The organism is Neorhizobium descurainiae (genome assembly GCF_051400715.1).
Classification (GTDB): domain Bacteria; phylum Pseudomonadota; class Alphaproteobacteria; order Rhizobiales; family Rhizobiaceae; genus Neorhizobium.
On sequence record NZ_JBLFFK010000019.1, the window covers coordinates 54,981 to 112,651 of the forward strand.

Annotated in this window: 48 protein-coding genes and 3 pseudogenes (1 of these 51 only partly in view); 21 read left to right on the plus strand and 30 right to left on the minus strand. The window is 60.6% G+C overall.

Going from position 1 to position 57,671, the window contains the following annotated elements:
- Window positions 1–83 precede the first annotated feature (83 nt).
- The 4 genes from ACMGE0_RS25540 to katG all read right to left on the minus strand — a co-directional run bounded on the left by ACMGE0_RS25540 (window position 84) and on the right by katG (window position 6,954).
- Window positions 84–1,262, minus strand: coding sequence for an ABC transporter substrate-binding protein (locus ACMGE0_RS25540; RefSeq protein ID WP_436818703.1), 1,179 nt, complete (start codon window positions 1,260–1,262; stop codon window positions 84–86).
- Window positions 1,263–1,573: 311 nt separating this feature from the next.
- Window positions 1,574–2,785, minus strand: coding sequence for a LysR family transcriptional regulator (locus ACMGE0_RS25545; RefSeq protein WP_436818704.1), 1,212 nt, complete (start codon window positions 2,783–2,785; stop codon window positions 1,574–1,576).
- A gap of 148 nt (window positions 2,786–2,933) precedes the next feature.
- Entirely contained in the window at window positions 2,934–4,103 is a 1,170-nt protein-coding gene (locus ACMGE0_RS25550) for an ABC transporter substrate-binding protein (protein ID WP_436818705.1), read from the minus strand.
- A 667-nt stretch (window positions 4,104–4,770) separates the two neighbouring features.
- Complete coding sequence (katG, locus tag ACMGE0_RS25555; RefSeq protein WP_436818706.1) at window positions 4,771–6,954, minus strand: catalase/peroxidase HPI; 2,184 nt, start codon at window positions 6,952–6,954, stop codon at window positions 4,771–4,773.
- Window positions 6,955–7,155: 201 nt separating this feature from the next.
- On the opposite strand from katG, the gene ACMGE0_RS25560 reads away from it, so the two are divergent.
- Window positions 7,156–8,070: a hydrogen peroxide-inducible genes activator gene (locus tag ACMGE0_RS25560; protein ID WP_436818707.1), complete on the plus strand. Its 915-nt coding sequence runs from the start codon at window positions 7,156–7,158 to the stop codon at window positions 8,068–8,070.
- A 70-nt stretch (window positions 8,071–8,140) separates the two neighbouring features.
- Here ACMGE0_RS25560 and ACMGE0_RS25565 read toward each other — a convergent pair whose 3' ends face one another.
- The 5 genes from ACMGE0_RS25565 to ACMGE0_RS25585 all read right to left on the minus strand — a co-directional run bounded on the left by ACMGE0_RS25565 (window position 8,141) and on the right by ACMGE0_RS25585 (window position 14,380).
- Entirely contained in the window at window positions 8,141–8,917 is a 777-nt protein-coding gene (locus ACMGE0_RS25565; RefSeq protein ID WP_436818708.1) for a hydroxypyruvate isomerase family protein, read from the minus strand.
- Between the two features lie 4 nt (window positions 8,918–8,921).
- Window positions 8,922–10,130 carry a M24 family metallopeptidase gene (locus ACMGE0_RS25570; protein WP_436818709.1) on the minus strand — a complete coding sequence of 403 codons (1,209 nt, stop codon included), beginning with the start codon at window positions 10,128–10,130 and terminating at the stop codon, window positions 8,922–8,924.
- Between the two features lie 159 nt (window positions 10,131–10,289).
- The gene (gene dctA, locus ACMGE0_RS25575; RefSeq protein WP_436818710.1) at window positions 10,290–11,651 is read right to left on the minus strand and encodes a C4-dicarboxylate transporter DctA; all 1,362 of its coding nucleotides are present in this window, start codon (window positions 11,649–11,651) and stop codon (window positions 10,290–10,292) included.
- 152 nt (window positions 11,652–11,803) lie between these two features.
- Complete coding sequence (locus ACMGE0_RS25580; protein ID WP_436818711.1) at window positions 11,804–12,913, minus strand: zinc-dependent alcohol dehydrogenase; 1,110 nt, start codon at window positions 12,911–12,913, stop codon at window positions 11,804–11,806.
- Window positions 12,914–13,522: 609 nt separating this feature from the next.
- The gene (locus ACMGE0_RS25585; RefSeq protein WP_436818712.1) at window positions 13,523–14,380 is read right to left on the minus strand and encodes an IclR family transcriptional regulator; all 858 of its coding nucleotides are present in this window, start codon (window positions 14,378–14,380) and stop codon (window positions 13,523–13,525) included.
- A gap of 331 nt (window positions 14,381–14,711) precedes the next feature.
- Between ACMGE0_RS25585 and ACMGE0_RS25590 the strand changes: the two genes are divergently transcribed.
- From ACMGE0_RS25590 to fba, 5 genes are all read left to right on the plus strand, one after another.
- Window positions 14,712–15,416 carry a molybdate ABC transporter substrate-binding protein gene (locus ACMGE0_RS25590; RefSeq protein ID WP_436818713.1) on the plus strand — a complete coding sequence of 235 codons (705 nt, stop codon included), beginning with the start codon at window positions 14,712–14,714 and terminating at the stop codon, window positions 15,414–15,416.
- A gap of 15 nt (window positions 15,417–15,431) precedes the next feature.
- On the plus strand, window positions 15,432–16,100 hold the full coding sequence (locus ACMGE0_RS25595; protein WP_436818714.1) for an aspartate/glutamate racemase family protein: 669 nt from the start codon (window positions 15,432–15,434) through the stop codon (window positions 16,098–16,100).
- A 3-nt stretch (window positions 16,101–16,103) separates the two neighbouring features.
- Window positions 16,104–17,381, plus strand: coding sequence for a 3-oxo-tetronate kinase (gene otnK, locus ACMGE0_RS25600; RefSeq protein ID WP_436818715.1), 1,278 nt, complete (start codon window positions 16,104–16,106; stop codon window positions 17,379–17,381).
- Window positions 17,378–18,016 (plus strand): 3-oxo-tetronate 4-phosphate decarboxylase, encoded by a 639-nt coding sequence (otnC, locus tag ACMGE0_RS25605; protein WP_436818716.1) that lies wholly within the window; start codon window positions 17,378–17,380, stop codon window positions 18,014–18,016. The genes otnK and otnC overlap by 4 nt, the downstream gene beginning before the upstream one ends.
- 81 nt (window positions 18,017–18,097) lie before the next feature.
- Complete coding sequence (gene fba / locus ACMGE0_RS25610; RefSeq protein WP_436818717.1) at window positions 18,098–19,135, plus strand: class II fructose-bisphosphate aldolase; 1,038 nt, start codon at window positions 18,098–18,100, stop codon at window positions 19,133–19,135.
- Between the two features lie 139 nt (window positions 19,136–19,274).
- On the opposite strand, the gene ACMGE0_RS25615 is transcribed toward fba, so the two are convergent.
- From ACMGE0_RS25615 to ACMGE0_RS25655, 9 genes and pseudogenes are all read right to left on the minus strand, one after another.
- Complete coding sequence (locus ACMGE0_RS25615; protein WP_436818718.1) at window positions 19,275–20,999, minus strand: ABC transporter substrate-binding protein; 1,725 nt, start codon at window positions 20,997–20,999, stop codon at window positions 19,275–19,277.
- A gap of 70 nt (window positions 21,000–21,069) precedes the next feature.
- Window positions 21,070–21,351, minus strand: a complete 282-nt coding sequence (locus ACMGE0_RS25620) for a DUF2160 domain-containing protein (RefSeq protein ID WP_436818719.1) — start codon at window positions 21,349–21,351, stop codon at window positions 21,070–21,072.
- A gap of 13 nt (window positions 21,352–21,364) precedes the next feature.
- Window positions 21,365–22,191 (minus strand): annotated as a pseudogene (locus ACMGE0_RS25625) (carbohydrate ABC transporter permease).
- 12 nt (window positions 22,192–22,203) lie between these two features.
- Window positions 22,204–23,070 (minus strand): carbohydrate ABC transporter permease, encoded by an 867-nt coding sequence (locus tag ACMGE0_RS25630; RefSeq protein WP_436818720.1) that lies wholly within the window; start codon window positions 23,068–23,070, stop codon window positions 22,204–22,206.
- Window positions 23,071–23,073: 3 nt separating this feature from the next.
- A complete protein-coding gene (locus ACMGE0_RS25635; protein WP_436818721.1) occupies window positions 23,074–24,144 on the minus strand; it encodes an ABC transporter ATP-binding protein in 1,071 nt (356 codons plus the stop codon).
- 13 nt (window positions 24,145–24,157) lie between these two features.
- Window positions 24,158–25,231: an ABC transporter ATP-binding protein gene (locus ACMGE0_RS25640; RefSeq protein ID WP_436818722.1), complete on the minus strand. Its 1,074-nt coding sequence runs from the start codon at window positions 25,229–25,231 to the stop codon at window positions 24,158–24,160.
- A gap of 39 nt (window positions 25,232–25,270) precedes the next feature.
- On the minus strand, window positions 25,271–26,788 hold the full coding sequence (glpD, locus tag ACMGE0_RS25645; protein ID WP_436818723.1) for a glycerol-3-phosphate dehydrogenase: 1,518 nt from the start codon (window positions 26,786–26,788) through the stop codon (window positions 25,271–25,273).
- Between the two features lie 114 nt (window positions 26,789–26,902).
- Window positions 26,903–27,679 (minus strand): DeoR/GlpR family DNA-binding transcription regulator, encoded by a 777-nt coding sequence (locus tag ACMGE0_RS25650; protein ID WP_436818724.1) that lies wholly within the window; start codon window positions 27,677–27,679, stop codon window positions 26,903–26,905.
- A gap of 134 nt (window positions 27,680–27,813) precedes the next feature.
- Window positions 27,814–28,671, minus strand: coding sequence for an SMP-30/gluconolactonase/LRE family protein (locus ACMGE0_RS25655; protein ID WP_436818725.1), 858 nt, complete (start codon window positions 28,669–28,671; stop codon window positions 27,814–27,816).
- Between ACMGE0_RS25655 and ACMGE0_RS25660 the strand changes: the two genes are divergently transcribed.
- Window positions 28,615–30,141, plus strand: coding sequence for an MFS transporter (locus ACMGE0_RS25660; protein WP_436818726.1), 1,527 nt, complete (start codon window positions 28,615–28,617; stop codon window positions 30,139–30,141). The two genes, ACMGE0_RS25655 and ACMGE0_RS25660, sit on opposite strands and share 57 nt — an antisense overlap.
- A 146-nt stretch (window positions 30,142–30,287) precedes the next feature.
- Window positions 30,288–31,034, plus strand: coding sequence for a FadR/GntR family transcriptional regulator (locus ACMGE0_RS25665; protein ID WP_436818765.1), 747 nt, complete (start codon window positions 30,288–30,290; stop codon window positions 31,032–31,034).
- Here ACMGE0_RS25665 and ACMGE0_RS25670 read toward each other — a convergent pair.
- Together ACMGE0_RS25670 and ACMGE0_RS25675 are read right to left on the minus strand one after the other, a co-directional pair.
- Entirely contained in the window at window positions 31,031–31,825 is a 795-nt protein-coding gene (locus ACMGE0_RS25670) for a carbohydrate-binding protein (protein ID WP_436818727.1), read from the minus strand. The genes ACMGE0_RS25665 and ACMGE0_RS25670 overlap by 4 nt on opposite strands.
- Window positions 31,826–31,836: 11 nt before the next feature.
- A complete protein-coding gene (locus tag ACMGE0_RS25675; protein ID WP_436818728.1) occupies window positions 31,837–33,627 on the minus strand; it encodes a heparinase II/III domain-containing protein in 1,791 nt (596 codons plus the stop codon).
- Between the two features lie 228 nt (window positions 33,628–33,855).
- On the opposite strand from ACMGE0_RS25675, the gene ACMGE0_RS25680 reads away from it, so the two are divergent.
- The 10 genes from ACMGE0_RS25680 (at window position 33,856) to ACMGE0_RS25725 (ending at window position 45,217) form a co-directional block, all read left to right on the plus strand.
- The gene (locus tag ACMGE0_RS25680; protein WP_436818729.1) at window positions 33,856–34,806 is read left to right on the plus strand and encodes a carbohydrate ABC transporter permease; all 951 of its coding nucleotides are present in this window, start codon (window positions 33,856–33,858) and stop codon (window positions 34,804–34,806) included.
- Between the two features lie 4 nt (window positions 34,807–34,810).
- The gene (locus ACMGE0_RS25685; protein ID WP_436818730.1) at window positions 34,811–35,647 is read left to right on the plus strand and encodes a carbohydrate ABC transporter permease; all 837 of its coding nucleotides are present in this window, start codon (window positions 34,811–34,813) and stop codon (window positions 35,645–35,647) included.
- Between the two features lie 4 nt (window positions 35,648–35,651).
- Complete coding sequence (locus ACMGE0_RS25690) at window positions 35,652–36,824, plus strand: glycoside hydrolase family 88 protein (protein WP_436818731.1); 1,173 nt, start codon at window positions 35,652–35,654, stop codon at window positions 36,822–36,824.
- A 7-nt stretch (window positions 36,825–36,831) separates the two neighbouring features.
- Window positions 36,832–37,941, plus strand: coding sequence for an ABC transporter ATP-binding protein (locus tag ACMGE0_RS25695; RefSeq protein WP_436818732.1), 1,110 nt, complete (start codon window positions 36,832–36,834; stop codon window positions 37,939–37,941).
- A gap of 21 nt (window positions 37,942–37,962) precedes the next feature.
- Window positions 37,963–38,742 carry a DUF624 domain-containing protein gene (locus ACMGE0_RS25700; RefSeq protein WP_436818733.1) on the plus strand — a complete coding sequence of 260 codons (780 nt, stop codon included), beginning with the start codon at window positions 37,963–37,965 and terminating at the stop codon, window positions 38,740–38,742.
- Window positions 38,729–40,009, plus strand: a complete 1,281-nt coding sequence (locus ACMGE0_RS25705) for an ABC transporter substrate-binding protein (protein WP_436818734.1) — start codon at window positions 38,729–38,731, stop codon at window positions 40,007–40,009. Before ACMGE0_RS25700 ends, ACMGE0_RS25705 begins: the two co-directional genes overlap by 14 nt.
- Window positions 40,010–40,080: 71 nt before the next feature.
- On the plus strand, window positions 40,081–41,961 hold the full coding sequence (locus ACMGE0_RS25710; RefSeq protein ID WP_436818735.1) for a DUF2264 domain-containing protein: 1,881 nt from the start codon (window positions 40,081–40,083) through the stop codon (window positions 41,959–41,961).
- Window positions 41,962–42,147: 186 nt separating this feature from the next.
- Window positions 42,148–42,819 (plus strand): response regulator transcription factor, encoded by a 672-nt coding sequence (locus ACMGE0_RS25715; protein ID WP_436818736.1) that lies wholly within the window; start codon window positions 42,148–42,150, stop codon window positions 42,817–42,819.
- A complete protein-coding gene (locus ACMGE0_RS25720; RefSeq protein WP_436818737.1) occupies window positions 42,819–44,150 on the plus strand; it encodes a sensor histidine kinase in 1,332 nt (443 codons plus the stop codon). The genes ACMGE0_RS25715 and ACMGE0_RS25720 overlap by 1 nt, the downstream gene beginning before the upstream one ends.
- 275 nt (window positions 44,151–44,425) lie before the next feature.
- Complete coding sequence (locus tag ACMGE0_RS25725) at window positions 44,426–45,217, plus strand: DUF3313 domain-containing protein (RefSeq protein ID WP_436818738.1); 792 nt, start codon at window positions 44,426–44,428, stop codon at window positions 45,215–45,217.
- Between the two features lie 63 nt (window positions 45,218–45,280).
- Here ACMGE0_RS25725 and ACMGE0_RS25730 read toward each other — a convergent pair whose 3' ends face one another.
- Genes ACMGE0_RS25730 through ACMGE0_RS25750 form a run of 5 tightly spaced genes read right to left on the minus strand, consistent with a single transcriptional unit; the run spans window position 45,281 to window position 50,199 of the window.
- Window positions 45,281–46,345, minus strand: coding sequence for a DUF2218 domain-containing protein (locus ACMGE0_RS25730; RefSeq protein WP_436818739.1), 1,065 nt, complete (start codon window positions 46,343–46,345; stop codon window positions 45,281–45,283).
- Window positions 46,342–47,178, minus strand: a complete 837-nt coding sequence (locus ACMGE0_RS25735) for an ABC transporter ATP-binding protein (protein ID WP_436818740.1) — start codon at window positions 47,176–47,178, stop codon at window positions 46,342–46,344. Before ACMGE0_RS25735 ends, ACMGE0_RS25730 begins: the two co-directional genes overlap by 4 nt.
- Window positions 47,175–48,209, minus strand: coding sequence for a FecCD family ABC transporter permease (locus tag ACMGE0_RS25740; protein WP_436818741.1), 1,035 nt, complete (start codon window positions 48,207–48,209; stop codon window positions 47,175–47,177). Before ACMGE0_RS25740 ends, ACMGE0_RS25735 begins: the two co-directional genes overlap by 4 nt.
- Before the next feature lie 2 nt (window positions 48,210–48,211).
- Window positions 48,212–49,255: a FecCD family ABC transporter permease gene (locus ACMGE0_RS25745; RefSeq protein WP_436818742.1), complete on the minus strand. Its 1,044-nt coding sequence runs from the start codon at window positions 49,253–49,255 to the stop codon at window positions 48,212–48,214.
- Window positions 49,252–50,199, minus strand: coding sequence for an iron-siderophore ABC transporter substrate-binding protein (locus tag ACMGE0_RS25750; RefSeq protein ID WP_436818743.1), 948 nt, complete (start codon window positions 50,197–50,199; stop codon window positions 49,252–49,254). Before ACMGE0_RS25750 ends, ACMGE0_RS25745 begins: the two co-directional genes overlap by 4 nt.
- Window positions 50,200–50,586: 387 nt before the next feature.
- Here ACMGE0_RS25750 and ACMGE0_RS25755 point away from each other — a divergent pair, with 387 nt between their 5' ends.
- On the plus strand, window positions 50,587–52,758 hold the full coding sequence (locus ACMGE0_RS25755; protein ID WP_436818766.1) for a TonB-dependent siderophore receptor: 2,172 nt from the start codon (window positions 50,587–50,589) through the stop codon (window positions 52,756–52,758).
- Window positions 52,759–52,803: 45 nt separating this feature from the next.
- On the opposite strand, the gene ACMGE0_RS25760 is transcribed toward ACMGE0_RS25755, so the two are convergent.
- The 4 genes from ACMGE0_RS25760 to ACMGE0_RS25775 all read right to left on the minus strand — a co-directional run bounded on the left by ACMGE0_RS25760 (window position 52,804) and on the right by ACMGE0_RS25775 (window position 56,199).
- The gene (locus ACMGE0_RS25760; RefSeq protein ID WP_436818744.1) at window positions 52,804–53,697 is read right to left on the minus strand and encodes a helix-turn-helix domain-containing protein; all 894 of its coding nucleotides are present in this window, start codon (window positions 53,695–53,697) and stop codon (window positions 52,804–52,806) included.
- 359 nt (window positions 53,698–54,056) lie between these two features.
- Window positions 54,057–54,308, minus strand: a complete 252-nt coding sequence (locus tag ACMGE0_RS25765) for an Atu4866 domain-containing protein (protein WP_436818767.1) — start codon at window positions 54,306–54,308, stop codon at window positions 54,057–54,059.
- A 191-nt stretch (window positions 54,309–54,499) separates the two neighbouring features.
- Window positions 54,500–55,024: a nuclear transport factor 2 family protein gene (locus ACMGE0_RS25770; protein WP_436818745.1), complete on the minus strand. Its 525-nt coding sequence runs from the start codon at window positions 55,022–55,024 to the stop codon at window positions 54,500–54,502.
- A 113-nt stretch (window positions 55,025–55,137) separates the two neighbouring features.
- Entirely contained in the window at window positions 55,138–56,199 is a 1,062-nt protein-coding gene (locus ACMGE0_RS25775; RefSeq protein ID WP_436818746.1) for an aldo/keto reductase, read from the minus strand.
- Between the two features lie 98 nt (window positions 56,200–56,297).
- Here ACMGE0_RS25775 and ACMGE0_RS25780 point away from each other — a divergent pair, with 98 nt between their 5' ends.
- Both ACMGE0_RS25780 and ACMGE0_RS25785 read left to right on the plus strand, forming a co-directional pair.
- Complete coding sequence (locus ACMGE0_RS25780) at window positions 56,298–57,209, plus strand: LysR family transcriptional regulator (RefSeq protein WP_436818747.1); 912 nt, start codon at window positions 56,298–56,300, stop codon at window positions 57,207–57,209.
- 15 nt (window positions 57,210–57,224) lie between these two features.
- Window positions 57,225–57,653 (plus strand): annotated as a pseudogene (locus ACMGE0_RS25785) (LysR family transcriptional regulator); the annotation flags it as partial.
- Here ACMGE0_RS25785 and ACMGE0_RS25790 read toward each other — a convergent pair.
- Window positions 57,617–57,671 (minus strand): annotated as a pseudogene (locus ACMGE0_RS25790) (IS630 family transposase); its annotated part runs 219 nt beyond the window's last position; the annotation flags it as partial. The pseudogenes ACMGE0_RS25785 and ACMGE0_RS25790 overlap by 37 nt on opposite strands.

Genomic DNA, 57,671 nt, shown 5'->3' on the forward strand with positions numbered 1-57,671 from the left:
ACCACAATCGAGGGCAAGCATGCAAGGCATTTTCGCGCGACCAGGCGACGGAGAGGAAGCCCCCCGTCGCCGGCCGTTCACCATTACTTGGCTTCGGCCTTTTCCGGATCCTTGAGCGCCTCGAAGGTCGCAAATTCGACGTTGTGCAACTCGCCGTCCAATTCCTTGACCTCGCGCATATAGATGTTCTGGATGATGTCGCGGGTTTCCGGATCGATGGAGACCGGACCGCGCGGGCTCGTCCAGGCAAGGCCCTTGACGGCCGCCATGAAGGCCGGTCCGCTCGCGTCGCCCTTGGTCTTTTCGAGAGCGGCATAGATCAGCGCCATGCCGTCGTAACCGCCGACCGACATGAAGTTCGGGCGCATGCCGTTGTTGGCCTTCTTGAAGGCTTCGACATAGGCCTTGTTTTCCGGGCTGTCATGCGCGGTCGCATAGAAATGGCCGGTGATGGTGCCGAGCGCCGGCTTGCCCATCGAGTTCAGGATGTCGTCGTCGGTGACGTCGCCGGTGGCGATCAGCTTGATGCCGGCATCCGCCAGGCCGCGGTCGGCAAACTGCTTCATGAACAAAGAGCCGGCCCCGGAGGGCAGGAAGACGAAGACCGCATCCGGCTTGGCGTCGCGAACACGCTGCAGGAAGGGCGCGAAATCGGGATTGGCGAGCGGTACGCGGACGGCTTCGGTGATCTCGCCGCCCTTGGCCTTGAACTCCTTGCTGAACCACTTCTCGGCGTCGATGCCCGGTCCATAGTCGGAAACGAGGGTGACGACCTTCTTGATGCCGTTCTGGGCCGCCCAGGTACCGACCGGCAGCGAATATTGCGGCAGGGTGCCCGAGGTGCGGGTGATGTATTCGGATGCCTTGGTGATCGAGGCCGTGCCGGCAGCCATCACGACCGAGGGGATCTTCGCCTGGGTCGCGACCGGCGCAACCGCCATGGCGAGCGGCGTCAGACCAAAACCGGCGAGCACCTTGGCGCCGTCATTGACGACGAGCTCCTGCGCGATGCGGCGGGTCTGGTCGGCCGTGCCGGCATCATCGCGGATGATAAGTTCGATCTTCTTGCCGGCAACCGTGTCGCCCTTGGCGGCGATGAAGGCCTTGGCGCCCGCCGAAACCTGACGGCCGGTCGATGCGAAGGGACCGGTCATCGGCAGGATGAGACCGACCTTGATGACTTCCTGCGCCGCCGCCGGAACGGCGGCGAGGCAGCCGAGTGCTACGCCTGCGGCTGCCATGAACGTTCTTCTATTGAGCATTTTTCCCTCCTCCTCTTGAGTGCGGAACCTTTTTATCGATGCCTTGCCGGCGAGCCTGGTTGCAACCGCATTCGCAGGCCCGTCGCGATCCGCCGCCTATATCCATGACTGGACGCGGGGCAGTCAACGGGTCGAAATGGTTTGGCGTCCCATTATTTTCATTTTTTGTTAACCTCCGTGACCACCGCCCTCCTCCGAACCTTAGAGATTCCGGAAACAGCATTCTCTCCGGCGCGGCATTTCACGCTTCACATTAAACCGGACGAGTACCGGATGTTTATCAGATCGACTGCCGCCGTTATAAGTTCTCGTTATAACGAGCGGTCCGATCCGATCGGCAAGAGTTCCAGGAATGTCCGCTGCGCCGTCGTGGGCAGCCAGTCCTTGCGCAGCGTCACGCCGATCGGCCGTGACGTATGGCTGAGATCGAAAGGCAATGCGCGCATCAATCCGCGGGCAATCTCGGCCTCCGCTTGAAGCCGGGACGTGCAGCCCAAGTGCTCGCTCGTGTCCAGAAGCTCGCGCATCAGGATCAGCGAACCGGTTTCGACGATGCTTTCCGGCGGACCATTCCCGGCTTGCGCGAAGATGCTGTCGAAATAGCGGCGGATGGGTGTGCCGGACTGGCCGACGACCCAGGGGTAGGCCGCCAGTTCCTCGACGGAGATCTCCGACTTTCCAACCAAGGGGTGACCATTGCCTGCCACCAGGACGACCGTATCGTGGAACAGAACCTTCTGCTCCACGTCACCGATCGGCGCCGGCTCCCGCAGCGCGCCGAGCAGGAAGTCGATCTCGCCGCGGCGCAAGGCTCCCAATAGATCCGGATAGGGGCCCTCCTGGATATGCAGGGGGAGATTGGGGCGGAATTTGCGGAAGTTGGCGATCGCCTTCGGCAGGACATGGGATTTCGCCAGCGGCGTGGCGCCGATGACGATCCGGCCGATTTCGGCTGCCGTCAGTTCGGCCATGTCCGCATCCGCCTGTTCGAGCTCGAGAAAGGCCAGCCGGGCCGCCTGCGCCAGCGCCTGGGCCGGTCGGGTCGGTACGATCCCGTAGGACGTGCGCTCGAAAAGCGGCCGGGCCGCCTCCTCCTCGAGCTGGCTCACGGCGCGATAGACCGCCGGCTGGCTCAGGCCGAGACGACGGGCGGCGAGCGTGAAATTCTCCGTCTCGCGAACCGCGATGAGGGATTTCAGCTGTGCGGTCGTCGCCGTCATCTTGAGCCTTGGCGACAATTCCGAAAGAGCCGGATCGAGATAACCGAAGGCGCGGCCGATCCGCCGCGCGAGCATCTCCCCGGCATTGTTGGCGAAGATCCGCTGAGGCGTGCGGGAAAAGAGCGGCAGGCCCGCCGTCCTTTCGATCTTCGCCAGCGCCTGGGTGACGGCCGGCTGCGACACGAAACAGCTTTCCGCCGCCTTCGTCACGGAGCCGGTATCGACGACCGCGAGAAACGCTCTCAGATGCCGCAGGCTATGCTGTAGAATGCTGAACGCGGGTTCGGGCGGCGAAGACCTCATAGGCGTTTCTTCTAAGGGATTAGTATTCTAAGCTCAAGCAAACACCAGCGCGCCGCCCGATCGCGATGGAGCGGAATAGCTCTTCCCCCCAAGACAAAATGGCGGGCCGAAGCCCGCCACCCATGTTTCTGACAGATCGTCGTCCGCCTTACTTGACGTTCGGATCCTTGATCTTCGGATAGGTCGCGAACTCGACATTGTAAAGTTCGCCGTTCACTTCCTTGACCTCGCGCATGTAGATGTCCTGCACGATGTCGCGGGTTGCCGGGTCGATGGTGATCGGCCCGCGCGGGCTTACCCACGACATGCCCTTCATAGCCTCGACCAGCTTGGTGCCGTCGGTATCGCCTTCGGTCTTTTTGAGCGCCGCATAGGCAAGCGCCATGGCGTCATAACCGCCGACCGACATGAAGTTCGGGCGCATGTTGTTGGTGGCCTTCTTCACCTGTTCGACGAAAGCCTTGTTTTCCGGGCTGTCATGCAGGGCGGAATAGAAGTGGCCGGTGATGACGCCCTTGGCGGCCGGACCGATGCCGTTCAGGAGGTCGTCATCGGTGATGTCGCCGGTGCCGATCAGCTTGATACCGGCTTCGGCAAGGCCGCGCTCGACGAACTGCTTCATGAACAGCGAACCCACGCCCGACGGCACGAAAGCGAAGACCGCATCCGGCTTGGCGTCACGAACACGCTGCAGGAAGGGCGCGAAATCCGGATTTGCGAGCGGAACGCGCACGGCTTCGACGATCGTGCCGCCGTCTTTCTTGAACTGGTTGGTGAAGCCCTGTTCGATGTCGATGCCCGGACCGTAATCGGAAACCAGGGTGACGACCCGCTTCAGGTTGTTCTGCACTGCCCAGGTGGCGACCGGAACCGCCGACTGCGGACCAGCCATCGAGGTACGCACGTAATACTGCGACTGCGGCATGATCGCGGACGTTGTCGCGGATGTGATGATGGCCGGAATCTTCGCCTGGTTGAGGACCGGCGCAACCGACATGGCAAGCGGCGTCAGGCCGAAACCCATCAGCATTTTCACGCCGTCATTGACGACCAGTTCCTGCGCGATGCGGCGGGTCTGGTCGGCGACGCCCGCGTCGTCGCGCAGCACCACCTCGATCTTCTTGCCGGCGACCGTGTCGCCGTTCAGCGCCATATAGGCCTTCACGCCCGCCTCGACCTGGCGGCCGGTGGATGCGAACGGGCCGGTCATCGGCAGGATAAGGCCGATCTTGACCGCCTCCTGCGCGGCAGCCGGCAGGCCTGCAAAACCGCTCATCGCGATCCCCGCCGCAGCCATCAATGTTCTTCTGGTAATCATCTTTCCCTCCTCTGAGATGAACCGTCTTCAACGCTTACGTGACAGGCCGCGCCCGCCTTGCGGCTCCGGCCTGTCGCAGTCTCTAGGCTATATCGGAGACAGTCCGACCAACAGTCAATTGGCTGCGACGGCTTGATGCTCCACTATTTCTACCTGTGCTTAACCGAGGAGACGACGGCCGCCGTTTACCAAATGATAATCGAGGGTTTTCAGCTCTGCTTCACGAACTTGTGTATACATCGCCACTTCTGCTTCCGATTTTTTGAACCATTGCCATGCGTTGGCCGAATTTCACCAAAAGCACGCAACGGCGAAAAGTTATTTCGTAAAAAAGGAATGGGAAACCCGATCGAAAAGCTGCCGGCCTCCTTCTTCCTCCTCCATGCCGTTCTGTAAAGCCATAAATGTGTATACATCTTCTGTCAATATTACGGATCATGCTGGAATATTAAAGCTTTGAGACGCAGCCTCTTCTGCCTTTCGCGCAAGATCATACAGGCGGTCTCCGAGTCAGCGGGTGCCTCCTTTCTTTTCCAGGATCGTGGGGAATTCTCAGCGCTTGTCGCGGCGGCAATGCGTGCCAGTATCGAATCTCGACCGTACGAGTTCGGCCGCTGCGGATGCTTGGGCGTCACTAGAAGAGCGACGCCCAAGCAAGATTTGTCAATTACTTAAGGTCAAAACGATCGGCGTTCATGACCTTGTTCCAAGCAGCAACGAAGTCCTTGACGAACTTCTCCTTGGCGTCGGACTGGGCATAGACTTCCGCGATGGCCCGAAGCTGCGAGTGCGAGCCGAAGATCAGATCGACGCGGGTGCCGGTCCACTTGAGTTCGTTCGTCCTGCGGTCGCGTCCTTCGTAGACGCCGTCCTTGCCGGCAAGGGGAGCCCACTGCGTGCCCATGTCGAGTAGGTTGACGAAGAAGTCGTTCGTCAACGTCTCGGGGCGATCGGTGAAGACGCCGTGCTCCGGCTGCCCCGCCTTCAGCACGCGCAGGCCGCCGACGAGCACGGTCATTTCCGGTCCAGTCAGCGTCAGCAGCTGGGCGCGGTCCACAAGAGCCTCTTCGGCCTGCATGAACTGCATCTTGCCGCTATTGACATAGTTACGGAAACCATCGGCGCGAGGTTCGAGCGGAGCGAAGGAAGCGGCGTCGGTCTGGGCCTCCGAGGCATCCATGCGACCCGGCGTGAACGGCACGGTGACGTCGTGGCCGGCGGCCTTTGCCGCCTTCTCGACGCCGGCGGCGCCCGCGAGAACGATCAGGTCGGCCAGGGAGATCTTCTTGCCGCCCGTCTGGGCGGCGTTGAAGTTCTGCCGGATGCCGTCGAGAACGCCAAGAACCCTGGCAAGCTGCGCCGGCTGGTTGGCTTCCCAGTCCTTCTGCGGGGTAAGCCGGATGCGCGCACCGTTGGCGCCGCCGCGCTTGTCGGAACCGCGGAAGGTCGAGGCCGAAGCCCAGGCGGTCGAGACCAGTTCCTGTACCGAAAGACCGGTTGCAAGAACCTTGGCCTTCAGGTCGGCGATGTCCTTGTCGTCGATAAGCGGATGATCGACGGCCGGGATGACATCCTGCCAGATCAGATCTTCGGCCGGGACTTCCGGACCGAGATAGCGAACCTTCGGCCCCATGTCGCGATGGGTCAGCTTGAACCATGCCCGGGCGAAGGCATCGGCGAACTGATCCGGATTTTCGAGGAAGCGGCGCGAGATCTTCTCGTAGATAGGGTCGAAGCGCAGCGACAGGTCGGTGGTCAGCATCGTCGGAACACGCTTCTTCAACGGATCGAACGGGTCCGGAATGGACGCTTCGGTGTTCTTCGCCTGCCACTGATGGGCACCGGCCGGGCTCTTGGTCAGCTCCCACTCGAAGTTGAACAGGTTCTCGAAGAAGTAGTTGCTCCACTTCGTCGGCGTCTGCGACCAGATCACTTCCGGACCGCCGGTGATGGCGTCCTTGCCGACCCCGGTACCGAACGTGCTCTTCCAGCCGAGACCCTGATCCTCGATCGCGCCGCCTTCCGGCTCGGCGCCGATGAACGACGGATCGCCGGCACCATGGGTCTTGCCGAACGTATGACCGCCGGCGATCAGCGCCACGGTCTCTTCGTCATTCATCGCCATGCGGGCGAAGGTTTCGCGAATGTCGCGCGCGGCGGCGACGGGATCGGGGTTGCCGTTCGGACCTTCCGGATTGACGTAGATGAGGCCCATCTGCACGGCGCCGAGCGGCTCGGCCAACTGGCGTTCACCGCTGTAGCGTTCGTCGCCCAGCCACGTGCCTTCCGGTCCCCAGAAGAGTTCTTCCGGCTCCCAAACATCGGCGCGGCCGCCGGCGAAACCGAAAGTCTTGAAGCCCATCGATTCCAAAGCAACGTTGCCCGTCAGGATCATCAGGTCGGCCCAGGAGATCTTGTTGCCGTATTTCTGCTTGATCGGCCACAGCAGACGGCGGGCCTTGTCGAGGTTGGCATTGTCCGGCCAGCTGTTGAGAGGCGCAAAACGCTGCTGGCCGGCGCCCGCACCGCCGCGGCCGTCCGTGATGCGATACGTGCCGGCGCTGTGCCAGGCCATGCGGATGAACAAGCCGCCATAGTGACCGAAATCGGCCGGCCACCAATCCTGCGAATCGGTCATCAGGGCATGAAGATCTTTCTTAACGGCATCGAGATCGAGCTTCTTGAACTCCTCGGCATAATTGAACGCCTTACCTATCGGATCGGCGAGACCGGAATTCTGATGAAGGATCTGGACGTTCAGCTGGTTGGGCCACCAGTCGCGGTTGGCTCTGCCGCGGGGCGTATGCGCGACGGGACACTTGCCGGCGCTTTCGCTAGATTTCGCATCCATGACTTTTCTCCTTGATTGCTTTACTATCTGCCGTCCAAAGGAAGCGTTGCTACCGAACCCCGGTTCAGTTGCGCCAGTTGAGCGTAGCACCATCGATCGAGATCGTCCGGCCTCAGGCGCATCCTCCCTTCACAATCTTCATATCGGAAGCGCTTCATAAATTTAAGTTGGATTTACTGATCGCTGCGATAAGCTGGGATTATGAAAAATCTTACGCTGAAACAGCTACGTTATTTTGAAGCTCTGGCGCGTGACGGCCGCTTCCGACGCGCCGCCGATGCCTGTGCAATATCGCAACCGGCCTTGTCCATGCAGATCAAGGAACTGGAAGAACAGCTGGGCGGCAATCTCTTCGAGCGAAGCACTCGAGACGTGAGACTGACCGCCTTCGGCCAGTTGTTCGCGTCCCGGGTCCGTAACATCCTGCGCGCCGTCGACGAACTGGGAGACTTGGCTCGCGCCTCGCGAGATCCGTTTCTGAGGCGCCTGCGCATCGGTGTCATTCCAACGATCGCGCCCTATCTGTTGCCCACCATCATAAACGATCTGAACAGGACGTTCGAGGGTATTGATATACAGGTGCGTGAGACGCAAACCGCAAAGCTGGTCCAGGAACTGGCGCAAGGGGAATTGGATCTGGCGATAGTTGCCTTGCCCGTATCGGAGCCCTCCTTGACCGAACTCACGCTATTCGAGGAGGAGTTCGTGCTCGTCAGACGGCGCGAGGACGAGGGCAAACCCGTACCTGAACGCGAGGCTCTGCGCGAAATGCGTTTGCTTCTTCTGGAGGAAGGGCATTGTTTCCGCGACCAAGCGCTGTCGTTCTGCCGAATAGGATCGATGCGGCCTCGGGAAGTCATGGAGGGCAGCTCTCTGTCCACCTTGGTCCAGATGGTCAGCGCCGGCATCGGCATCACCTTGATCCCGGAAATGGCGGTGCCGGTGGAAACGCGCTCGGCGCAAGTTTCGATCTCTCGATTCCAGACGCCCCAGCCCTCGCGTACAATCGGAGTGATTTGGCGCAATTCGACGCCTTTGGTCAAACAGCTCCTGCAGATTTCCGAGGTGGTTCGCCAGTCAGCCGACACCATGCGCAAACAGCATGCCGTCCGATGACGGGCCAGAAGCATGGTTGATTTCGGCGCCTCGATATCAACATGCGCAACCGAACCGCGCATCAAGCGCGTTACACCTTCAACCAGCCAAGGCCCTCTTCCGTCTGGCCGGCCGGGATATATTCGCAACCCAACCATCCGCGATACCCGGCACCGGTGAGCGTTTCGCGGATCGCGTCGAAATCAAGCGTTTCGGATCCCGGCTCGTGACGGCCGGGATAGTCGGCGATATGGACATGCAAGATCTGGCTGGCGTGCTTTCTAATCTGTTCGTGAACGTCAAGCCCCGTGCTTACGGTATGGAAAACGTCGAATAATAACTTGACGTTGGCATATCCCGTGCTTGCAGCGGCATCGGCCGCCTGATCGGCGGTCTCGATGAAATAGTTCGGCACGGCGCCGGCGCTCATAGCCTCGATGAGGATCATGACGCCTCGGCTTTCGGCTTCCCTTGCGGCATAGGCGAGATTCTCGAGGTAGCAATCCCAATGGTGCCGGCTGCGACGCGCCGAAGGCAGCACGCCTGCCATGACATGCACCATGGAAACGCCGATCGCTTCGGCATAGTCGAGCCCCACCCCTACGCTCCGACGAAACTCCTCGCGCCTTTCCGGAAAGATCGCGATGCCCTTTTCACCGCGTTGGGCGTCCCCCGCATGCAGTCCGAACTGCGTGTAGACTATCCCCGCCTCCTTCAGCCATTGCGCCATCTCCTGCGCCTCGACACTGTAAGGCGCAGGATGCTCCACCGCGCCGAAACCATGATGGGCGGCCGCCTTTATCCGTTCGCTCAAAGGTTTGTCGGTGAACAGATACCCCACATGGGCGCTATACTTGAAGCCGGACATCCTTTTAGCGGCCTGCTATATTCCAGCCCCGACCATGGTCGCCGAAGCCCTCGCACCCGTTCGTCGTAATGGCGACGGTGTCCTCGAGCTTGATGAAGCCACGTTCGGTGTGGTGAAGTTCCGTTTCGATGGAGATCACCATGCCCTCCTGAAGAGGCTGGTCGCGATGATGGGCGGGGTAATTGGGAACGGCCGTGCTCATCAGCCAGGGCGCCTCGTGGCTGACGATCCCCATGCCGTGCGCGGAAAAGAACATCTTGTTGCTGACCGAGCATGTGGCCAATGCGTCATTGGCATCCTCGAAGAGGTCGCCGCCCCGGGTGCCGGGCCTCAGGTTCTTGCGGGCCGCCTGCTGGACCGTTTCGACCTGGCCCAGCAGATCGATCAGTTCCTGGTCCGGTTCCCGGGTATAGGCCATGCGGCAGACGTCGCCGATATAGCCCTTGTAATTGCCGCCGGAATCGAGCGCCAGCGTCTCTCCGTCCTCCCAGATCTTATCGTAAGGGGCGCGGTTGAAGGCCGTACCGACATTGGTGAGCGCATATTCGAACTTCAAGCCGCGCGCCGTTTCCTCCTGGCGCAGCGCGTCGAAGAGGGCGAGCTTGCTGGTGCCTGGCCCGTGCTTCGATATCACCGCCAGCATCGAATCGACGACCTTTTCCGACGCCTCGCGAAGGATCTTCAGCTCCGCCGGCGTCTTGAGCGCGCGCAGGATCTCCAGCGTGTAGGTGGCATCGATTAGCTCCGCGTCGGGAAGCTGTGCTTCAAGAACGCGGTAGGCGTCGATCGGCATGAAGCCGACCTCGATACCGACGCGTCCCTTGTCACCTTTCACACTCTTGAGAAGTTCGGCTGCGGCGCCTGCATACCCGGTGCTCACGTAGTTCTTCAGGTTGAGGTTGGAGACCCAGAAACTGCCGAGCTGCTTTTCGTAGCGCTCCATCGGCGCGCCCACATAGCCGGAATCGAACGGGCGGCCCTTCACGTAGATGAAGAAGGGAAGATATCGGCTGAGCCCGTGCGCATCCATATAATCGTAAAAGAAGAAGCGATATCCGCCCAAGAGGTACTGGATGCTGTGCTTCGAGGTCACAAGGAGGACATCCAGCTTCGCCTCCTCCATCAGGCCATCGAGGCGATCGGTATCGAAGGGAGGCTTGTGCAGCCTGGAAGTATCCTCGACGGGGTTTCCTTCGGAATATGCGAAACTCATAATAGCTGTCCTTTCTCATTGACTTGCATGTCAACAGCCCTTCCTCTTGCCCCGTTATGGAGCCGGACGCGGATGCGTCGCGCATGACAAGGGAATTCTTCGGTCGCCCGCCTCCCGAGCGTTGACCGACGCTCCGGGAAGCAGATGCGCCGGGGCCTTCTAGTATGTGCCGGCAGCGCCGAGCGGGACGGGCTCGCTCGGCCTTGCTTCACCCGGCATTTCGCCGCTTTCGAGAATGGCCTGCGCTCTCTCGTTGTCCACGGCGCCCACCCAGCGGCCGACAACCAGGGTGGCGATGATGTTGCTGGTCAGGTTCGTCGCGGCACGGATTTCCGCCATGAAGCGATCGACCCCGATGAGGAGAGCAAGACCGGCTACGGGCAGCACGCCGATCGCGGGCATGGTGGCTGCAAGGGCGATAAAGCCTCCCCCCGTCACGCCGGCCGCACCCTTCGAGGTGAACAGCATGATGAGAAGGATGGTGAGCTGATGCCAGAGCGTCAGCTCCGTGTTCGTGGCATGCGCTATGAACAATACGGCCATGGTCATGTAGATCGCAGTGCCGTCCATGTTGAACGAGAAGCCGGTCGGCATGACAAGCCCGACGACCTCCTTCTTGACGCCGAGATGTTCCAGCTTCGCCATGCTGCGCGGGATCATCGTTTCGGCGGAGGTCGCCGCGAAGACCACGAGGATCTCGTCCTTGAAGTAGGAAAGCACCTTCCAGAGGCTGAAGCCTGCCAGGCGCAGGAATGCCCCGAGAACGAAGACGACGAATAGGATGCTGACGATATAGACGGCAAGCACGAGCTGCCCCAGGTTCAGCAATGTCCCGATGCCGTATTTTCCGATCGTGAACGCCATGGCACCGGCTGCGCCGAGCGGCGCGAAGCGCATGATGATGTTCACCATCCCGAAGAGGGCGTAGGATATCGTTTCGAGCGTGCCGATCAACGGCTTCGCCCTCTCGCCAAGCTTGCAAAGCGCGAGGCCGAAGAGCACCGCGATGAAGAGGACCGGCAGGATTTCGCCGCTGACAAAAGGCGAAACAAAGGTCTGCGGGATGATGTTGATGAAGAATTCGACGAGCGTGACGTCATGCGCCTTCTGGACATAGGTCGCAACCGCGCCGGCATCGAGCGTTGCCGGATCGGCATTGACGCCTTTTCCGACGGGCCAGAGGTTGCCGACGAGCATGCCGATCAGGAGAGCGATGGTCGAAGCGACTTCGAAGTAGATGAGCGCCTTGAGGCCGATGCTGGCGATCTTGCGCATGTCTCCGATGGTCGCGATACCGACCACGATAGTCATGAAGATGATCGGCGTGACGACTGCCTTGATCGCGCGGATGAACACGTCTCCGAGCGGCTTGAAGGCAACGGCGAGTTGCGGCTCGAAGAACCCGAGCGCAGTGCCGATGAGAACACCGATGATGACCTGCACGTAAAGCTTGCCAAGCCAGTGCCAGACGATGTTGGTTTGCTTGGAATCCGAATGTGTTGAAAGAACTTCTCGCGCCATTATTTCCTCCCGGCAAGCGATAGCCTGAATTTCAACGAAGCCCGCAGCTCAACTCCCTCCAACCCTCGCTCCGGTGGGACGACGACCCGAAAGGCCGCCCTTCGCCACGAAGCATGCCAGGCGCGCCGCCGCGGGGCGAGCCTGGCATTTTCCTATTCGGCGGCCTGTGCCAGCGCCGCAGTCTTCCTGTTCTTCACGACCACTTTGATCGCATCCTCGACGCGATCCTTGGCATATCGGAGCGCCTCCGGGAGATCCTCCATATCGAATGTGTGGGTGTGAATGATGGCCGCATCGAAACGCTTCTGGCGCATGAAGGCCTCGGCCCTGTGGGTCGCCGACTTGCCTTCACCCCGAATGCCATAGAGATAGATGTTGTTGCGGACGAGATAGGCGACGTCGATCGGGACCTCCTCGCTCGGGAACGCCGCAAGGCATATCTTGCCTCCACGGTTCAGCATCTGGGCGGCTTCGTTGACGGCATTGGGGGCTCCGGAGCATTCCACCACGAAATCGACGCCCTTGCCGTCGGTCAGGTGTCGAACCGTCTCCACTGCGTCTTCCTTGCGGACGTTGATCACGTGATCGGCGCCGAGCCGCTTCCCCATCTCGAGCCGGTTGTCCCGCGTGCCGGTCAGGATCACCGGCTGTGCGCCGAGAGCCTTGGCAACCGCCACGCCGAGCAGCCCGATCGGTCCTGGGCCACTGACAACGACGGAATCGCCGGCAATCAGGCCGCCGAGCTCCGTCAGCCCGTACATCGATGTCCCGGCGGTGACGACGAGCGTTGCCTCCTCGTCGCTCATGGAGTCAGCAACATGGACGAGCGTGTTGACGTTGTTCACCTGATACTCGCAAAAGCCGCCGTCGGTGGTGAAACCGTTCGCACGGTGCCCCTTGTCGACATCGCCATAGTTCTTGCCGTAGTTGTGGCAGGACGTATACATTCCCTGGCGGCAACGCTTGCACTGCCCGCAACCGGCGTGGATTTCGACGGTCACCCGCTCGCCGATCCTGAACTCGTCGACACCCGGACCAAGCGCCACCACGGTCCCCATGTATTCGTGGCCAGGCGTGAAGTTCTTGTTGAACGGCAACCCGCCCTCGATCTGTGCCGGCGGTCCGTGGGCGATGATCTCAAGATCGGTCGCGCAGATCGCGACGGCATCGATCCGGACAAGCACCTCCGCCCTCTTCGGCGTCGGAACGGCCTTTTCCACGAGCGAAAGTTGGCCGGGATCGCCGAGCACCCAAGCTTTCATTCTGTCAGGAATCGGATAATCCCGATGTGTCTTGACATTGGCTGGCTGCGGCATACTTGATTCTCCTCCATTGAAACCGAGTTCGATCCGACCGCTATACTTCTCATCCGGATTATTTTTCCGGAAAGACCATATACTCTGGCGCGTTATCGAATTTCATATTCAGAGGCCGCGGGAATATACCTAACCTCGACCCAAGAATTCTTTGAACTATCGGCCGACCATGTGGGAGGGTCAACGAAACAGACGTTTCTTTCCCAATGTGAAAATCGACGCTCCTACGCGACGGAGGCGAAGACGACCCCTTGCGGCCATGGGCCGGATAACACCCGTCAGCAGCCGCTCAGATGCCTCCGAGGCGGGCATCGCCGCGAATGCACGGGAATATTCGTCTGCTTAAGACGGCTGGCCGCTGATGGTGGAGACATCCTCCACGTCGAGGTGGCGGAGGTGTGAAGACCGAAGAGGTTTCGCTGCCCCTCGGGCGAGGCTGGCAGAACCACGCTGCCGGTCATCATCGAAATAGGCCAGCGAAGCGCGACCGCGGGCACCGGGATGCGGATGACAGCCTTCTCGAATAAGATGAGATAGGCAATTCTCCCTGCGACACTATACAAAGCATCCGGCCGGCATCCGGCCGGAAAGCTCACGTGCGCAATCGACGACGGCCCGCGCGACATGGCTCCTGTAGGCGTCACTCGCCCGCTTTCTCGGGATCGTTGCGCCGACGGAGCAGACAACCGCGCCCGACATGTCACGGACGACGGCCCCGTAGCCCACCAGGTCGGGACGAAACTCGCCGTCGTCCATTGCAAAGCCGGAACGGCGCACCAGCCGCAGTTCTTCGATCAAGGCACCGAGCGACGTGATGGTTTTGTCGGTGAAGGCTGCGAGCCCATTGTCGGCAACGACCCGCGCAAGTTCCGCCTCCGGCAGCCAGGCGAGGATCGCCTTGCCGGGCGCTACCGCATGCACGGTGTGCAGCTTTGCATATTCCCGAAGATCGAGCTGCGGTGCGATATGCGAGGGAAGACGGAGGTGCGTCACGAGCGCCGATCCCCTCAGCACCGCCATCTGAACGGCTTCGCGCAGGTCGATATTGAGCTCCTGAAGTTTCGGCCGGACGAACTCGACAAGATTGTAATCTCGCACCGAACGTTGCGCGACCGCCTCGAGACGCGAACTCAGCGAATAACCGCCGCTGCGGCCCGCATAGACGACGTAACCCCTCTTCACCAGCGTCTTTACAAGATGATGGCACGTCGACAGATTTATGCCGACGAGCTTGGCGATCTCGTTGAGCATCAGGGGCGAGTTGCTCAAAGAGAGGGCTTCAAGGATCGACAGCGCCCGGTCGACGGATTGGATGCTCTTGCCGTTGTTCTTGTCGACGCTATTCGTCGCCATCGCATATTGGGTTTGACGAAACTCGCTGTTTCGCCAAGCACGCTGGTCTGCAGCCTCCATCTTACTCCTCCAGTTCCTCCACAATGGAGGCTAGGATCGACCTTGATAATCGTCAATCCGGCATACCGTCTATTTTCATAGGGTGAAATTCGCTGCAGAGAGCGAATTCCCAGACGTTCCAAACCTCATCAAGGGTTTGCGGCCAGCATGGCGTCAACTCACTGTCGAATTGCTGTGACCGATGAGCCTTCCGTTTTTCATTTTGTGAAATTCCGCTCTGGGTCGTTGACCTTCAGCGGCGCGCCTCATGTAATCCGCGGAACGGAAATATAGCGGAAAGCTGGCAGAACAGCGGCCGCTGCCGCTCCGGAAGCGAGCCGTGGAGGATGTCATGTCAGGAAAACTGAAGGTCATGAGTACGCTTGCCGTCGAATTGGCGCTCAAGCAGGCCATTCTTCCCGCCTGGGAGGAGGCAGGCAATTTGGTCGAGGTGGACTGGAATCCGACGGGCGTCCTGATAGAGCGCGTTCGCAATGGCGAGCGGGCCGACATCCTCATTGCGATCGATTCACCGATCATGAGCCTGGCTGGTGAAGGAATTTTGCTGCGCGATACAGTCCGGCCGATCGCACGCGCAAGTTTCGGGCTGGCTGCAAAGGCGGGCTCGTCGAGGCCTGACATCTCTACTCCCGAGCGCTTCAAGGCGGCTCTCCTGTCGGCTCGCTCCGTCGCCTATTCTCTGACAGGCGCAAGCGGCCTTCATTTTCAGGAAGTGCTCGACCAGCTTGGCATTGCTGAAGTGGTCAAGAAGCGCGCCGTCACCATAGATGCGGGCTTTACCGCGGAAAAGGTCGTCTCAGACGAGGCCGAGCTTGCCGTCCAGCAGATCAGCGAACTCATGTCGGTCGACGGAGTGGATGTCATCGGGCCGTTTCCTGCTCCCTTTCAGAAATCCACCAATTTTTCCGCGGCGGTTTTTTCCGGCGCAAAGAACCCGAAGCTGGCAGTTGCTTTCATCGACCACTTGACTGACGCGGCTGCGATGAAGGCCTATGAGCGCTCGGGTCTCAAGGCTCGCCTGCTTGCGGCAGCGTGAATTCGGAGCTTTTTCATGTCCAGGAACCCTCCCCGCATCGTTCTCTTCCATGCCACACCCGTCGCAATGGACCCGATCGGATCGGCCATGGCACGACTTTGGCCGGAAGCCGAAGCTGTGAACCTGCTCGACGACGGACTGACGATCGACCGCGCCAGGGAAGGTGCTGAAATGTCGGAGGAACTGATCGAACGTTTCGTCGATTTCGGGCGTTATGCCCGACGCATCGGCGCCGACGGCATTCTGATTACCTGTTCCGCATTCGGTCCGGCGATCGACCGCATGATCAAGGAGCTGCCGCTGCCGATCCTGCGGCCGAACGAGGCGATGTTCCGGGAGGCGATCACGGCGGGAGAGCGCATCGGCATGCTTGCGACCTTCGCACCGGCGGTGCCCACAATGGAGGACGAGTTCCGTCAGTTCACCGCCGAAGCCGATGCTGCCAGCGTACTGGAGACGATTGTCGTTCCGGACGCCATTGATCTCCTGCGCAAGGGGGATGCAGCTTCGCACAACAGGCTTGTCGCAGAAATGGCGCCCCGCTTTGCAAATCACGATGCTATCATGCTCGCTCACTTTTCCACGTCACGCGCGGCGGAAGAGGTGCGCCGCGTGGTCGGCAGGCCGGTCTTCACGGCTCCGGAGGCCGCTGTCCGCCGGATGAAATTCTTGGTGATGGAGTAGGCCATGCTGCTTGGCGTTATTGCAGACGACTTTACCGGGGCGAGCGACATCGCCAACACGCTGGCCAAGGGTCATGATGGGCAGGGTGGGCTTCTGACCTCGCAGTTCATGGGCGTGCCGAACCATGACGCGGCCCCGGAAATCGAGGCGGGGGTCGTGTCCCTCAAATCCAGGTCCATACCCGCAAGGGAAGCCGTCGGGCAATCGCTTGCGGCACTGTCCTGGCTCAAGGCACAGGGATGCCGTCAATTCGTGTTCAAATATTGCTCGACTTTCGATTCGACCCCGCAAGGCAATATCGGACCCGTGGGCGAAGCGCTTGCCAAAGCATTGGGTGTGAAGGGCGTCGTGGCATGCCCGGCCTTCCCTGCGATGGGGCGGACGATCTATCAGGGCCATCTGTTCGTGAACGACCGGCTGCTCAATGAATCCGGCATGCAGAACCACCCGCTGACGCCGATGACGGATGCGAATATCCGGCGCTGGCTCCGGCTCCAGACGACCGCGGAAGTCGGTCTGATTTCCACCGCCACCCTCAGCAAGGGAGCGAATGCCGTTCGCTCCGCCCTCCAGGCAAGCGCCGCCAGAGGCGAGACACTGGTCATCGTGGATGCGGTCGGGGACGAGGATCTGGTCACGATCGGCCGGGCCTGTGCAGATGCGCCGCTGCTTACCGGCGGATCGGGGATCGCTCTCGGGCTTCCTGCGAATTTCATCGAAAGAGGCCTTGCGTCCGGACGCAGCGAGGTGTTTCGGGGCAAACAGGGCCCAGAGGCAATTCTGGCAGGGAGCTGTTCAGGGGCCACTCGCGGGCAGATCGAGGTGCATGCCCGTCACCATCCGGTGCTGCAGATTTCGGTCCATGACGTGATCGAACACCGGACGACTTCGGACGATCTCGTCGCTTTCATCACGGCCAATCACGGCAAGGCGCCGCTGGTTTACTCCTCTGGGCCCCCGGAACAGGTGGCGGAAGCGCAGCAACGTTATGGACGCGAAGCCGTCTCCGAGAGACTCGACGAACTGTTTGCCCGGACGGCGCAGAGACTGGTTGACGGCGGCGTGCGCCGCCTCGTGGTCGCCGGGGGCGAGACGTCGGGAGCCGTCGCCCAGGCTCTCGACCTTGGCGATCTCATCATCGGCCCCGAAATCAGCGCCGGCGTTCCCGTGCTCGTAAGCCGGCGGCGGGATATCGCGCTCGCTTTGAAATCGGGTAATTTCGGCGGCCCCGCCTTCTTCGAGGACGCGCTTGCCGTATTGGCGGGAGGAACCGGCCGATGAACGACGAAACCGAAACGCGACAGAAACTCGTCCGCATGGGCGCATTGCTCTATGCCCGGCAGCTTGCTCATGGCAGTGCCGGCAATTTGTCCGTCCGGTTGGAGGACGGATCGATCCTGATCACGCCGACCAATTCCAGTCTCGGCTTCCTTGAAGCGGAGAGAATTTCGAAGTTGACGCCGGGTGGAGAGCTGATCAGCGGAGACCGTCCCTCCAAGGAGTATTTCTTCCATCTCGCCGTCTACGAAGAACGCCCCGCTGCGCGCGCGATCGTCCATCTTCATTCGACCTATTCGGTCGCCGTCTCCTGCCTCTGCCATGAACAGACGGAGGACGTTCTGCCGCCCCTGACCGCCTATCATGTGATGCGCGTGGGAAAGCTGCCACTTGTGCGCTACTTCCGCCCGGGTGATCGCGCCCTTGCGGAGGAAGTACGCAAGGTCTCTCGAAACAATCGTTCCATGCTGCTTGCCAATCACGGACCGATCGTCTCCGGCTCGTCCATCGAGGAAGCCGTCTATGCCTATGAGGAACTGGAGGAGACGGCGAAGCTCTATTTCCTTCTCGGCGACCGGAAGACGTCGCCGCTGCGCGCAGAGGAAATAGCCGAGATCAACCGCGCATTCCCTACCTGAAGAACAGTCTCGAACCAATCCAGCAATCGTCGCATGCACTTTGCGTGAGCGGCGCTTGCGACCATTCGGAGGAGTAATGTCATGGCACTCGCAACCCTGCGTCAGATCCTGGATCACGCGGCAGAAAATAATTACGGCATACCGGCCTTCAACGTCACCAATCTCGAAACGCTGCTCGCCGTTCTCAAGGCTGCGGAGCGGACCGATAGCCCGGTGATCGTCCAGGCGAGCCAAAGTGCGAGGAAATATGCCGACGACATGCTGCTGAGCGGCATGGTGAAGGCTGCTCAGCAGCGTTTTCCACAAATACCGATCTGCTTCCACCAGGACCACGGTTCCAGCCCCGAAGTTTGCGCCAGCGCGATCGAACTCGGGTTCACCAGCGTGATGATGGACGGATCGCTGGAAGCGGATGGAAAAACACCGGCAAGCTACCAATACAATGTGGATGTGACCGCGAGAACCGTCGCCTTCGCGCATGCCCGCGGGGTTTCCGTCGAAGGCGAGATCGGCGTGCTCGGTTCGTTGGAAACCGGCGGCGGCGAGCAGGAAGACGGTCATGGGGTCGTCGGAACCCTGGAGCGCGAGGCGCTTCTCACGGATCCGCAACAGGCGGCCGATTTCGTGGCAGCCACCAATGTCGATGCCCTCGCTGTCGCGATCGGCACATCCCACGGCGCCTACAAGTTCTCCCGCAGGCCGACCGGCGACATCCTTGCCATGGACGTCATCGCCGCCATTCACGCGCGGTTGCCCTATACGCATCTGGTGATGCATGGCGCCTCGACCGTGCCGGAGGAACTGCAGGGCCTTATCAATGCCAATGGCGGGCATATTCCACAGACCTACGGCGTGCCGCTCGAGGAAGTGGAAAACAGCATCCGCATGGGCGTGCGGAAGATCAATATCGACACGGATCTGCGGATGGCGCTGACAGGCTCGGCGCGCGAATATCTCCGGGCAAATCCGAGCTCGTTCGATATCCGCGGCATGCTGAAATCGGGCATGAGCCGGATGGAGGCGCTCTGCACCGAACGCTTCGAGCGCTTCGGGGCGGCCGGTCACGGATCGGGTATCAAGGTGAAGTCCTTGGAATCAATGTCAAAATTCTACGGCTGATCCATCCTCGCCGGCCATGGGCATTGCGGGCTTGCTCCCACACGGGATCTCAGATCCCGAACCCAGGCGGCAGAAAAGGGAAATGCCGCCGGCAGCAGCCGGCGGCAAGGAGCGACGACGAAGAGGACCCCGACCGCTCTCAGTTCGACTGCCAGCTCTTGACGAGCTCGTCGTAATTGATCGTGATCGGCTTTTCCTTCTCGTTCTCGATCTTCAACTGCGGTGCAAGGTTACCCTTGGCGACGGCATCCTTGTTCCAGTATTCGAGGTCATGCTCCTCGGCGAGCTTCGGGCCGATGTCACCCTGAACGCCGGCGCGTTCGAGGCGCTGAAGCACCTTTTCCTGCTCCTCGCAAAGGGAATCCATGGCCTCCTGCGGCGTCTTGGCGCCAGATGCCGCGTCACCGATCGCCTGCCACCAAAGCTGCGCCAGCTTCGGGTAGTCCGGGACGTTGGTGCCGGTCGGCGACCATTGGACCCGCGCCGGCGAGCGGTAGAACTCGATCAGACCGCCGAGCTTCGGCGCCCGGTCGGTGAAGCTCTGGTGACGGATCGTGCTTTCGCGGATGAGCGTAAGGCCGACATGGCTCTTCTTCACGTCGACCGTCTTGGAAGTGACGAACTGGGCGTAAAGCCAAGCTGCCTTGGCGCGATCGTCCGGAGTGGACTTCAGGATCGTCCAGGAGCCGACGTCCTGGTAGCCGAGTTTCATGCCCTCCTTCCAATAGACGCCGTGCGGCGAGGGAGCGAAGCGCCATTTCGGCGTGCCGTCCTCGTTCACGACCGGCAGCCCGTCCTTGACCATGTCCGCGGTAAAGGCCGTGTACATGAACATCTGCTGGGCAATCTCGCCTTGCGCCGGAACAGGCCCGGATTCGGAGAAGGTCATGCCCTGCGCGGCTGCCGGCGCGTAGGCCTTCATCCAGTCCAGATACTTCTGGATCGAGTAGACCGCCGCCGGCCCGTTGGTGTCGCCGCCGCGCGCGACGCAGGAGCCCACCGGACGGGAATTTTCATCAACCTTGATGCCCCACTCGTCGACGGGAAGGCCGTTCGGCAGCCCCTTGTCGCCATTGCCCGCCATGGAGAGCCAGGCGTCGGTGAACCGCCACCCCAGCGAGGGGTCCTTCTTGCCGTAGTCCATATGGCCATAGACCTTCTTGCCGCCCACGTCGCGGCCAGTGAAGAACTCGGCGATGTCTTCATAAGCGGACCAGTTGACGGGGACGCCGAGGTCGTAACCATATTTCGCCTTGAAGTCGGCCTTGTTCTTCTCGTCATTGAACCAGTCGTAGCGGAACCAATAGAGGTTCGCGAATTGCTGGTCGGGCAGTTGATAGAGATCGCCGTCCGGCGCAGTCGTGAACTTCAGGCCGATAAAGTCCTGAAGATCGAGGCCCGGATTGGTGACATCCTTGCCTTCGTTCGCCATCCAGTCGGTCAGCGAACGAGCCTGCTGGTAACGCCAATGGGTGCCGATCAGGTCGCTGTCGTTGACATAGGCGTCATAGACGTTCTCGCCCGATTGCATTTGCGTCTGCAGCTTCTCGACCACGTCGCCTTCGCCGATCAGGTCGTGAGTGATCTTGATGCCGGTGATCGCAGTGAACGCCGGGGCAAGCACCTTCGACTCGTATTCATGGGTGGTGATGGTTTCCGAGACGACCTTGATATCGAGACCCGCGAAGGGCTTGGCCGCATCGATGAACCATTGCATTTCCTTTTCCTGGTCGGCTCGGCTCAACGTCGACATGTCGCCGATCTCCGCATCCAGGAACCGGTTTGCCTCCTCCATCCCGGCAAAGGCGATGCCTGTCATAGCCAGCAGCATGGCTGCCGTCGTTGTCATTAGATGCCGTCGCATATCATCCTCCCAAGGTTGCGATTGCATTCACAGAATAGCGCCGCTCCTTAGCGCGGCATGTTCACCTGCCTCAGACCGTCCTGAACACGATGACCGCGTAGAGGATGCTGAGGGCAAGGGCCCACCACAGGTTCGGCCCGACAAGGCCCAACCATGCGAGATGAATGAATGCCGCGCCGAGCAGCGAGATGAAGAGCCGGTCGCCGCGGGTGGTCTTAAAGCGCAGCAGGCCGACACGCGGGCCGCCGCCCGGCGCGAAATACTCCCATATGCTCATGCCGATGAGCAGCAGAAGGATCGTCAAGAAGAACAGTGCCGTTGGAAGCGTCCAGGCCATCCAGGAAAAGTTCATGTCCGTCTCCTCCTCAGACGCGGCCCAGGGCAAAGCCCTTGGCGATATAATTGCGGACAAAATAGATGACGAGCGCGCCGGGCACGATGGTGAGCACCCCGGCCGCCGCCAGAACGCCCCAGTCCATGCCGGCCGCCGAGACCGTGCGCGTCATGATGGCGGAAATCGGCTTTGCGGCCGTCGTCGTCAGCGTGCGCGCCAGAAGCAGCTCCACCCAGGAAACATGAAGCAGAAGAAGGCGGCGACGCCGATGCCGGAGGCGATCAGCGGCATGAAGATCTTGACGAAGAAACGCGGGAAGGAATAGCCGTCGATATAGGCGGTCTCGTCGATCTCCTTCGGCACGCCGGACATGAAGCCCTCAAGGATCCAGACGGCGAGCGGAACGTTGAACAGGCAGTGGGCCAGCGCCACCGCGATATGGGTGTCGATCAGTCCGAAGGCGGAATAAAGCTGAAAGAAGGGCAGCGCGAAGACGGCCGGCGGCGCCATGCGGTTGGTCAACAGCCAGAAGAACAGGTGCTTGTCGCCAAGGAACCGGTAGCGCGAAAAGGCATAAGCCGCCGGCAGCGCCGCCGCCACCGAGATCACCGTGTTCATCACCACATAGATGATCGAGTTGATATAGCCGGAATACCAGGACGGATCGTTGAAGATCACGCCGTAGTTCCTGAGCGTCGGGTTCTGCGGCCAGAGGGAGAAGGTGCCGGTGATCTCGGCATTCTCCTTGAAGCTCATGTTGACGAGCCAATAGATCGGCAACAGCAGGAAGATGATGTAGATCGTCGAGACGAGCCAGGAAAAGCGTCCGGCCGACTTGAATTTCTTAAGTTCCGCCACGGCGTCTCCTCCTCAGTTTTCTGCATCTGTGCTCGTCATCACGGTGTAGAAAACCCATGAGAGAAGCAGGATGATCAGGAAGTAGACGATCGACATGGCGGCTGCCGGCCCGAGGTCGAACTGACCGACGGCCATCTTGACGAGGTCGATCGACAGGAAAGTGGTCGAATTGCCCGGCCCGCCGCCCGTCACCACGAACGGCTCGGTGTAGATCATGAAACTGTCCATGAAGCGCAGGAGCACGGCAATCAGAAGCACGCGCTTCATCTTCGGCAGCTGGATATAGCGGAAGACCGAAAACCGCGAGGCGCCGTCGATCTTCGCAGCCTGGTAATAGGCGTCGGGGATGGAGACGAGCCCCGCATAGCAGAGCAGCACGACAAGGCTGGTCCAGTGCCATACATCCATGACGATCACGGTGATCCAGGCATCGATCGGATCACGGACATAGTTGTAATCGATGCCCAGGATCGCCAGCGTCCGGCCGAGAAGGCCGATGTCGACGCGGCCGAAGACCTGCCAGATGGTGCCGACGACGTTCCAGGGAATGAGCAGCGGCAGAGCCATCAATACGAGGCAGACCGAAACGCCGATGCCCTTCCTCGGCATGTTAAGCGCGATGAAAATGCCGAGCGGGATTTCCAGCGCCAGGATGATGAGGGAAAACAGCAGATTGCGTTGCAACGCCTCCCAAAAGCGGTTGGAATGGAGGATGTCGTCGAACCAGTCGGTGCCGGCCCAGAAGAACTGGTTATTGCCGAACGTGTCCTGCACCGAATAATTCACCACCGTCATGAGTGGGACGACTGCCGAAAAGGCAACGAGGAGCAGGACGGGCAGGACGAGGAACCAGGCCTTGTTGTTCCAGGTTTTTTCCATCGTTCAGGCTCCCTCTTCAACACGCCAGGAATTGGCATAGACGTTGATGCGGGCCGGATCGAAGACAATGCGCGGTTCGGCCGGAATCTCCGTGTCCTCGGAAGTGACGATCGAAATGGGTTGGCCCTCGAAATCGGCGCGCACGATCTTGCGGCGGCCGATATCCTCGATCCGGTTGATCCTGACCTTAAGCCCTTCGCGGGCGAAACGGATGAATTCCGGGCGGATGCCAAGCTCGATCCGTTCATCGCTACCGACCTTCGGCGCCTTGGCAAGCGCGACGCTTTCGCCGCCGATCGAGGCTCGGTTGCCGCTCACCCGTGCGGGCATGACATTCATGCCGGGGGAACCGATGAAATAGCCGACGAAGGTGTGCCGCGGCTTTTCGAACAATTCCGCCGGCGTGCCGATCTGGACGATCTGGCCCTCATACATGACGACCACCTTGTCGGCGAAAGTCAGCGCCTCCGTCTGGTCGTGGGTGACGTAGACCATGGTGAAGCCGAACTGCTTGTGCAGCCGCTTCAGCTGCGATCGCAACACCCATTTCATATGCGGGTCGATGACGGTCAGCGGCTCGTCGAACAGGATGGCATTGACGTCATTGCGCACCAGGCCGCGGCCGAGCGAGATCTTCTGCTTCTGGTCGGCCGTCAGGCGCTGCGCCTTGCGCTTCGCCCAGCCGGAAAGATCGATGATCTCCAGCATCTCCCGGACGCGCCGATCCACTTCGGCTTCGGGAACGTGTCGGTTTCTGAGCGGAAAGGCGAGATTATCGTAAACGGTCATCGTGTCGTAGATGACCGGGAACTGGAAAACCTGCGCGATATTGCGGGCCTGGGTGGAAAGCTCGGTGACATCCCGGCCGTCGAACAGAATGCGGCCGTGCGAGGGCTGTAACAGACCCGAGATGATGTTCAAAAGCGTGGTCTTGCCGCAGCCGGAAGGGCCAAGCAGCGCATATGCGCCGCCGTCGTTCCATTCATGATCGACTTCGCGCAGCGCGTAGTCGCTTTCGGAAACCGGATTGGCGCCATAGGCGTGGCGGATATGGTCGAGAGTGATGCGCGCCATGCTTTCTCCTCCCTCAGGCCGCCGCGGCGGCAATCGCCCGACCGTCACTGCCGAAGGCCATCAGATGCCGCGTGTCGAGAAAGACGTCGATGCCGGTATCCGGATCGATATCGTGAATGCCGGAGGCCAGCATGACCCATTTGACGCCGTCATATTCGAGATGCACGAAGCTTTCCGACCCGGTGATCTCGGAAATCTGTACCCTTGCACTGAGCCTGGCGGCATCCGGCGTCTGTTGCGAAAAGCCGAGATGATGCGGGTGGAAGGCGACCGTGACCGGCCCGTTCTCGATTGCGCGCAGATGGGGCGGCACGGGCAGGCCTCCCGTATCGCGATGCTGGAACGCGTCGCCCGACTTGACCACCTCGATGAAATTCAAGGGCGGATCGGCGAAGGTCCTTGCGGTGACAAGATCTGCCGGTCTGCGATAGACGGAAACGGTCGGACCGAACTGCGTGATGCGCCCTTCCGACAGCGTCGCCGTGTTGCCGCCGAGCAGAAGCGCCTCCGACGGTTCGGTCGTCGCATAAACGAAGATCGCACCGGATTGGGCAAAAATCTTCGGCAATTCCTCACGCAGTTCCTCGCGCAGCTTGTAGTCGAGATTGGCGAGCGGCTCGTCCATCAAGACGAGGCTGGCATTCTTGACGAGCGCGCGGGCAAGTGCTGTGCGCTGCTGCTGGCCGCCGGACAGGTTTAGCGGCGTGCGATCGAGATATGGCGTCAGTCTGAGAAGCTCGGCCGCCTTTCGCACCTCCCGATCGACGGTTGCGGCATCCTTGCCGGAAATCCGCAACGGCGAGGCGATATTTTCATAAACGGTGAGCGAGGGATAATTGATGAACTGTTGGTAGACCATCGCGACATTGCGTTTCTGCACGGCAAGACCGGTGACGTCCTGTCCGTCGAAATGGACCGAACCGCTGGTCGGGCGATCGAGACCGGCCATCAGCCGCATCAGCGAGGTCTTGCCCGCAAGCGTCGGCCCCAACAGGACGTTCAGCGAGCCCCGGGCGAGCGTAAGGTCGGTCGGGTGAATGTGATATTCACCCGCCACCATCTTCGCGGCTTTGCGCAATTCCAGCATTCCGTTCCCCTGCCTCCTCACAGCGGGAACACATGCCGTTCAACCGGCCATCATGCGAGCCGGTATGGCGGCCATGTACTCCTTCAAAAACCCTCTTTCCTCTTCATTCAGGCGAAGACCGTCCTTCGTCCTCCTCCAAAGGACGTCGTCGGCGCTCATCGCCCATTCGTGATTGATGAGGTAGCGAACCTCGGCCTCGTAAAGATCGCCGCCGAAACGGATGCCAAGATCCTCTGTTTTGACGGCATTGCCAAGGATCATCTTCGAGCGGGTTCCGTAGCGGCGCACCAGCCGGCGAGCATGGCGGTCCTCGAGAAACGGATAGCCAGCCTTTAGCTTGCTGACCTCCGTCTCGTAACCCTGAGGCGGAAAATCACCGCCCGGCAGGTGGCTGGCGCCGGTCCAGGGCTTGCCCTTTTCGCCGATCGCCGCGCCGATCTTCTCAAGAGCGTGCTCCGCAAGGCGCCGATAGGTGGTGAGCTTGCCGCCGAAGACGTTGAGCAGCGGCGCGCCGTTGTCCTGATCGAGCTTCAGCACATAGTCGCGGGTCGCTTCCTGCGCCTTGGAGGCGCCGTCGTCGAAGAGCGGACGGATCGCCGAATAGGTCCAGACGATATCCTCCCGCCGCACCGGTTCCTTGAAATATTCGCTCGCGGCATTGCAGAGGTAGATGGTCTCTTCCTCGGAAATGTGAACATCCTTGGGATCGGCCTCGAAGTCGCGATCCGTCGTGCCGATCAGCGTGAAGTCCTCTTCATAAGGGATCGCAAAGATGATGCGGTTATCGGGGTTCTGGAAAAAATAGGCGCGCGGGCCTTCGAATTTCTTCCGCACGACGATATGGCTGCCCTGCACCAGCCGCACATGGCGTGCCTCGTTCTGGCCGAAGGCGGAGCGAATGACCTGATCGACCCACGGACCGGCGGCGTTCACCAGCATGCGGGCGAGATGCGTCCCGCTTTCGCCGGTGATCCCGTTCTTCGTCTCGATCATCCAGAGCCCGTTGTCGAGCCGGGCTGAAACAACCTCGGTGCGCGGCATGACGAGGGCGCCGCGATCGGCTGCATCGCGGGCGTTCAGCACGACCATGCGCGCGTCGTCCACCCAGCCGTCGGAATATTCGAAAGCCTTGACGAAGAGCAATTTCAGCGGCTTTCCGGCCGGGTCGGAACGCAGGTCAAGCACCGCAGTCGGCGGCAGAAGCCTACGCCCGCCGAGATGATCATAAAGAAAGAGGCCGAGCCGGATCATCCAGGCCGGCCGGATGCCGCCCTTGTGATAGGGCAGCACGAAACGCAGCGGCCAGATGATGTGCGGCGCCATGGTCCAGAGAACCTCACGCTCCATCAAGGACTCGCGGACGAGGCGGAACTCGTAATGCTCCAGATAGCGCAGACCGCCATGGATGAGCTTGGTGGCGCCCGAAGAGGTGCCGGAGGCAAAATCGTTCATTTCGGCAAGCGCGACAGAATAGCCCCGCCCGGCGGCGTCGCGCGCTATGCCGCAGCCGTTGATGCCGCCGCCGATGACAAATATATCGTGAACCTCACGGCCCAAGGCCCCCTCCGAACCATGCGACTCGTTCGCAAGGCATAAAAATCTCGTCATTCCGAAAGAATTTCAAGGTAAAGCGAACCACATACGAATGTCAAACGAATGTTTTGCAAGCCATCATTCAGCGGGAGCAGCGTTCGTCTCGATCAGCTTCACATTGTTCTCCAGGCAGAGGTTACGTATCGAAGGCAGCGGACAATGATCGGTAATGAAGGTATGGACTTGCGACAGCTGGCCGATCCTGACCGGCGCGGTGCGTTCGAACTTCGTTGAATCGGCAACGAGAATGACATGCCGGGCGTTGGCGATGATCGCCTGGGCAACCTTCACCTCACGAAAATCATAATCAAGAAGGGCGCCATCCATGTCGATCGCCGAAGCGCCGATGACCGCGTAGTCCACCTTGAACTGGCGGATGAAATCCACCGCCGCCTCGCCGACGATCCCGCCGTCCGAACCGCGCACGACCCCGCCGGCGATCACCACTTCGATCGATGGAAATACACGTAACCTGTTGGCTACATTAATGTTGTTTGTAATCACCATGAACTCGTGGTGATTAGCCAACGCGTCGCCCACCGCCTCCGTCGTCGTCCCGATATTGATGAAGAGCGACGCGCCACTCGGGATCAGCTTGGCCGCGGCAATGCCGATCGCCTGTTTCTCGGAAGCTGCGATCTGTCGCCTTGCCTCGTATTTGACATTCTCTGTGCCGCTGGGGACGGTCGCGCCGCCATGGATGCGCATCAGCACCTGCGCATCGCAGAGATCGTTCAGATCCTTGCGGATCGTCTGGCGCGTCACCGAAAAGCGCGACGCGAGCTCCTCGACCAGAACCCTGCCGTTTGATTTCGCAATCGCGACGATTTCGGCTTGCCGGTCGGATAAGAACATGAGCGCGCACCTTTCCATCTGCTTTCGTTTTTAAAGAAAGCGAACTCAAGCGCAACGTCTATTCTCCACCGGATTGGATTTTACGCGTCATGATCCATGAAGAAGGAATGGACCTCCGTGCCAATCCGAGCATTTCACCCGAGCAGCACCCGATATTCCTCGACGCCTTTGACCGGCACTCTCCGGCAAAACGTCATTCCGGCATATGGTTCCGCCAGACGCGCTTCAGGCGTCATTCCCTGTTGCGCCGAGGTCGCAAAAAGCATGTCGAGATCGGCTCCACCGAACGCCGGACAGGATATGCGAGCCGCATCGAAACGCTGAACGGCGATCTCTCCGCCATCCGGCGCATAGCAGGCGACCCGGCTGGCTCCCCATTGGGCATTCCAGAAATTCCCCTCGCAATCCGTGACAGCGCCATCCGGCGAAACGCCCTCGGCAGCAAGATCGAGGAACAGTTCGGGTGCTTCCGCCGGCCAGCCGTCCTGGTCGAGCCGAACCGACCAGACGCGTCTCAGCCGCGTATCGGCGAAGTATCCAAGCGACCGCCCGGCGTTGAAACAGATCGCATTGGGAATGCTGATCCCGGGATACAGCTTGCGCATCTCGCCGCGATAGTAGCGCCAGATGGCCCCGGCTTCATGTTCGGACCGCTTGCCCATCGTGCCGATCCAGAATCCGCCCCAGGGGTCCGCCCGACCGTCATTGGAACGCAGATGCGGCTGCGACGGAAATTCCGCCACCATTTCCCGGCTCCCGGAATCGAGATCCATGCTCCATAAGCCCGTTTCGGAAGCCACCAGCAATTCGGTCTTCGAAACCCATCCTGCCGCGGAGACGCATTCATCGAACTGCCATCGAAATTCCTCGCCTCGTTCGAGGCTCAGAAGGGCCTTGCCGGTGATATCGAACCAGAAGAATTGCCGCCGTTCAGGATGCCAGAACGCTCCCTCCCCAAGCTCGCAACGGCGAGTGTCGAATATGTCGATCATGATCTGGTTCTTCGTCGTCGCCTGAAATTCATCATACCAATACTGGAAATATCAGTTGACTTGACGGAATACAGCAGACAGGTCAAAACGTCCAGCACCTGTTCGTTGATTGGTCCCCCGTTGCCTCGCGCCCCGCTCATCCTCTCAGTCGCGCTGTTCATGGAGAGCATGGACGCGACGGTTATCTCCACGTCGCTGCCTGCAATCGCGGCAGACATCGGTACGACATCGGTGGCGCTGAAGCTCGCCTTTACCGCCTACTATGTCGCCATGGGGATTTTCGTGCCCCTGAGCGCCTGGCTTGCCGACAAATACGGATGCCGCAACGTGCTGCGGTTTTCCATGGCGCTCTTCATCCTCGGCTCGCTTGGATGCGCCGCCTCGCAATCCCTTGCGCATTTCGTCTGCGCGCGGTTCATCGAGGGCGCAGGCGCAGCCTTCATGGCGCCCGTCGCCAGGCTTGCACTTTTCCGGATCACGCCAAGGGAGGAACTGGTCAGCGCAACCTCGTGGCTGACGATCCCGCCCACAGTCGCCCCGATGCTCGGGCCGCCGCTCGGCGGCTTCCTCACCACCTTCGTCGCCTGGCAGTGGATCTTCGTCGTCAACCTTCCGATCGCCATTGCGGGCATCGTTCTGATCACCCGTTTCATGCCGGATCCGATCCGGCTACCGGCCGGCCGGCTGGACCTCATCGGTCTTCTCCTCGTGGCCGTCAGCCTTTCAGGCATCGTGTTCGGAACTTCCCTGATCAGCATGCCGGTACTGCCGGCATGGTTCGGGCTGGCGGGAATCTTGCTCGGAGTTGCCGCCGGAATTGCCTATCTTGTGCATGCCCGGCGTTCTGCCGATCCGGTGCTCGACCTGCGCGTCTTTAGCGAGCCTACCTTCAGGGCGACCACCATCGGGACCACTTTGATGCTGATGGGCTGCGCGGCGCTTCCCTTCCTGACGGCGCTGATGTTGCAACTGGGCTTCGGAATGGACGCTTTCCAGGCAGGCCTTCTTGTTTTCTCCGGAGCGATCGGTGCCCTTGCCGCCAAGTTCGTCGTGGCTCCGTTATTCAAACGCCTGGGATTCCGCCGGGCAATGATCTATTCGGCTCTGCTCGCCGGCCTTGGCATCGGCGTCAAGGCGACACTCCTGCCCGGCACACCGGCGATGCTTATCGTCCTCCTGCTATTCATTAACGGCCTCGTCCGGTCGATCTATTTTACCGGTCACGCGGTTCTCACCGTAGCCGATACGACGCCGGAGCAGGCAGGCCATGCCACCGCGATCGCGGCCGTCTCGCGGCCCGTCGCATCGGCGCTCTCCTTTGCCACAGCGGGCGGACTGCTGGGATTTCTATCCACCGGCGGCACCAACACGATCGGCGATTTCCACTTGGCCATCGGCATTGGAGCAGCCTTGTGCGGCAGCGCCGCTCTCGCTTTCCTGTCCTACCGTCCTGGCCACGACCACCGATGACAATTGCCGAACGAGTACCGGCCGGCCAATTCCTCCATTGAAAGAGGGCATTATTTGTCATACACGTGTGATGAATCGAAGACCGGATAGTATCCGCATCCGGATGACGTTCCAGTTGAGCCGATGCGAGGGATCAAAGCGTGTCTATGCAAGTGAAGGATCGCAGCAGAGGGCCTGGATCGCTGGTCTCGCAAGTTGGGGAGAGCCTTCGGCAAGCCATCTTGAGTGGCCAGTATTCTCCCGGCGACAAGCTTCCGAGCGAGGTCGAACTCACCGAGACGCATGGGGTTAGCCGAACGGTCGTCCGCGAGGCGGTGGCGGCACTTCGTTCCGACGGGCTCGTCGAGGTGCGCCAGGGCGCCGGAATATTCGTGCTCAACGCCGATCCCAATCCCGCACTTCCGGGACGCAGGATCGACAGATCTCGCGTTTCTTCGGATCTCGAAGTCCTTGAAGTTCGCGCGCCTCTCGAGATCGAGGCCGCAGGCCTTGCCGCGCTGCGCCGCTCGCCGGCTCAGGAGGAAGCGATCTTCGAGTGTCACCGCAAGATTCTCAGATGCATAGAGAACGACGAATCGATCCGCGACGCGGATCTGGCGCTTCACTTCGCCATTGCCGAGGCTACCAACAACCCATTGTTCAAACAGCACCTGGAATTCCACGGCTCCGCGGTCATTCCGCAATCGAAGGCCATCCCTGAATCACGAGCGGGCGAGCAAACCGCATACCGGAAGATGATCCACAAGGAACACGAGGCAATTGTCGTGGCGATCTCCGATCGTAACGAGGAAGCCGCACGCAATGCAATGCGCGACCATCTGAGAGGCAGCCAGATCCGATATCGGGACCTGCTCAAGGACTTTCGTACCCTTTCAGATTGCCCCCCCGGCTAATCCCGATCCGCCTCTCGCCCCCAGACCTCGATCTGCGTCAATGCCGGAAAGGGTGACGGATCATCGGCCTTGACCAGGCTGTGCAGCCTGATCCATTCCACACTTCGCGGTTCTATCGGCAGGTATTGTGCCGCACCCGATTTGGCGAGCGGAAAACAGGACGTCTCACCGTCGGAGAAGGTGACGCTCGCCCTTACCCACCAGGAATCATGCGGAAAATCCGCCCTGAGGTAGAGCACGATCTCGTCGATCGTCACCGGCCGGCCGAATTCCACGGTGAGAGCCGCCTCGGGGTCGCGGTTTATCCCCCAGCTGGTATAGGGCCAGAAGCCATGGTCGTCATTGGCCTTCTCGCCATCGATCGCATTGCGGGCGGCAAACACCGCTTCGCCGCGCGTCTCGACATTGGCCCTGGCATGAGGAAACAGCGTCGCATTGGCATGATCATCCCAGGGATTGAGGGCGAGATTGCGCCGCGGGGCAATCTCGTCCGGCCGCGCCTTGCGGACATAGAGCCGATGAATTTCGCCGTGAAACGCGCGCGGTGAGTAGGGAATGCGTTTCTGGCCGAAAGGTATCGCCAGGGAATAGGAACGGCCCTTGAGATAGACCGCCGTGGGGCTGATGGCATCATCGAGGGCGAGCACGACATGGCCTGCTTCCGACGCCTCCACGACAATCGCATCGCCTTCACGATAGCTTTGGCGATGAACCAGGAACGTCTCTCGGTTTCCCGTCGCGCTCGCCAAAACCTCCCCGTTGGCATCGACCACCTTCAAGGTCAATTCCATTCACATCCTCCTCAGACGATCCGCAATTTCAGGCGCTTTCTCGCAAGAGCGATCCGCAACCGGTATATCCTGTCGAGCCAGGAAAGCCTGAGCCGGGCATCCTCGATGTCGATTGCCTCGACCTCGATCTTCCCCATGCCGTCGAGTTCGATGCGACCGAGACCGGCGAGATCAATCCGGTCTGCGGCTACCGTCGGATAGACACAGACCATCAGTGATAGAACGGCAGGCAGGTCCCCATCATGGCCGTCGACGATTTCGACATGGCGGCCGCGCCTCAGCGTGACCGTGCGGCGGTAGCTGCGCACCTGCGCCTGCGGCGGATAGGCACCGGCCATATCGAGCGAAATTCGGGCTTCCGCCGGACTGAACAGGGTCTCCACATCGCGCGCGGCAAAATCCGCGCCCTCGGACTGCATGACACCTCCGAAGGTCGGCAGGTTGTGAAAGGCCGACTGCATGGTCCAGATTTCGTACCGTTCGGGGGAAAAGGTCTTGGCCGTGTAGGTTTCGACGCCGACGTCGATGAGAAACGGCTGTCCATCCTTGTAGATGGTCATGCTTCCGACATCGTTATGATTGTGGCTCTCGCCGTTATGGCCGCCCTTGACGGCCACGGCAAAATGTTCGTCGCGGGTGATGAACAGGCCGATACCGGGATAGAAGACCTCGCCGCCCTCAGCTGAGCGGTCTGCAACGGCGATCGTCGGGCCAATCAGCAACTCCTGGATCCGATACCAGAGGTTCCACTCCCGAGGCAGATGCGGCTCTTCAGCCATGCTTCTGTTTACTGCTGCGAAATCCGCCAGGGGTTCGGATCCGACGGCGTGTCCGAAGAGATATTCGCGAACGCTGCAAGGCTCGACGAGCGCAGAGGAATCCGCAAAATTGAAGTAATGGCGGCCCGCCACATGCATGTTGAGAATGTAGTCGGCCATGTTGCGGATTTTCGGGGCGCGCCAGAGATGCGCAAAAGCTCCGGGCGCAACGGCATTCAGAATGGTCATCGCGCCGTGCAGGCAGAGCGCGGCGTGTCGATAATAGACGACGCCCTCCTCGCAGGCTCCGTCTTCGGCATAATCCTTCAGAAAGGCGTCCAGGCTGCCGAGCGCCTTTTCGACGACTTTTCGCCGCAACGCCTGGTCGGTATGCAGGCAAAACGTGGACAGCAGAACGTTCTGCGTGGTCCACGCGGTCCAGTTGTTCATTCTCTCATCAGCACGTCCCATCCACCAGAAGTGTCGACCGAGATAAGGCGCAAAGATACGTGTCCCGACCTCACGTTCGATGCGAGCGACGATCTGCGGACTGATTGCATCGAGTTGATCCCGCATCAATGCCGCGATGGTCGCCAACAGGGCTGCGGTTTCGGCGGCGAAGAGATCGATGATAGGCTGCTCGGTGTTGGGAAGCGGGAAACGCTGCCCTCCCCGTTCATAGGCATTGTGCGCAGGCAATTGCCAGCCGCTTTCCTCGACGATCAGGAAAATGCCATCGACGACGGCAGGAAGGAAACGCCCTTCGCCTTCGAGCATCTCGCCGAGCACGAGATTGTTCAACATCCGCCGCCGGGTGAAATACAGGTCCTCAAAACGGGAGCGATTGCCCGTTTTCGTAAATTCCTGATAGTCTGAGGCCTTTATGACGGGCCATGCCTGCAGAAGAGTTGCCTCGGCGTCTCGCATGACCGCATCACGGACAGACGCAGGAACCGCGGACCAGGCCGCACGGTCCGAGAACGCAGCGCCAGGAGTGAAGTCACCCAGGATATCTGGCAGGTCGGCCGCAATCTCGCTGAACATATCCCCTTCCCTATCGCGCTTTGGCTGGATTTAGCTCCACCTATCATACGTATTTTGCGATATCCATTAAATTCGTCTGATCTATTTCGAATTTGTTTGACCACTGCCGGAGATGTGCTATGGGTCAGCCAGGAGGCAGAAGCCAGCACAGGTTCGCGTCCGCCGATATCGGCGGGCTTCATTTGTGGCGGCAGCCGATCAAGAGCGGTCGCCTTGGAGGAGATACCGGTGTCCATATCGAGCTCGACCGCAGTCGCAAGTCGCGTGACGGCAACGCCCCGGCGCAAGATCAAGGTGCTGTCCAGGCGCCGTCGAAAGATTCAAAACGCGCTCGTCGCCTATTCCTTCATCGCCCCTAATTTCATCGGCTTTGCCGTCTTCACGCTCGGACCAATCCTCTTCGCTTTCGTGCTCGCCTTCATGCATTGGGACGGTTCCAATGCCATCACATTTGCCGGACTCGACAATTTCTGGCGGCTCTTCGAGGACAAGGCATTCATTGCCGCTTTCTGGAACACGATCATCTATACGGTCGTATCGGTGCCCGCCACGCTCGCCTGCGCGCTCGGCCTCGCGATCCTGCTCAACCAGAAAATCTTCGGCCGCGACTTCTTCCGAACCGCGATGTTCTTTCCCTATGTGGCATCGCTCGTCGCCGTCGCCGTCGTCTGGAACATGATCTTCAACCCCGAGATGGGGCCGGTGAACATGATCCTCTACACGCTGGGTCTCGATCCGAAGGACATGCCGGGCTGGGCGGCGGACCGGCATTGGGCGATGGTGACGGTCATCCTCTTCGGCATCTGGAAGAGCATGGGCTATTACATGGTCATCTATCTTGCGGGACTTCAAGGGATCAACTCCGAGCTCTACGAGGCGGCCAATCTCGACGGCGCGAATTCCTGGCAGAAATTCATCTATGTCACTGTCCCGCAACTTGCGCCCACGACCTTCTTCGTCACCGTCATGCTGACGATCCAATCCTTCAAGGTGTTCGACCAGATCTACATGATCACGCAGGGCGGCCCGGGCACGTCCACGCTCGTCCTCGTCTACCACATCTATAACGAGGCCTTCATTTCCTGGGATCTCGGCTATTCCAGCATGGTGGCGCTGGTCCTTTTCTTCCTCGTGCTTGCCGTCACGATCGTCCAGTTCCGGCGCCAGAGGGAGGATTGAGGCCATGAGGATCGCCGGACACAAGATCACGGCAAAGACGCTGGCCATCTACGCGACCGCGATCGTCATCACCGCCGTGATGCTGACGCCGTTCGCCTGGATGCTCTCCGCCTCGCTGAAGCTCAGTCGCGACGTCTTCGTCTTCCCGATCGAATGGATTCCGTCCGAGCCGCAATGGCAGAACTACGTGGACATCTGGACGAAGATTCCGCTGGCGCTCTTCATCTACAACACCTCGAAGCTGACGATCATCGTGACGCTCCTGCAGCTCTTGACGTCCAGCTTCGCGGCCTATGCCTTCGCCAAGCTCGACTTTCCTTACAAGAACACGCTGTTTCTCGGCTATATCGCCACCATCGCCATGCCCTGGCAAGTCTATATGGTGCCGCAATTCCTGCTGATGCGTGAGTTCGGGCTGAACAACACGCATCTCGCGCTGATCTGCCTGCAGGCCTTCACCGCCTTCGGCGTGTTCCTGATGCGACAGTTCTACATGTCGATCCCGACCGAGCTTTGCGAGGCGGCGCGGATCGACGGCATGAACGAGTACCAGATCTGGGCGAAGATCATGCTGCCGCTTTCGAAGCCCGCTCTGTCGACGCTGACCATCTTTACCTTCGTCACCACCTGGAACGACTTCCTAGGCCCGATGATCTACCTCACCAAGACCGAGCTGAAGACAATCCAGATCGGCCTGCGCATGTTCATCTCTCAATATTCGGCGGAATACGGGCTGATCATGGCCGCCTCGGTCGTTGCCCTGATCCCGGTTCTCGTCGTCTTCCTGGCTCTGCAGCGTTTCTTCGTCGAGGGCGTCGCCTCGTCGGGCCTCAAGGGTTAAGTCCATGACCGCCATCTCGTCCTTCGCTCCGCAACCGATCACCGATACGGAAGTGAAAGCGGCACTCGATATCGCTGTGGAACAGGTCCGGCGAAACCTCCCGCAGTTCACCTATGCCTCGCAGAACCATTCGAGCCTCGGCAATTTCTATCCGGCGGTCGAGAACGACCAATGGACCGCGGGCTTCTGGCCGGGAGAGATCTGGCTCGCCTTCGAGCACACGTGCGACAAGGTCTTTCAGCATGCCGCGCAGATCCAGGTCCAGAGCTTCCTGCACCGGATCGTCAACCGTATCGAGACCGATCATCACGACATGGGGTTTCTCTATTCGCCGTCCTGCATCGCGGCATGGAAGCTCGTCGGCGATGAAGACGGCCGCAGGGCCGCCATTCTCGCGGCCGACCAATTGATCGAGCGCTTCCAGCCGATCGGCCAGTTCATCCAGGCCTGGGGCCGCAAGGGCGTGGCCGACGAATACCGCTTCATCATCGACTGCCTGCTCAATCTGCCGCTTCTTTACTGGGCGAGCCGCGAGACAGGCGATCCGAAGTATCGCGATATCGCGCTGGTCCATGCCCGCACGACGCTCGCGAATTCCGTTCGCCCGGACGATTCCACCTATCACACCTTCTACATGGACCCGGTGACCGGTGCACCCGTACGAGGCGCCACGAAACAGGGATACCGCGACGACAGCGCCTGGGCGCGCGGACAGGCCTGGGGTATCGCCGGAATGGCGCTTTCCTACCGTTACGAGCGGCTGGAAGAGTACCGTCAGACCTTCGATCGCCTGCTCGCCTTCTATCTGGAGCGCCTCCCGGCCGACATGGTGCCTTACTGGGACCTCATCTTTTCCGACCAGGACGGGGAGCCGCGCGACAGTTCCTCTGCTTCGATCGTCGCCTGCGGTCTCCTCGAAATGGCCGATCTGGTGGATCCCGAGACGGCCTCCGGTTACCGCGAGCTTGCACGCCGCATGATGAAGAGCCTGGTGGATCGCTATGCGGTCAGGGACCCGGCCGTATCCAACGGGCTGGTCCTGCACGGGACCTATTCGAAGAAGTCACCCTTCAACACCTGCCGCGGCGAAGGCGTCGATGAGTGCGTCTCCTGGGGCGACTACTATTACATGGAAGCTTTGACGCGCCTTTCGCGCAACTGGCCTTCCTATTGGTGAGGACCTGATGGCCAGCATTTCGCTCAAGAAACTGAACAAGACCTACGGCGCCCTGACCGTCGTGCATGACATCGACCTCGAAATCGCCGACAAGGAATTCATCATTCTCGTCGGCCCATCCGGCTGCGGCAAGTCGACGACGCTGAGAATGATCGCCGGCCTCGAGGAAATCTCCGGCGGGGAACTGCGGATCGGTGGGGACCTGGTGAACGACGTTCCCTCCAAGGACCGCGACATCGCCATGGTTTTCCAGAACTATGCACTCTATCCGCATATGACCGTTTACAAGAACATGGCTTTCGGCCTGCAGCTGCGCAAGGCCAAGCGGGACGTCATCGACAGCCAGGTGCAGGAAGCGGCCAAGATCCTCGACATCACGCATCTTCTGAACCGGAAGCCCAAGGCGCTTTCGGGCGGCCAGCGCCAGCGTGTGGCGCTCGGCCGCGCCATGGTGCGCAATCCGGCCGTCTTCCTGCTGGACGAACCGCTTTCGAACCTCGACGCGAAGCTGCGCGGCACGATGCGCGCCGAAATCACCAAGCTCCACAAGCGGCTCGACGCGACCTTCATCTACGTTACCCACGACCAGATCGAGGCGATGACCATGGCGGACCGGATCGTGGTCATGAAGGACGGCCACATCCAGCAGGTGGATACCCCGCAGAACCTTTATGATCGCCCGGTCAACATGTTCGTCGCGGGCTTTATCGGCGCACCGCAGATGAATATGCTGCCATCCGTCATAAAGCGCCGGGGCGACGGATATGTCGCCATCTTCGACAGCCGCGAACTTCCGCTGCCGGCGCATTTCGACAAAGCCCGCATCGCGCCATACGAAGGTCGCGAACTGGTGCTCGGCATCCGGCCCGAGAATTTTCATGAACTGCCGCCCGCCGATATCGCGCCGGAGAACCTGGCGCCGTTCAAGGCGGTCGTCGAGCTCGCCGAGCCGATGGGCTCCGAGGTGCATCTGAACATGGTCGCCGGCGGACGCGGCCTGATCGCGCGCGTATCGCCCCGCTTCAAGGCGGGCATCGGCGACGAGGTAGCACTGGTCGCCGACATGACCAATGTGCAGTTGTTCGACAAGCAAACCGAACGCTCGATCTTGTACTGAAGCGCCTAGGGGAGAGAGGCCATGCAGTGGTTGCGGGACATGTGGACAAAGGAGGGGCCGGGCATCTCGAAAGATGCCCCGAAGAAGATCGGCCTTGCTTTATTTGCGGAAGTCTTCGCCCGTGAATGGTGGGAGATGGTCAAGCTCAACATCCTGTTCATTCTGACGGCAATGTTCGTGGTGACCATCCCGGCCGCGCTAGCCGCGACTGCACGCGTCTGTCTCGCCTTCGTCGAAGACCGCAATACCTATCTGCTGCGGGATTTTACGGAGGCCTTTGTCCGGTACTTCTGGCGCGCCACGACCTGGGGGCTTGCCTTCACCGCTGCTCTCGGCATCGGGGCATACGCAGCCGTCGCCTATGCCGCCGCCGCCAGGGACAATCTCGTGCTCGCCGTGCCGCTCACCCTCAGCATCGTCGCAACCGCTTTCATCGCGGTGCTCGCATGCCATCTCGTCATCCTGATGGTGATGCGCGATCTTCCGGCGTTCGGTCTGTTGCGCCTTGCGGCAATCGCCTCTGTCCTGCGTCCACTGCCGGCACTTGCGGCCCTCGGCTTCGTGTCGGCTCTCTGGGTCGCCCACATCGTGTTCTATCCGGTTTCCGTCTTCATGCCGGCGACGTTCAATTTTTCACTCGGAATGTTCGCCGTCGCATTCGGCGTCCATCGGGCAGCGGTGATGGTTCTGGCCCTGCCAATTGCAACGCAAGAAAAACACGAACCGCATGCCCGTGACGCTGTGCAAAAACATCTGATCCAGAAACACTCAGGGAAGGAGAATTGGAATGTCTTTGGATAAATTTGGGAGATCAATGAAGCTTGCCTTGGCCGGTCTTGCTCTCGTGGCAACGACCGCCGGCGCCGCGTTCGCCCAATCGGGCGATGGCGTGACACTCAAATGGGCACTCTGGGACTGGGACAAGGTCGCTTTTTACAAGCCCCTGATCGAAGCCTATCAGGCCAAGCACCCGAATGTGAAATTCGAACCCGTGGATCTCGGCTCGCAGGATTATCAGCAGATGATCGCCACGCAGCTTGCAGGCGGTTCGAAGGATATCGACATCGTCACCGTCAAGGACGTTCCCAATTATGCGAACCTCGTCCGCGCCGGCTCGATCGACGATCTTTCCGGTTTCATGACCGAGCAGAAGATCGACCCCGCCTCCTTTGGCGGTCTTGCCGAGGAAATCACGATCGACGGCAAGATCTATGCCCTGCCTTTCCGCTCGGATTTCTGGGTTGTCTACTACAACAAAGACATTTTCGACAAGGCAGGCGTCCCCTACCCGACCAACGACATGACCTACAAGCAGTTCGATGAAACCGCGACCAAGCTTGCCGGCGGCATGGGTGTGAACAAGACGTATGGCGCCCTCTTCCATACCTGGCGTTCCACGGTCCAGCTTCCCGGCATCCTGGATGGAAAGCACACGCTCGCAGGACCGGACTACGCGTTCCTGAAGCCGTGGTATGAGCGTGCGCTCGCTCTGCAAAAGGAAGGTGTCGTCCCCTCCTATGCGTCGCTGAAAACGTCCAACACCCACTATTCCGCACTGTTCTTCAACGGCACGATCGGCATGCTGCCGATGGGCACCTGGTTCATCGGCACCCAGATCGCCAAGGTGAAGTCGGGCGAGTCCAAGAGCACGAACTGGGGTATTGTGAAGTTCCCGCATCCGGAAGGCGTTCCTGCCGGCACCACGGCTGCTCAGATCTCCGGTCTGGCCGTCAACGCCAATTCGGCTCACAAGGCCGAGGTGCTCGACTTCATCAAGTTCGTGACCGGTCCTGAAGGTGCTGCGATCATCGCATCCACCGGCACGATACCGACGGTGCGCACCCCAGAAGTCACCGCCAAGATCGCATCCCTGCCGGGCTTCCCGCAGGATCAGGCGAGCAAGGACGCACTGGAGGCCGGCAAGTCCTTTCTGGAAATGGCGGTCAACCCGAACGCCGCCAAGATCGAAGTCGTTCTCAACCGCGCCCATGACTCGATCATGACGGACAACATCTCGATCGATGACGGCCTGAAGGAAATGACCGACGGCGTAAAGGCCATCAAGTAACGACATCGTCCGCCGCGGAGGGATATCTCTCTCCGCGGCGCTTTGCTTTTTTATAAGGAATGGATTGCACCGTGTTCTACGATCCCGTCCGCGCCAATCCTCTATGCGGAAATCCGCTGCGCATCCGCGCCGATCTGCAAAAGGCGGCGGTCGATCTGTTTTCTCCCCTGCTTCCCTATTTCTCCGAGGGCGGAGCAAGGGTCCTCCTGAGCGCAACGGCTGCGCATTTCGATCGCGCGGCGGCCGATCTCGAAGGATTTGCGCGACCGCTCTGGGGTCTCGTACCGCTTGCTGCGGGAGGCGCACACTTTCCCCATTGGGAGCTCTACCGCCGCGGCCTTGCGAACGGGACCGATCCGGCGCATCCCGAATATTGGGGCGATATCTCCGATCGGGACCAGCGGCAGGTCGAATTGGCGGCCGTCGGCTTCGCACTCGCGATGGTGCCGGAACATATCTGGGAACCCCTCGCCGATGCCCAGAAGGAAACCGTCGCCTCCTATCTCGTTTCGGCCCGCGACAAGGAATTCATCGACAACAACTGGAAATTCTTCCGCGTTCTCATCGATCTCGGACTTGAACGCGTGGGGATCGATTTCGACAGGTCGAAGACCGAACGCTATCTCGACGAGGTGGAGGCGTTCCGGCTTGGCGAGGGATGGTACCGCGACGGCCCTGTCAAGCGGGTCGACCACTACATTCCTTTCGCCATGCATTTCTATGCCCTGATCTATTCGGTCCTGGCGGGAAGAGACGAAGTGCGCGGGGCAGCCTACCGGGAGCGGGCTCGTATCTTCGCAAATGACATTCGCCACTGGTTCGGTCCGGACGGCGCAGCACTTGCCTTCGGGCGCAGCCAGACCTATCGGTTCGCAGCCGGCGGGTTCTGGGGCGCGCTTGCCTTTGCCGGTGTGGAGGCTCTGCCCTGGCCGGAGATCAAGGGCTACTACATGCGCCATATCCGCTGGTGGTCCAAGTTGCCGATCGCCGATCGCGACGGAGTTCTTTCGATCGGTTACGGCTATCCGAACCTCTTGATGAGCGAGAGCTACAATTCGGCAGGGTCGCCCTATTGGGCAATGAAATTCTTCCTACCCCTGGCACTGCCGGACGATCATCCGTTCTGGACCGCCAAAGAAGCACCGGCGCCGACATTTCCGCATCCGGTTCCACTGAAGGAACCGGGCATGGTCGCCATGCATACGCCCGGAAATGTCGTAATGCTGTCGTCCGGACAGCAGCACGACAAGATGCGCGGCGCCAGCGAGAAATACTCGAAATTCGTCTACTCGACCCGTTATGCCTTCAATATCGAAGCAGATGACCGGCATTTCGCTTCCGCGAGCTTCGACGGAATGCTCGGCCTGTCCGACGACGGCGTGCATTTTCGCATGCGGGAGACTTTGGAAAAGGCGTTGATTGCCGAAGATCGGCTCTATTCGCGCTGGCACCCCTGGAACGATGTTGTCGTCGAGACCTGGCTTCTGCCCGCAAACCCCTGGCACATACGCATTCACCGGATCACCACCCCGCGAGGGTTGAAAACCGCCGAAGGCGGCTTCGCCATTGAACGGGCTGATTTCAATATCGACCGGGGGGAGCAGTCGGAAGGCCTGGCCATCTGGCAAGGGCAGACGGATATGAGTGCGATCGTTGACCTGTCGCCCGACCACAAGCGGGCAGGTCACGCGATGAGCCCGATCGCCAACGCCAATCTCATCCACGCCAAGACGTTGCTGCCGCAGTTGCGCGGTGAGATCGCGCCGGGCACCGCAGTGCTCGCCACCGCTGCAATGGCTTTGCCTCTCGACGATACAGTTTCCAGGGCACTGGCCAATTTCCCTCAATGCCCCGACATTGGCGAGCTGGAACAGCTTTTCCGGTCAAAGGGCTCGCCCATCCCTGCCTTCGACCTCGGTTACCAGGCTTCACTCAAAGAAAAACAACGATGATGATCGACAGCGACAATCGCGGTGCGGGGTTCGCAAGACAATTCCGCCCTCGGTCGATGTCCTTCCCGCGTGTTGTCTTGCGCCGTAACCTGCTCGCGTAGCGGCACTATCTGCGGTCTTTTTGTCATCGTAATGCTGCTGCAATCCTGCGGGCAAAGATGCCTCCAATGGAGGATCGGGTAGACAATGAGACTTCTATTGATCGAGGACGAGAGGGAACTGGCGGCTGCACTATCGGTTGCGCTGAGCAAGCATGGCATTGTCACCGACCACACGACGCACCTCGCCGACGCTCTCGAATTGACCCGTCAGAATGTCTACGATGCAATCCTCCTGGACCGTCGCTTGCCCGATGGCGAGGGGTTGGCTTTTATTCCCCGGCTGAGGCGGACGGGAGCGGATACGCCGATCATCGTGCTGACGGCGCGCAACGAGCCGATGGAGCGCATCGAAGGTCTCGATCTGGGCGCCGACGACTATCTGGGAAAGCCGTTTCTTGTCGAAGAGCTGATGGCCCGTCTGCGGGCCGTTCTGCGACGGCCGCCAACCCTGGCGGAACTTAAAATCACGGTGGGTCGAATGGTGATCGACCCCCTGCATCTGAGCGTCACCGTCGATGCGATCCCGCTCGATCTGCCCCGGCGCGAGCTTCTCGTTCTGGCAGCGCTGGCCAAGCGGAAGGAAAAAACCGTCCTGCGCTCGACGCTTGAAGCGGCGGTCTATAACTACGAGGAAGAAATCCAATCGAACGCGCTCGATGCGCATATCTCCAGGCTGCGCAAGCGGTTGCTGGATGCCGGCGCCGGTGTCGCCGTCCACAGCATCCGGGGCGTCGGATATCTCCTGAAGGAAGAATGATGCGCGCGGCGAACAACCCGTCACTTTGGTGGAAACTGAGCTGGCAACTCAGCCTCGTTATCGTCGCCGTGGTTGCCGTCGTGATTGTCGGGCTTTGCGTATGGGCTACCACGATCATGTCGCCGAACATTTTCGTGGAGGACAAGATCGGCGCCGTGGTGGCGAAAGCAGTCGAACGCAATTCCCAGGGAAAGCTTCAACTGCGCGATACGCCGGAACTGCGGTCACTTAAAATACAAAACAAGGGGCTTTGGTACGTCGTGGCCATGACGGACGGTGCTTCGGTATCCTATGGCACCATACCTGCGCCCTATGGCGCGATTGCGCCTGTGGCGCACCTGTTCCAGGATGCGGACATACGGGGATCGGCCGGTACGGATGAGATTGCGTCGATCGAACACGTGGAAACTGCGATAGGGGAAGTCCGCATTCTATCCGGCGGTTTCGCGGACAAAGGCTGGCCCATTCTCACTCTTCTGGGCGGCACTTACCCGATTTATATCAGTTTGCTTGTCGTCGCCCTGCCTGCGATCTTCCTCACCGTTCCCAGAATTGTGCGCCACGCTCTTGCAAGGGTGAGCGAGGTCGCGCGAGAAGCATCGGAAATCGAACCGCGCCATCATGAAGCACGCCTGCCGGTGGACGGCATTCCCAAGGAAGTCGCTCCGCTGGTAATTGCCTTCAACGGAGCGCTCGAGCGGCTCGAGAATGACTTCAAGAAGCGCCAGCGCTTCCTGATCGACGCCGCGCATGAACTCAGAACACCAATCGCCATCATGCAGACGCGGATCGATGGCATGCCGGAAGGCCAGGAACGCAGGCGGCTGCTGGACGATGTTGCGCGCTTGGCCGAGGCAGCCGAACAGCTTCTCGATTTCGAACGCAATGATCAGGCGACGGATCTCCATGAAACGGTCGATCTCGTGGAAATCGCGCGAACGGTCGTGGCCAATCTCGCGCCACTGGCGATCGCCGCTGGTTATCAGATTTCCTTTCAAAGTGAGGTGGAAAGTCTCGAACGCAAAGGCAGCCCTTCCGCTTTGCCAAGAGCGATCGGCAATCTGGTTCGCAATGCGATCGACCACGGCGACAATACCGGAATGATCACGGTCTCGGTCTCGGCCGACGGCCGGATCGACGTGGCCGACGAAGGGCCCGGCATACCGGCGGAACATCAAGAACTGGTTTTTGAACCGTTTTACCGCGTGACCCCCAAGAGCCAGGGCGCAGGCCTTGGACTGAGCCTGGTGAAGCAGGTCATCTCAAGTCATGGCGGGCAGCTCAGCATGCAAAGCGATTCAACCGGAACGAAAGTGGCAATTCAGCTTTGATGAACGAAGGCGGTCGCCGACGTTGACCGCAAATCAGATGCCCTCCATGCCGCCAGCTTGCCCGTATCAGAGAAGCCCCTCCCCCCTTGTCATTCAACGATTCGTCACCTCCCAAAGCGGCTTGTAATGCTGCGGCAATCTTTCGCTCCGACTGTTCCCAGCATCAATGACGGAGGCTAACGAGAGTGCGCAGCAATCCCCATCCAATTCGCCGGTTTTTCGACTATTCACCAAAGCCATCGCTGCTCGCGCGCCTGGTTTTGCTCATAGTCGCCATGGCAGCTACCGGATGCGCTTCCGTGCCCGTGAAGGAAGCCGGTACACTGACCTCCTACAGCAATCTTGGCCCTCCCAAGGGAACGCTCGCCAAAAGACGGCTTTATGTCGATGGACAGCAACTGGCCCGGGTGAAGACGGTGCGCATCGTTCCGACAAGTTTTTCCTTCAATGCTGCATCCCGAATCAAATCGGATGCCGACCGCTTCCTGGTTTCCAATGCTCTCGACCGGGCCCTCTGCGTCGCGCTGAGCGACAAATACCAAATGGTCCCGGCCGGCCAGCCGGCGGATTTGACGGTCCGCTCGGTCGTCGCAGATATCGTCCCGACAGACAAGACGATGGCGGGCGTTGCGACCGTCGTCAGCGTCGGAACCGGCTTTGCCCTGCCCGTCAGCGTGCCGCGTCTGCCTTTCGGTCTCGGAGGCCTGGCAGTCGAAGCCGAAGCCGTCGATGGCAGCGGCATGCAGAGTGCAGCAATGCTGTGGGCACGGGGGGCAAACTCGATTCAGGATAATCCACGCGTTTCCGAAGTGGGAGATGCCTATGGCCTCGCGACTAAGTTTGCGAATGACTTTTCGCGAATGCTGATTGCCGGCAAGGAGCCGAAGGGGCTGAACATTGCGCTTCCGTCCACGCAGCGCGTCCAGTCCTGGCTTGGAGGCAAACCCAAATATGCCGCTTGCGACGCCTTCGGCCGAGCGCCCGGTCTGCTCGGCGTCGTGGCGTCCAAATACGGTGCGCCGCCGCAATGGACCGACAAGAAGCCCAAATCGCCGGTGACACATTGATCAGTCATACGTGCAGGATCGGAACCGGTCGAGCCGCACGGCGTAAAGCCGAATGTGGTCGGTTCAGGCAGGATCGCGCTCCCAATACCAGGCCACATACATGTTTTTCCGGTCATGCCGGCGGCCTTTCAGCAAGGCGCGGATGGACCGCACATCTTCCTTTTCGCAGGCGAACCAGACGAACGTTTCGTCGTCGATGGACGCAATCGCGTTTTTGGTCTCTTCCACAAGAACGCCTTTTGCTCCGGACGGGTAGCTCCTCCGGTGCAGCCAGCGGATGTCGAGCGAACCCGCCGACGGAAGAGACTGCTCTTCCGCCTCATCCTGCACTTCGATGATCGCTTGCATGCGCGTGCCTGGCGGCACCTCGGCCACGATTCGGGCAATTGCCGGAAGTGCGCTTTCGTCTCCGGCCAGAAGAATGGATCGTGCGGAGGGAAGGTTACCGCCTCCCGGTCCAAGAAGAGCGATCCGCTCCCCCGGCTGCGCGTCCCGGGCAAAGTCGGCTCCGGGAGTTTCCACGCCGGGCGTCGGGTGCTGCAGGAAGTCGATCCATAATTGCCGGCGTTCAATATCGACAGCTCGAATTGTATAGACGCGAACCAGAAGTTCGTCCTCGCCCTCCGGCCAGGCAATACGGCCATCTTCCCGCAGCCCCGGCCATACCGGAGGTCTGCCCTTCGGCGGAATGAGGAGGCGGACATGCATGTCGCCGCCGACGAAGGGAGTGACGTCGGCGCAGGCGAACTTCACCCGTCGCATATGCGGGGTCACATCCTCGGCGGAAACGACCGTGGCTTCATGGATGTTCGGCAGCACGGCCAGCGCGCCCGTTTCCGACCAGCTGAGCTCGAGAGGATCGTCTCCGGCAAAGTAGAACAAGTGTTCCGCGATGCTGGTGCGGCTCATCTGAAGCGCCTCTTCCGACGGGCAGGCCAGTTCGATCAGGAGCCGGCTGTCTTGCACGCGAATGGCCGCGGTCCCGATCTTGCTCTTCAACAGAGCGGTGTCCTGGGTTCGTTGCACCTCGGCGTGCTCGACGAAGTGCTCGCAGATTTCTCCAAGCATATGCACCGCGTCCTTCGGAATCGCCGTGCCCGAGAGTTTGAATTCCTGAACCGCGTTCATTGCCGGTCCTCCTTGAGATCCTGCGTCGTTGTCATGCGATGCCTGCCGATCGGGAGCATGATCGGCCGGCCCGAGGTGGGATCGGTGACGATGCGGCTTTCGAGACCGAAAACCTGCCGCACATTCTCTTCCGTCAGCACATCTTCCGGCCTGCCGGAGACGTGCACGCGCCCCTTCGCCATCGCGACGAGATGGTCTGCGTAGCGAGCCGCAAGGTTAAGATCATGCAGCACCATGACGACGGTGGTGCCGCGCGCGTGGTTGAGATCGGTCAGCAGATCCAGCACTTCGACCTGATGGCTGATGTCGAGAAATGTCGTCGGCTCGTCCAATAGCAGGATTTCCGTCTGCTGCGCCAGCGCCATGGCAATCCAGACCCGCTGGCGCTGCCCGCCGGAAAGCTCGTCCACCGGCCGTTCGGCAAGCTCCGAGGTCTTGGTTGCGGTGAGCGCGCCGTCCACCGCCTCGTCGTCCTTGCGCGTCCAGCGGGAAAACAGGCCCTGATGCGGATGTCTTCCCCGGCTGACGAGGTCGGCAACGGTAATGCCCTCAGGAGCGATCGGCGATTGAGGAAGCAGCCCCAATGTCCGGGCGAGCTCCCTGGGCGGCGTCCGGTGGATCGACTTGCCGTCTAGTAACACATGTCCTCGATGCGGCGAGAGGAGCCGGGACATCGTGCGCAAAAGCGTGGACTTGCCGCAGGCATTGGCGCCGACGATGGCGGTGATCCTGCCGGGAGGCACGGCGAGATCGAGCTCGTGCAGAATCTCCGTGTCGCCGTAGCCGGCCGAAAGCTGGCTGGCGGTCAGGCAATGAGCTGAGCGAACGGTCATAGCGAGCCTCCGGTCCGGTTGACGCGCACGATGAGGAAAATCAGATAGGGCGCTCCCAACGCGCCGGTTACCACGCCGAGCGGATAGCGGCTTGAGAGAAGGAACTGGCCGATATAGTCGCCCGCCAGCACCAGCGTCGCACCGACCAGGGCCGAGGGGATCAGCAGCGATCCGCTGTTTCCCACGAGGCGAGCGGCGATCGGGCCGGACAGGAAAGCGACGAAGGCGATCGGGCCAGTCACCGCCGTTGCGGACGCGATCATGCCGACGGCCGCGACGATGATGGTGACGCGTGTGGCCGAGACCCTGACGCCGAGGGCGGCGGCGGCGTCCTCCCCCAGCCGCAGCGCCTCCAGGTCGCGCGCCCGGCTCAGCAGAAGCCCGCCGAACAAGGCGAGCGCCAGGAGAAGCGGGGCGGCCTGGGAAAGCTGCGCGCCGTTGACGCTGCCGGTCAGCCAGCGGATCGCCTCCTGCAGGTTCCAAGCCGGGGCTTGGGAGAGAATGTAGGCGACGAAGCTTTCCAGCATCGCCGAAACACCGATCCCGACAAGGATGAGCCGCGTTCCAGCGACGCCGCTTTTGGATGAAAGGCCATAAACGAGAAGCGCCACGGCCAGGCCGGCCATGACGGCGAAGATGGAGACGACCGGCCCTTTCATCGACAGAACGACGATGGCGAAGACGGCGGCGGCGCTTGCTCCCCAGCTGATGCCGATAATGTCCGGGCTGGCGAGCGGATTGCGCAGCATGATCTGGAAGGCCACGCCGCCGAGCCCGAAGCTCAAGCCGGCAAGGACCGAAAGCATGGCGCGCGGCAGCCTGAGCTGGCCGACGGTAAAGCTCGCGCCCGGCACATCCTCGCCAAGCAGCACGCGGATGACGTCCCCCGCCGGCGTGAAGGATTGGCCGACCGACAGGGCGAGGGCGAAGATCGCGACCACCAGAACCAGAAGGATAAGAATGACAAGCGAATGCCTGCGCGCACGGCGGCGGCGGCTGGCAATGATGAGATCGAGGGTGGGAGAAAGCATCGTCACAACTCGCGAACCCTCTGGCGCCTGACGATCCAGATGAAGAACGGCGCCCCCACGAGAGCGGTGACGATGCCGACGTCAAGCTCCGCCGGCCTTGCGACGATGCGTCCGACAATATCGGCGACCAGCAGCAGGCAGGCGCCGCCCAATGCGGAGAAAGGCAGCAGCCAGCGGTGATCGACCCCGACCAGGAGCCGGCAGAGATGCGGCACGATCAATCCCAGAAAGCCGATCGGCCCGCAAACGGCCGTCGTTGCCCCGCACAGAAGGATCGCGCCGAACGCCGCGACGGCGCGGGCCAGGGCGACACGCTCGCCGAGCCCGGCCGCCAATTCGTCGCCCAGAGCCAGCGAGTTCAGCTTTCGTGCGGATAGCAGGCTGATCGCGAAGCCGACCGCGAGAAACGGCAGCACCGGAAGAATGCGCTCGAAGGTCGCCCCGCCGACGCCGCCGACCTGCCAGGACCGGATGCCGCCTGCGATATCGGCCCGCGGCAGCACCACGGCAATCACCATCGAGGAGAAAGCGACGGAGGTCGCGGCTCCTGCAAGCGCCAGCTTGAGGGGGGTCGCCCCGCCGCGCCCCAGCGAGCCGATCGTGTAGACGAAGACCGCCGCACCCCCGGCACCGAGGATCGCCGTCCAGATATAGGCGTCGGCTGAGGCGATACCGAACCACGCGACACCCACGACGACGGCAAGCGACGCCCCCATGTTGACGCCGAGAATGCCCGGATCGGCGAGAGGGTTGCGCGTCACGCCCTGCATGATCGCTCCGGCAAGCCCGAGTGCGGCCCCGGCCAGCACGGCAAGCAGAGTTCGCGGAATACGGACGTTGACCGCCGCTTGGCCGATGCTGTCGATGTGCCCGGCCAAAGCCGCGATGATGTCTGTCCAGTCCACGTCGCGCGTGCCGACCGTAACCGAAAGCCCGCACAAGAGCGCGAGAAGCGCTACCATTCCCGCAAGCCAGAGGCTCCGGGTTCGGTTCGACCGCGCCGAGGCGGACCACTGAGAGGACGACTTCAGGCTGCTGGCGATCATCGGGGCTTTCTGGCGGCCTCGGCGAGCTGGGCCACGTAATCCTTCAACACCCAGGAGATGGAAAGCGGCGTCGGATTTGCCGCCGTGCCCACCGGATTCATGCCCAATACGACAAGCGCACCGTTGCCCACCGCGGGCATTCTGGACATCAACGGATTGGCCCTCAGCGCATCAAGCAGCCTCCGGTCGCCGTAGGTTACGACAATGTCGACATCGTCGAACGCATCGATGTGCTCTGCACTGATGGAGCCGGAGAATTTTCCCGACGCCGAGGCCTCGACGACGCTCTTGGGCGATTTGAGCCCGAGATCGGCGAAGAATTTCACCCGTGTGTCGTTCGTCGTATAGAAATTGACGGTGCTCAGATCCGTCGCGTTGAGATGGGTTATGAACATGGCCGACTTCCCAACGAGTTCGGGATGGCCGGCGACCGCCTTGCCGATATCGGCCTTGATCTTTGCGATCAGCGCGTCGCCTTCGGCGGCCATGCCCATGCCGGCGCTGTTCAAGCGTATCATTTCGCGCCAGTCGGTCGACCAGGGCGCTTCGGGATAGGCGACCACCGGGGCGATCTGGCTCAGCGTGTCGTAGTCGGACTGGCTCAGGCCGGAATAGGAGGCCAGGATCACATCGGGCCTGGTGGCGGCGACGGCCTCGAAATCGATCCCGTCCCCCTCGTCGAAAAGCACCGGCTTGTCGGCATGGAGCTCGGCCAGCCTTTCGGCCACCCACGGCAGCAACCCGTCCCCGTCGTCGTCCCCGAAATTGGCCTTGGCAAAACCGACGGGCACGATTCCGAGCGCCAAAGGCACTTCATGGTTCGCCCAGGCTACCGTCGCGATCCGTTCGGGCTTTTTGGAGATGACCGTCGTGCCCAGCGCATGCTTGATGGTGATGGGATAGAACGCACTCTCGCCTGCCCAGGCACCGCCGAATGCGATCATCCATACGCATATCGCAGCCCATCGCAGGACGGGAACAAAAAACCGCAGCATTGCGCAAACTCCGCCTTAGCATTTAAGTGGACTTCCAGTTTCAGGTTCAACGGGCGGCGTCAACCGGGGAACCAGCGCTCATGGGACCGCGACGCGAGATTCCCGTTGGTTCCTACAAAACCGGGGAAATTTACAATACTGGATAATCAAGCTCCAGTTAAGAACGTGTCGGGGACTGCAAATCGAAACCATCCGACGCCGGCCGGATCCGACGGGGAATTTCCCGCTCGCATCTTTTCGTCGAAATGCATTCGCAAGTGGTTCCCAACGCCATCGCCGACAGCGGCACCCACCAGCCAGGCCATCGGCAATCACGTAAACCTTTGGAATTTGAACATGGACATTGAAAGAACAAGCGGCCGCTCAAGACCGACCCCTATCCGCTACCGGAATGCCGTCCTTCTGGGTTGCACGGCGCTTGTCGCTTTGATGCCGACTTTCTCGCACGGCCAGGAAGCCGACAATTCCAGTTCAGATACCACGCTTCAGCCGATCGTCCTTCAAGGCAGCGGCAACGCCGGCGTCCTCAACACCGAAAACGATTCAAAGTCGATCGTCGCGACGGAGACCACGGGCGTCGGCAAGATGCCGACGGATATTCTCAACACACCCGCTTCGGTCTCCGTCATCACCTCCAAGGAAATCGAGGAGCGTGGCGCAAACAGCATCGAGCAGGTCGTGCAATATACCGCCGGCGTGGTCACCGACTACTACGGTTCAGATGACCGTTACGACTACTTCAAGATCCGCGGTTTCGCGCCCTTTACCTACCGTGACGGGCTAGCCATCGGCCGGAGCTGGGGCGGAATTCTGGAAGAGCCGTATGGCTATGAGCGCGTCGAGGTATTGAAAGGTGCCAATTCCACGGGGTTCGGGGTTTCCGATCCCGGTGGTTCGGTCAACTACGTGACAAAGCTGCCGAAAAGTGAGCGTTTCGGCGAGGTTTATGGTACCGGCGGTTCGTTCGCGCATAAGGAAGCGGGTTTCGATTTCGGCGACAACATCACCGAGGACGACACCTTGTCCTATCGCCTGACCGGCAAGTTCCAGCGGTCGGACGCCGAATACGACTATTCCCGGGATGACGAAAACTTCATCATGGGTGGCGTTACCTGGCGCCCTACCGACGCCACGAGCCTTTCATTCGTCTTCGATCACCTGGACCGGGACGGCACACCCAGCAACGGCGGCCACCCTAGGTTCACCGATTTTGACAGGGACAAGTTCTTCGGCGAGCCGGATTATAATTACGACGAGACGAACAGGAATACGTACAGCGTCTTGTTTGACCATGATTTCGGAAACGGTCTGACCTTCAATTCAAGCGCGCGATACAGCAAGTCGACGAACAGGTTCGGCTATGCCTATATTTATGATGCGCTGGGTGCCAGCGATCCGGCCGACACGACCGTAGACCGCATTTTCTTCGGAGGCGACGGCTCGGACGAGCAATTCGTCATCGACGCGCATCTTCTCTATGAGGCGAGCTTCGACCAGGTGGAGAGCCGCACGCTTTTCGGCGTTGACTACAAAACCATCAAATCCGACGGCAACACATATGTTCTGTATCCGCCGATCTGGGGTGGGACGGCGCCCGGCATCGACTGGCAGAATCCGGTCTATTCTGGCTTGCCAGGCCCCATCCCGCTCGCAGAAAGCAAGACAAACGACCAGAAGACGAAAGCGATCTACCTTCAGGAGGACTTGGTCTTCTTCGATAAGCTGACCGCGAGCATCGGACTTCGCAACGACTGGCTCGATCTCGATGAAACGAGCACGGTTACCGGCGCGAAGACGGGTGACTATAGCGAACTGACCAAGCGCTTCGGCCTGAGTTACAAGATCACTGAGGAACTCGCGGTCTATACCAGCTATGCCGAATCCGTCGCACCGCCCAGCACGGGGGTCGAGCCGACGACGGGTAAGCAGTACGAGGTTGGAATCAAATATCGGCCGGATGCCTTCCCCGCCTTGTTTACAGCCTCCGTCTACGACCTGACGATGGAAAACATCACAACGCGCGAAGCGCCCGCGTACCTGGCGTCAACGGTTGACAAGGTCCGGCATCGCGGCCTTGATCTTGAGGCCAAGATGGAAGTGACGAACAACATCAACCTAATTGCCGCCTATGCCTATATCGACTCCGAGATCGTAGAACCCGGCAACGTGGCTGGTTTGAACGGCAAGAGCTTCGCACAGGTTCCGGAACACATGGCTTCTGTGTGGGGTACTTATACGCTGGAAGGCAACGGACGCCGCGGCGATATGACCTTCGGGCTCGGCGCTCGCTATACGGGCTCGTATTACTTCGACAACGCAAATACACGGAAGTCGGATGGCGCCATCGTCTTCGACGCCGCCTTCACCTATAAGATCCAAGAGAAGACGACATTCCAGCTGAACGTCAGCAATCTCTTCGACGAGAAGCATATAGCCAATGACGACGGCGGTGCGTATTACTACAATCCCGGCCGCGCCATCATGGCGACGCTGCGCCAGACCTGGTGATGAATCCGTCCCATCCGAATGGTTTCGGATGGGACAACTCCCCCTTCAGCGGATTTGCTGCATCCGCCGCCATGCGGCGGGTGTTTGGCCCACGACTTGACGGAATACCTTCGTCAAATGCGCCTGATCGGAAAATCCGAGCTGGGCAGCTATGTCGGCCACCGTCAGGTCGCTTTCGCTCAGCAGCTTTTTCGCAAGATCGACGCGTTTCGCGAGCTGCCATTGCAGCGGCGTTTTGCCGGTGGTCTGCTTGAAGACGTTGGAAAACCAGCTCTCCGACAGGCCGACGGCCGCCGCCATTTCAGCAACGGACATCCGGCAATCGCCAAGTCCGTCGATGCGTGAGACGAGCCTGTTCATTTGAGCCTGCGTCAGCCTGCCATTGGCTTTTTCGCTGTCCTCCTGGGGTATGTCGAGAAGGCCGGTGACGATGCTGCCCACGAGGCTTTCGGCATAGACGGCGTGCTTCGAAGGGCTCGATATTTCGTCAAGCAGCAAACCCGCGAGCGTTTCGATGGCTCCGAGATCCTGAATTTCCACCGGCCGGCGCAATGCCGTCAATGCAGCGGAATTCCCCACCGACGGCGACAGAAATCTCAGCAGCCGGTCCCTGTGCATGTGCAGATTGAGATGCGAGAAACGGTGGGCGGATCTGCTGCTGGTCCACATGGGTACGCCGGCGGGGACATAGACCGCTCGCGTCATGGGACGATAGTGCTGCGAGAGGCCCCCCTCCCGGTTCGACATCTGAATCCTGGATGACACGTCGTTGAAGAAAATCATGATGCGCGGGTCATCCGCCAGATAGTAGCCCTTGGCGCCCTGCTGGCTCTCGGCCTCCCAAAAGACGCTCACCAGCCCATCGAAGCGGCGCCACTTGGCCGGCGCCACCACCCGAATGCCTTCGGTATGCCAAATCATGGAATGCCAATAACTCAATTTTCAGTATCCACTCTTGCTCAGCACGAACAATATCGAAGCCTCCAGACGAGGCATCGCGAAGAACCGGCTCCCAGCAGCGATTTTCTCGATAGCGTCCGACGCTGCGACCCCCGGCTTTCATGCTCGGTTCGAATGCCCGTATAACATGAGTATGATTATCTTGTTTACTCGTATTGGCAAGCTGCCCGGTCAAATCGACAATCGAATAATATTGACGTCGGGAACAGCCGATTTCCGGATGGCGATTGGTTGCGGGCAGGGTTTCATCTCAATTTGCCACCACGATGGCTCGTAGATGAGGAAAGCGTGGCCGATGCCGGAGAGAGGGGCGGAGGTCGCCGTCTTACCCGGCGACTTCATCGACGGCGGAAAATCATCCCCCCGTGATGGAGTGTGTTCTCATCGACGAACTCGCCATCGGCGGTAAAACCGGTATCATCCCAATAGTCGATGTGATTGCCTTTCACTTCGTAGCGCCCTTGATAGGCGCTCTCGCGCGTACCGCGAGCTTCGTCGTAGCGCCCGTTTGGAAGAAGCTCGTGGCGAATGCGACCGTCATCCGTCACCCACATGCCGACATAGGGGTGCTGGTTCATCTGTTTCTCCATAGTTTGCTGTCCGGTATCATTCACTTGCGCAATTTTGCCGGACGCGAAAGCCGGCGTTGTGTTGAAGATAAGGAGCGAGCCGAGCATCAGGCCGCCGAAGACTATTGGTCTCTGGGTCATATCGTTCTCCTTGTGCCTTTAGAGTGCCGCCTCGGTCGGTTCTACCGGGATGCGGCTGAGCTGGGTTGTGGTCACTCGGTCTGGGGAGCGGGAATGCGACGCAGGACGTCGTCATAGGGCGCAAGATCAAGAAATGCCGTCACCTCCACGGCCTTTCCTTCGTGCATGCGGAAGATCCAGGCGTAGCTGTTGGTGTAGGGTTCTCCGTCTTGCGCACGGCCGGCGCCCTCCCAGTTCACGATCACATGGTCGCCATCAGCAAAGACCTTCTTGCTCACGGGTCGGACGGGGCTCGCCAGCCGGGAGGCGAAAGGGCGAACGGCACGTTCGACAAACTGATCGCGCCCCTGAAAGAGGCCGGCGCTCGGTCCAGAACCCTCGATCGTCCAGTGGACGTCCGGGGCAAGAACGTCGGTGAAAAACGTCGCTCCGCCAGCTCCCCAGCGATCGAACGCTTCGGTGACGATTTGGCGGTTGCGGGCCTCGACGTCGGGCTCGGAAGACGCACTCGCCATATGCGACGACAGGACCGTGCCTGCGAGCATCGTGATTGTTATGATCGCCGTACGAATGTGGCGCGATGGCTGCAAGATCATCCTACTTACTCCTTCAGCTTGCTGGTTACGGATCGTCGAGCCGAGAATGAATAGGCCTCCGGCACTCGACATTAGGCAGCGACCTTTTTGATGGAGACCTCTTCAGCCGATGTTCAGGCCCCTCGGGCGACTGAGGCGCCGCCGAAGATGAGCTGCTGGACCATTGGCCGAGAGATGAAGCGTTCCGGGAAGATCGGCGTCGGAGCGCTCGCCTGATCGAGGCGGTCAAGATGTTCGGGAGCCAGAACGATGTCGAGCGAGCCGAGATTGTCCTCTGCCTGCGCAACCGTCCGCGCGCCTATGATCGGAGATGTCACAGCTGGGTTGGCGAGCGTCCATGCGATTGCCACCTGGGATGGCGTCGCTCCCACGTCCTCAGCGATCGCGCGGACGACGTCGGCAATTTCGATGGATTGGTTGGTGAGATGCCCGGAAGAAGCGATCACCCCTTTGCGGGTCGGTGATACGCCCGACTCGACAGAAACGGTGACGTCAGCCGGCGTATACTTCCCTGTCAGCACGCCACCACCCAACGGCGACCACGGTAGTACGCCGAGACCCAGTGCTGCGGCCATCGGAATGAGCTCATGCTCAACCGTGCGCTCGACCAGGCTGTACTCGATCTGGAGGGCCACGAGGGGCGACCAGCCGCGCAGATCCGCGATCGTCTGCATCTCTGCAATGCGCCACGCCGGCGTGTTGCAGATCCCGATATAGTGCACTTTGCCGGCGCGGATGAGATCGTCGAGCCCGCGCATAACCTCGTCGGGCTGCGTGGTGAAATCCCAGCCGTGAAGGTAGAACAGGTCGATACGGTCGGTATCGAGCTGCCGAAGGCTCTGCTCCAACGAGCGCACCATGTTCAGCCGATGATTGCCGCCGGCGTTCGGGTTGCCCGGCTCACGCGCCATCGTGAACTTGGTCGCGAGGACGACTCGCTCGCGCTTCTGTGCGATGAACCGCCCCAGGATGATTTCCGAGGCTCCATCCGTGTAGTTGACCGACGTATCGACAAAATTGCCGCCGCGGTCGACGTACAGATCGAAGATCCGGCGCGCTTCATTCTCGTCGGCGCCCCAACCCCAATCCTTGCCGAAAGTCATGGTGCCGAGCGATAGCGGCGAGACCCGCAGGCCAGAACGGCCAAGCAAACGGTAATTGTCCAGCGAAAGCATGAATTTCACTCCAAATGGTTCCTTGAGAAAAAAGTACTGTGGAGTTGCCGGGGGAACAATTTACGAATGATAACAAGCTTGGTAAGCTGAACTGACCGATGGCTGCCGATCTAAAACTCCTGTCCGCATTTCTTGCCGTCGCGGAAGCAAAGAGCTTCCGCGGCGCAGCCGAACGGCTTGGCGTTACCCACTCGGCGGTGAGCCAGGCGATCCGGCGGATGGAAGACCGGATGGGCGTCGCTCTCGTCCAGCGCACGACGCGCAGCGTCAGCCTGACTGAGGCGGGCATGCGGCTGTACGAGCGCGTGGCACCCGCGATCGCCGAAGTCGAACTGGCGCTGAATGATGCCCAGGACCGGGACTCCCAGCCGACGGGACTCCTGCGCCTCGCCGTATCTTCGATCGCCGAGCGCTTCATTGCTGGGCCGCTCCTTGCGAGCTTCGCGCACGCCTATCCGGGCGTGCAGGTCGATGTTACCGTGACGGATGAGGAGTTCGACATCGTGGCCGAGGGCTATGATGCAGGTGTTCGTCTTGGTGAGGTGATCGAGCAGGATATGATCGCAGTGCCGGTCTCCGGCGACCAGCGGCAGCTCGTCGTCGCCGCACCGTCATACCTGGAACGTTTCGGAACGCCAACGAACCCGTCGGAGCTTTCGCGGCACTGCTGCATCGGCTGGCGTCCGGCGCCGGATGTGGCACCCTATCGGTGGGAATTCGAGGAGAATGGTCGGGAATTCGACGTGGCCGTCAATCCGAGGATCACCACAAACGATATGTGGGTCATGGTGCGGACAGCCTGCGCCGGCGGAGGCGTGACATTCGGCATGGAAGACACTTTCAGGCCCTATCTCGAGCGGGGCGAGCTGGTTTCGCTCATGGAGGAGTACCTACCGTCGTTCCCCGGGTTTTTCCTCTATTTCGCGGACCGCCGAAACCTGCCGCCCAAGCTGCGCGCCCTCATCGACCATGTGCGATACCGTCCCGGCAGGAGTTTTATCGATCCTTGAAAGAGCACGCTCCGAATGGACATCGAAGATCTACAGACATTCATCGCAGTGGCCGATGCCGGAGGCGTATCGGCCGCCGCACGCCGGCTCGGCGTCTCAAAATCAATCGTCAGTCGGCGGCTCTTTCGGGTTGAAGTGGAACTTGGCGTCCAACTTCTTGCACGTACGACCCGCGGCGGCGCGCTCACAGAAGCCGGAATCACATTTAGAGACCCATGCGGCCCGAGTCAGCGCCGAGATCGGCGCGACCAGAGAAACAATCCTCCCGCCGGTGAGCTGCGCGGCTGCCTGAGGGTCGCCATGCCGCTTTCTTTCGGGCCGACTCACTTCGCTCCCGTGCTTGCGGAAATGGCGCATCAGCACCCGCAGATCCACATCCATACCTCCTACAGCGATCGCTTCGTCGATCTCATCGCCGAAGGTTTCGATTGCGCGATCCGTGTCGCAGACCGGCGGGCCATA

Bases quoted from the DNA above. Each gene is read 5' to 3' on its own strand.
- ACMGE0_RS25540 (WP_436818703.1), bottom strand. From the start codon at position 1,262: ATGCTCAATAGAAGAACGTTCATGGCAGCCGCAGGCGTAGCACTCGGC.
- ACMGE0_RS25545 (WP_436818704.1), bottom strand. From the start codon at position 2,785: ATGAGGTCTTCGCCGCCCGAACCCGCGTTCAGCATTCTACAGCATAGC.
- ACMGE0_RS25550 (WP_436818705.1), bottom strand. From the start codon at position 4,103: ATGATTACCAGAAGAACATTGATGGCTGCGGCGGGGATCGCGATGAGC.
- katG (WP_436818706.1), bottom strand. From the start codon at position 6,954: ATGGATGCGAAATCTAGCGAAAGCGCCGGCAAGTGTCCCGTCGCGCAT.
- ACMGE0_RS25560 (WP_436818707.1), top strand. From the start codon at position 7,156: ATGAAAAATCTTACGCTGAAACAGCTACGTTATTTTGAAGCTCTGGCG.
- ACMGE0_RS25565 (WP_436818708.1), bottom strand. From the start codon at position 8,917: ATGTCCGGCTTCAAGTATAGCGCCCATGTGGGGTATCTGTTCACCGAC.
- ACMGE0_RS25570 (WP_436818709.1), bottom strand. From the start codon at position 10,130: ATGAGTTTCGCATATTCCGAAGGAAACCCCGTCGAGGATACTTCCAGG.
- dctA (WP_436818710.1), bottom strand. From the start codon at position 11,651: ATGGCGCGAGAAGTTCTTTCAACACATTCGGATTCCAAGCAAACCAAC.
- ACMGE0_RS25580 (WP_436818711.1), bottom strand. From the start codon at position 12,913: ATGAAAGCTTGGGTGCTCGGCGATCCCGGCCAACTTTCGCTCGTGGAA.
- ACMGE0_RS25585 (WP_436818712.1), bottom strand. From the start codon at position 14,380: ATGGAGGCTGCAGACCAGCGTGCTTGGCGAAACAGCGAGTTTCGTCAA.
- ACMGE0_RS25590 (WP_436818713.1), top strand. From the start codon at position 14,712: ATGTCAGGAAAACTGAAGGTCATGAGTACGCTTGCCGTCGAATTGGCG.
- ACMGE0_RS25595 (WP_436818714.1), top strand. From the start codon at position 15,432: ATGTCCAGGAACCCTCCCCGCATCGTTCTCTTCCATGCCACACCCGTC.
- otnK (WP_436818715.1), top strand. From the start codon at position 16,104: ATGCTGCTTGGCGTTATTGCAGACGACTTTACCGGGGCGAGCGACATC.
- otnC (WP_436818716.1), top strand. From the start codon at position 17,378: ATGAACGACGAAACCGAAACGCGACAGAAACTCGTCCGCATGGGCGCA.
- fba (WP_436818717.1), top strand. From the start codon at position 18,098: ATGGCACTCGCAACCCTGCGTCAGATCCTGGATCACGCGGCAGAAAAT.
- ACMGE0_RS25615 (WP_436818718.1), bottom strand. From the start codon at position 20,999: ATGCGACGGCATCTAATGACAACGACGGCAGCCATGCTGCTGGCTATG.
- ACMGE0_RS25620 (WP_436818719.1), bottom strand. From the start codon at position 21,351: ATGAACTTTTCCTGGATGGCCTGGACGCTTCCAACGGCACTGTTCTTC.
- ACMGE0_RS25630 (WP_436818720.1), bottom strand. From the start codon at position 23,070: ATGGAAAAAACCTGGAACAACAAGGCCTGGTTCCTCGTCCTGCCCGTC.
- ACMGE0_RS25635 (WP_436818721.1), bottom strand. From the start codon at position 24,144: ATGGCGCGCATCACTCTCGACCATATCCGCCACGCCTATGGCGCCAAT.
- ACMGE0_RS25640 (WP_436818722.1), bottom strand. From the start codon at position 25,231: ATGCTGGAATTGCGCAAAGCCGCGAAGATGGTGGCGGGTGAATATCAC.
- ACMGE0_RS25650 (WP_436818724.1), bottom strand. From the start codon at position 27,679: ATGTTCTTATCCGACCGGCAAGCCGAAATCGTCGCGATTGCGAAATCA.
- ACMGE0_RS25660 (WP_436818726.1), top strand. From the start codon at position 28,615: ATGCCAGAACGCTCCCTCCCCAAGCTCGCAACGGCGAGTGTCGAATAT.
- ACMGE0_RS25655 (WP_436818725.1), bottom strand. From the start codon at position 28,671: ATGATCGACATATTCGACACTCGCCGTTGCGAGCTTGGGGAGGGAGCG.
- ACMGE0_RS25665 (WP_436818765.1), top strand. From the start codon at position 30,288: ATGCAAGTGAAGGATCGCAGCAGAGGGCCTGGATCGCTGGTCTCGCAA.
- ACMGE0_RS25670 (WP_436818727.1), bottom strand. From the start codon at position 31,825: ATGGAATTGACCTTGAAGGTGGTCGATGCCAACGGGGAGGTTTTGGCG.
- ACMGE0_RS25675 (WP_436818728.1), bottom strand. From the start codon at position 33,627: ATGTTCAGCGAGATTGCGGCCGACCTGCCAGATATCCTGGGTGACTTC.
- ACMGE0_RS25685 (WP_436818730.1), top strand. From the start codon at position 34,811: ATGAGGATCGCCGGACACAAGATCACGGCAAAGACGCTGGCCATCTAC.
- ACMGE0_RS25690 (WP_436818731.1), top strand. From the start codon at position 35,652: ATGACCGCCATCTCGTCCTTCGCTCCGCAACCGATCACCGATACGGAA.
- ACMGE0_RS25695 (WP_436818732.1), top strand. From the start codon at position 36,832: ATGGCCAGCATTTCGCTCAAGAAACTGAACAAGACCTACGGCGCCCTG.
- ACMGE0_RS25700 (WP_436818733.1), top strand. From the start codon at position 37,963: ATGCAGTGGTTGCGGGACATGTGGACAAAGGAGGGGCCGGGCATCTCG.
- ACMGE0_RS25705 (WP_436818734.1), top strand. From the start codon at position 38,729: ATGTCTTTGGATAAATTTGGGAGATCAATGAAGCTTGCCTTGGCCGGT.
- ACMGE0_RS25715 (WP_436818736.1), top strand. From the start codon at position 42,148: ATGAGACTTCTATTGATCGAGGACGAGAGGGAACTGGCGGCTGCACTA.
- ACMGE0_RS25720 (WP_436818737.1), top strand. From the start codon at position 42,819: ATGCGCGCGGCGAACAACCCGTCACTTTGGTGGAAACTGAGCTGGCAA.
- ACMGE0_RS25725 (WP_436818738.1), top strand. From the start codon at position 44,426: ATGGCAGCTACCGGATGCGCTTCCGTGCCCGTGAAGGAAGCCGGTACA.
- ACMGE0_RS25730 (WP_436818739.1), bottom strand. From the start codon at position 46,345: ATGAACGCGGTTCAGGAATTCAAACTCTCGGGCACGGCGATTCCGAAG.
- ACMGE0_RS25735 (WP_436818740.1), bottom strand. From the start codon at position 47,178: ATGACCGTTCGCTCAGCTCATTGCCTGACCGCCAGCCAGCTTTCGGCC.
- ACMGE0_RS25740 (WP_436818741.1), bottom strand. From the start codon at position 48,209: ATGCTTTCTCCCACCCTCGATCTCATCATTGCCAGCCGCCGCCGCCGT.
- ACMGE0_RS25745 (WP_436818742.1), bottom strand. From the start codon at position 49,255: ATGATCGCCAGCAGCCTGAAGTCGTCCTCTCAGTGGTCCGCCTCGGCG.
- ACMGE0_RS25750 (WP_436818743.1), bottom strand. From the start codon at position 50,199: ATGATCGCATTCGGCGGTGCCTGGGCAGGCGAGAGTGCGTTCTATCCC.
- ACMGE0_RS25755 (WP_436818766.1), top strand. From the start codon at position 50,587: ATGGACATTGAAAGAACAAGCGGCCGCTCAAGACCGACCCCTATCCGC.
- ACMGE0_RS25765 (WP_436818767.1), bottom strand. From the start codon at position 54,308: ATGGAGAAACAGATGAACCAGCACCCCTATGTCGGCATGTGGGTGACG.
- ACMGE0_RS25770 (WP_436818745.1), bottom strand. From the start codon at position 55,024: ATGATCTTGCAGCCATCGCGCCACATTCGTACGGCGATCATAACAATC.
- ACMGE0_RS25775 (WP_436818746.1), bottom strand. From the start codon at position 56,199: ATGCTTTCGCTGGACAATTACCGTTTGCTTGGCCGTTCTGGCCTGCGG.
- ACMGE0_RS25780 (WP_436818747.1), top strand. From the start codon at position 56,298: ATGGCTGCCGATCTAAAACTCCTGTCCGCATTTCTTGCCGTCGCGGAA.